This is a genomic window from Ensifer sp. Root558 (assembly GCF_001427045.1).
GTDB classification, from domain to species: Bacteria; Pseudomonadota; Alphaproteobacteria; order Rhizobiales; family Rhizobiaceae; genus Ensifer; species Ensifer adhaerens.
In genome coordinates, this window is the sequence record NZ_LMGC01000010.1 from 1 (window position 1) to 57,671 (window position 57,671).

Sequence of the window (57,671 nt, forward strand, 5' to 3'; positions counted from 1 at the left end):
TGAGCCGATCGGCAAAAAAGGCCGGTCAGAACAAAACCGAACCCAAGGAAAGCCGCCAACTCAAGGCGTTCTGCCCCTTGCGTTCTTTCATTGGAGAAACGTCATGGGATTCCAACCCCGTTCTTCGGTTCGGTCTGCGGGGCAACTCGCTGCCGCGCCGTGCAGCAAGGACCGGCTGCCGAGACACCTGAGTGAATGAAGCTCTTTGAATTGCCTCTACCGCTCGACACCAGGACCCCGATTGACCGCCTGTCGTTGGCGCTCGGAAACGATCTTCTGGCCGCTATCTGCCCGCACGATCTGCTGAAGAAGCTTCAACTTCTCCTGCATTGCCTCGAATGCATTCCGTTGCGCTGTCGACACAAAGTTGAAAACGTCCCTGTTCCCACGCAGGAACGCGTTGCGGCCGAAGCGCTCGTCGAGCGCCCGGCTGACGGCGACGAATTCTTGGGCGACGGTCGGATCGGTCAAACCCGCAGCAACGTCGAGCCCGCCACTCTTCTTCTTCATTCTTGCCGTCAACTGCCGCAGCGTATCCTCAGCCTTCCGCGATAGGCCGGGAATGGCGACCCCCATACGCCGGCGCTCTGCGGCGATAGCCTTGGTCTCGGCCTCAAACGCCGCGGCATAAGACGCTCCGAGAGAACGGACACAGCTTGCTGCTTCCGACACGCCCTGAAGCGCAGCCTTCCGCTCCCGGCCGGGAGCAAGCAACTTGTCCATTAGGCGACCGGAGCCGCGCAGCCCCCCATAGGCGGCCGGATCGTTGGTGACCGCTGCGGCAATCCGCTCGCCGGCAAAACCCTTTGCGACAAGCTCCTCGATCTTGGCGACCGCGCCGGCCGGATCGCGCCAAATGCGTGTCGCTGCATCCATGAGCGCGGCGCGATGATGATTGTAATAGGGAGCGGCAAGCGCCCTTTCCCGTGATTCATCGGCGACGGATGTCTTGAACTCCGTGACGGCGGCAAGCATGGGCAACACGTGCACTGCTTCCTTTCCGAACTCGATACTTGCGCCGGCAACGATTTTCGAGCGATCCTGCTTTTCTACGCGATGCTGCTCGTCGCTAAAACGCCTGATCACCTCGAACAGGCGCACCAGTTTTTCACGGTGCTCAGTGGCGAGATTTTCCGGCATCCGCTCTTCAACATTTCGCTCGGCGATCGGATCGGCCCTGGCGGTGAATGCAGACCAGCCAAAGCGTGAGGTCAACGCCTCGTTGACCGCCTTGACCTCCTGCACCAGCAAACGGTCCTCAGCGGCGTAGGCGAAGGCCGTCTTGTAGGCACCGACCCCGCCGCGCTCCCGGACCGCCTCGACTTCGACGAGACGCGCCATCGCCATTTTCGAAAGCGCGGGAATGGACAATGCCATAAGAGCGCGCCGCTGCTGCTCGCGGCTGGCGAAGCGCTCCGCCTGCCTGCGGAACTCGGTTGCATGCGCGCGCGCCAAAGTCAGCAGCTCCGATAAGGTGGCCATGGCTGCGTTGCGCTCGTTTCGAGCGGCGCGGCCATCGGCCATGCGGTCAGAGCCGCGTAATCGGCCAAGGCGTTCGGGTGCAAGGCCAAGATCTTCGGCAATCTTGCGCGGCTCGACGTCTCCGCCCGATACCAGAGCGTTGAGCGCCGACAGCGCGCCACCCGGGTCGCGATAGATTTTCTGCAGCACCGGCCGGAGTATTTCCTCCCGCTCCTTCCACTGTTGCGAGGCGAGCTGCGCGAGACGCGCATCCTCTTCAACGCTGCGGGGGAACTCGGTGGCGGGTGGAAGCAAATAGTTTCCGGCTAACGGGATGCCGGCAACCAAGGATACTCTGCGCTCCTCGTTGTACGAGACGCTCCGTTCCCGGTCGATTGCAAAATCGAGCGCTATGCTCGCTCGCTCCCAGAGCTTCGCCAACCGCGACCGCTTCTCCGTAAGCCATGCCAGCCGCCGCGCCGCACCCTCCTCCAGTTCCGCAGCGGCCCGGGCGAGCGTATCGATGCCACGCCGCTGGGCAAAATCAAGGACATGCTCCCGATAGCCTTCCTTACTTTCGAAATCGAGCGTCGTCGTCTTGGCGCCGGATCGTCCGAGGCGCTCAGCAAGCTTTCTGAACACAAGCGGCCGACGGCTTTCCCGCTCGATCCTCGCCTTGCGCGCATCGACAGTTTCGATTTGGGTTGCAGTCCAGACGTTGCGCTCGACCTGACGTTCCTCGAGACGCTTCTTGCCGGTCTTCTCATCAGTGACGGGCACCCTTACCGTGACCGTTTCGACGCCATCCTTGCGGAGCATCACAGTATCACCGGTCCTGATTCCGCCCTCCTCGAGTGCCTTCGGCAGGCTCACGCCCCAAAGTCGATGAACGGTTCCGTCGTCCGTCCTCACATCGGCGTAGGGGCTTTCCTTGGCATCTTCATCTTGCGGCCGGAACTTGGCCAACCCGGTATCCATCATTTCACCGGTGACGCCGGCTGCATGGTCGACACGTGCGCTACGCGCCCACTGCGGCTTCGGTTCGAAGTTCTCGCGCGCCACGTAGAGATCGGCGCGGTTACGATGCCTGGTCATCGCCACATAGGTCAGATGCTGGTCCATCATTCCGGTGGCGAGCACGAAGGTCCGGTCGATGGTCGAGCCTTGAGATTTGTGGATGGTCGCGGCGTAGCCGTGATCGACATTGCTGTAGCTATCCTCGCTGATCACGACATCCCGGCCATTGTCGAGATGTACAGTCAACAGTGCGTCAGCGCGTTCGTCGCCGGATGAAACGACCGTGCCAAGCATGCCGTTCTTGACATATTGGGGACCAAGCCGCTTTGCCCGTGGTTCAAGGAAGCGGGCGTTTTCGAGGAAGATCACCCGGTCGCCCGCGGCAAACTCACGAAGCCCACGTGCCGTCCGGAATTGGCGCGCACCTGTCAGCGCGCCCTCGTCGATCATGACCTTGCGCAAGGCCTCATTCAGCTTTCTGACGTCATCGTTGGTGTGAGCAAGCACAAGCAGTTCGTCGCCGCGAAGACGTCCCGGATGCTCGCCCACTGCAGATTTCTGAAGCAGGTCCCGGCGGGCGTCGGCCCAATCGGCAACGAGGCGGTCTATGATCTCGGCCCTGGTTTCGGTCTCGACAATGCAGCCCCTCTGCGCGTAGGCATCAAGGCCCTCTTCGACCTTGCCGCGCGCAAGGAGACGGGAAGCATCGCGCGCCCAGACATCACGCTGCCGCCGCACGCCGGCAAGTTCCGCGAAGCCGATCCGTTCGGTGATTGCCCGGAACGCCGCACCCGCCTGGATCGGCTGCAGTTGCATCGCGTCGCCGACCAGCACGGCTTTTGCGCCTGCGTCCTCCACAGCCCTGAGGATACGCGCCATCTGCTGCGATGACACCATGCCGGCCTCATCGATGACGAGCACATCGCCGCGCTCCATTGTTTCGCGCCCCCCGGCCCAGGCAAGCTCCCAGGACGCCAGCGTGCGCGACCGGATCCCGGAACTGTCCTCCAGCCCTTCCGCAGCCTTGCCGGCTAGGGCCGCGCCGATCACCCGTCGGCCGTCGCTTTCCCATGCGACGCGGGCCGCCGAAAGCAGTGTCGACTTACCGGCGCCGGCAAGCCCCACGACCGCCGCAATGGCATTATCGCGCGTGACATGACGTACCGCATCGACCTGTTCCGCATCGAGCCTGAAGGATTTTTTCGGATCGGCCGTTTCGACGCTTCGGACGGCGGCGGCGGCCTTGGCACCGGAGACGCCGAAGCCCTTTCGCATCGACAGAACCTCGGCTGACTGCGCCATGTCATATTCGATGCGCAGGATCCCCCGCGTTGTGAACACCGCCGGCTCTGTCACCTTGCCCGTTTGGGTGTCGATCTGCTGCGCCTTCAGCAGCACGAGGTCGTCCGAAGCCATGAGCCGCGCGCGGATATTGGCGAAGTCCACTGGATCATCGACATAGCGGTGCAGCGTCTTGGCGATTTCGCGCTCGTCAAAGGTGGAACGTTCGTTGCCGAGCTGCTTGAGGAGAAGCGCAGGATCCGCGAGTAGCCGGTCGGCCATCGCCTGCCGCCGCGCTAGATCGGCGGGCGCGAAATACATCTCGACACCCTTGCGCGCGAGCGCCGCCTTCTCCGGGCCGAGGTGTTTCTGCGCGATCCCATTGAGGCCTTGCTCAGCATAGGAGCGGCCGTCGAGACGGAGCTCATGGCCGGCCAGCGCCAGGTGGCGGTTGACCGTTTCCGCCCACGCGACCTTCCATGCCTTCATGGTTTCTTTGTCGCCGGCCCAGAGCTTGTAAACGATTTTGCCGTTCGGCCTGTTCGGCGTAACGACACGCAACGGCTCTCCGTCATCGCCCAGGACTGGGACCTTCTTCGGCCCAAACCCCTCCTCCGTAATAGGCCTGAGCGTCGTCATCAGGTGGATATGCGGATTGCCGTCCTTGTCGTGATAGACCCAGTCAGCGACCATGTCCTTCGACGTCAAATTGTCTCGGACGAACTCGCGCACCAGCGCGATATTCTCCGCCCGCGTCAGCTCCTCGGGCAGCGCGATGATCAACTCCCGCGCAAGCTGCGCGTCCAACCGCGTCTCGAACGCATCTACCGCATTCCAGAACACCTCGCTGGCCTCCGCGACGGTCTTGTCGTCGACTGTTCTCTTCAGCCAGAGAGGTATCTGGTCCGGCAGCGCCAGCTCCTCATGCACCAGCTCCGACGCGCCGCCACGGTAGCTGAAGGACGTCCCGGCCTGCTCGTCCGTCATCCGGGCGCGGTGGCGGTAGGCGGCGGCCGAGACGATGCTGCGCCCCCCTCCCCTGCTGATCACCTGCGCTCTAACGAACATGATCGCCACGAGTGTCTCCGAAGCTTTCAAGCACGTCGCGCCAGCGACGTATATTGCGCCCTCAAACCGATCGGACCGGAGGGCCGATGCCGCTCTTCCGTAAAGACGGCCGATGCCGAAATTCCGGCTGCGGCTTTTTTGGGGTGATGCAACCTATCCTATTTTACTATCACTAAATAGATAGTATAACTATCGCCGTGAGATTGCTCCGACACGAGGGACGCTGGAATGGCCGTAAAATCATCGCTCTCTGATATCGATGCCCAGATCGAGAAGCTGCGCGAGCGCAGACGAACGCTAATCGTAAAATCCGCCGAGCGGTTTGCGCGCGCCGCGACAAAAACGGGATTGGCGGAAATGGAGATCACGGAGGAAGAACTCGACGCGATCTTCGAACAGATTGCCGCGCGATTTCGCAAAGAGGAGAAGAAGGGGACTGCTGGCGCAACAGCTTCGTCGCGTCGACAGCCAGGTGGCGGGTCTGGAACGACGGCGGAGGTTTCTCATGACGAATGATCGCAAACGAGAGGCCCGCGAGAAATTCCTGCTCGGTGGCATCGTCGTCAGAGCGGGTCTCGCGGGGGCCGACCGAGCGTTTCTGCTAGGTGGCCTAACGGAACTGGCAAGCGTCGTGCCCGGCACCGACGAGCATCGGCGGCTGCGCGATATCGGTGAGCAAGCCTTCAAGGCGACTTCGCATGATAGAGGATCATCTCACCTCGAGGAGGCGGCGAAGTGGCACTAAAGGAAAGACTGCATCCCAGCCTGCTGCTCGTTCTGGTGCCAATTGCTGTCACCGCCTTTGCCGTCTACATCGTCGGCTGGCACTGGCCGAAGCTTGCCGGCGAGCTATCTGGAAAAACATCATACTGGTTCCTACGAGCCTCGCCCCTGCCCGCGTTGTTCCTTGGGCCGGTCGTCGGATTATTGACCGTTTGTGCGTTGCCGCTGCACCGGCGAAGGTCGATCTCGATAGTGAACCTTGTCTGCTTTCTGTTCGTGGCCGGCTTCTATGTCCTGCGCGAGTTCGATCGGCTCGCGCCGTACGTGGCGAGCGGTGCGGTCTCGTGGGACCGGGCACTCTCCTATCTCGACATCGTCGCCGTCATTGGCTTGGTGGCCGGATTCCTGGCGGTGGCGGTGGGCGCGCGCATCTCCACGGTTGTTCCAGAACCGGTGAAGCGAGCCAAGCGCGGGATCTTCGGGGACGCGAACTGGCTGTCGATGGCCGCGGCGGGAAAGCTGTTTCCGCCAGATGGCGAGATCGTCGTTGGCGAGCGTTACCGGGTCGACAAGGAAGTCGTTCATCAATTACCTTTCGATCCGAACGATCCAGCAACATGGGGCCAGGGCGGCAAGGCATCATTGCTGACCTACAAACAGGATTTCGATTCAACGCACGTGCTATTCTTTGCCGGGTCAGGTGGATACAAGACCACCAGCAACGTCGTGCCCACGGCGCTGCGTTACACCGGGCCGCTGATTTGCCTCGATCCATCGACCGAGGTCGCGCCAATGGTGGTCGAGCATAGAACCCGCGCGCTCGGCCGCGAGGTGATGGTGCTCGATCCGACAAGCCCGATCATGGGCTTCAACGTACTCGACGGCATCGAGAAATCGAAGCACAAGGAAGAGGACATCGTCGGCATTGCTCACATGCTTTTGTCGGAGAGCGTGCGCTTTGAAAGTTCGACTGGCTCCTACTTTCAGAACCAGGCACACAATCTGCTGACCGGTCTGCTCGCCCATGTCATGCTGTCGCCCGAATATGATGGGCGACGGAACTTACGCAGTCTCCGGCAGATCTTATCCGAGCCAGAACCCTCTGCGCTCGCCATGCTGCGCGACATCCAGGACCATTCGGGATCGGCCTTCATCCGCGAAACGCTGGGCGTCTTTACCAACATGACTGAGCAGACCTTCAGCGGCGTCTATTCCACGGCCTCTAAGGACACGCAATGGCTGTCGCTCGACAGCTACGCGGCGCTTGTCTGCGGGAACGCGTTCAGGTCGAGCGACATCGTAGCGGGCAAGAATGACGTGTTCATCAATATTCCGGCATCGATCCTGCGCTCCTATCCGGGTATCGCCCGCGTGATCATCGGCTCGCTGATCAACGCAATGGTGCAGGCCGATGGCACCTTCAAGCGCCGTGCGCTGTTCATGCTCGATGAGGTCGATCTGCTCGGCTACATGCGGGTGCTGGAAGAGGCGCGTGATCGCGGCCGAAAGTACGGAATCTCCATGATGCTTATGTACCAGTCGGTCGGACAACTGGAGCGGCATTTCGGGAGGGATGGCGCGACGTCGTGGATCGACGGCTGCGCCTTTGCCAGCTATGCCGCGATTAAAGCGCTCGACACGGCCCGCAGCGTCTCGGCCCAATGCGGCGAGATGACGGTCGAGGTGAAGAGAGGCTCACGCGTCATTGGCTGGGGCCCAAAAAACGCAGGATCGCGCCTATCCGAAAGCGTCAATCTCCAGCGCCGACCGCTGATCATGCCGCACGAGATCACGCAGTCGATGCGCAAAGACGAGCAGATCATTATCGTGCAAGGTCATAGCCCAATCCGCTGCGGGCGCGCGATATATTTTCGGCGGAAGGACATGGATCAGGCAGCCAAGGCAAACCGCTTTGTCCGGATTTAACCTTCCCCGCCAAGGCAACCATTACCCGTGCTTATTGCCCCGTCCGACATCCGGCTTGAGTGACGTCAGCGCCGCCGATACGAGCCCAAGTTGTCTTCGTGACGCGAGCGGTAATGTCCTTGCCGACCCCGCGCCCTTGGCAAGGATCTTAAGGTCGACCCACAAGTTCCTCATCTGGCAATGGTCCAAATCGGGTTCGAGCGCGGTGGAAAAATCGATCGGGATCTAGCTTAAAGCAATCGCAGTGAGGTGTGTGCTGCGCTTGAACGCGCTTGCTCTACCCGATGCTCTCGAAGCCGTTCACCAACCCGGAACGTCCGATCTTTCGGCAACTGGTGTGCGGACCTGTTTGGTCTGAAGAGCGAACCATCGGCAAGGTTTGCCTGCGTCGAATTATTCAGGCAAGCGCTCGTCCTCGACCAAAAGACGTCGACGGCACTTACGAAGTCCGCAAAGAGGCTGTTGGAAATGGTTTCGATGGTTCCGACCGAGCGCGCTTCGGACGCGCATCAGGGCTCATAGTCGTTAATGTTGAGGAGGACCAAGCGCGGCTTGTCGCCCTGGGTGATCGTTACTGACCAAGACAGGGGGCGATGATGTCCCCGGATTTCCGGGAAAAATCGCTCGTCGCATAGGAACCCGAGCGCGGGTTGGCGATCTGCTATATTCTTGGATTTGCCGTAAATGCGAGCCTGGCGAAAGCCTCCCTAGAAGGGAGGCTCGCTGCTGACGCGGCCCTCGAGCTCGGCTACGATGACCTCAAGCTCCGCATAGGCCTGTTCCAGTTCGGCCTGGATCTGGGCGCGTTCAGCCGGGTCGCAGCAGTTCAGCTCGCGGCGCAATTCCTCGATGTGGGCTTCCAGTGCAACCGTCATTTTCGTCATCTCCTTGGCTGTTGGGAAAGATGACGCCGCCGGCCGCGAGAATTGGGCCGGGTCAAGGATCGCGAATGCGACCGGCGGAGCCGGCGAGTGGGGGAGCCGGAATGCGGAGCATTTCGGGGGGACCGCTCGTCCTTTAGGCGGCACGATTCCTCGCGGCAGACTTGGCGATCTGAGCAGATAGTTTTTCATCTCGTGTGGCAGGGTAAAAGAACAGGTGCGGGCTCGATGCCCGTCCTGTTTCTGGGTACAAACGTGGGCATCCCGCTCGGGATCGGTCGCATTCAGAACGAGCGGGTGCCGGTCCCGATTGATCGGGACCGGCGCTGGTGGCTCAGTTTGGGTTATTCCAGATGATCACCTTGCGGTTCGGATCGCCGCCGGGAGCCTGTGCGAGGTTGCCGAAGATCACGCCGATCTCTGGAGCCTCCAGTTTCACGGAGAGGTACTCTTCTCCGGTCTGGCGGGCGATACGGTTCCACGCCGCGCCGATTTCGAACCCGGTCTTTCGGTGGATGACGCGATAGTCAGGGGCCTCTTCGCTCGTTTTGTTGGCGTTGGGGACGATAGCGATCGGCGCGTTCACTCGGATGGTGGCGAAAACGCCTTCGAGAGTGCCATCGGTCTTCTGCGTGAGAGCTGCGATCGTGGTGGCCATGGTATTGTCTCCTTCGGTTGCTCGGGACCATTCCCGATAGCGCGCGAGGAGACGGCCGATCTGCTGCGGTCATCTCGCACAATTTCTGCTAAATTCCATGTTCTGCTCAAAAAAACGCGTGCGCGTTTGTTATGCTTGCTGGAGGAAAGCATCCGGTGCCCAGCAGTGATCCAAAAATGGAATTTAGCAGAATATTTGGGTGAGACGTACCCCTTCAGGGGTTGACCGGAAAGGCAGGCGGTCGGCTAAAGGGCGATGTAGAAGAGGGAATGATCTAGTGCAACCGACGCCGGCGACAGACCGTTCCGGCCACCCGCCGGCACCTCATAAGACCGCGGCACATTTCAACTGGGCACGCCGCCCTACGATACGCCCGTCCCGGTCTCTGCCATTGCAAGCAGCGAGCAGCATGGACTGCCGCCAGATCTCTCGGATGCACATTGCGCGGTCGCGGTGACCACAACGCCCGCAAACTGGATTGCAAGTCCCCGCCCCGGCCATCGCCGAGATCGACAAACGAACTTCAACGATGCTGCCCCTAGCTGCGTTGCCGCGTCAGACGCGCGCCAATTGCCATCCATCGTCCTGAGCGACCGACGTCGTACCGCGCGGCCAGGAGTTACGGCTCGAGGTCACGCCCCTCGCGTTCGCCAGGCAGCCGATCGCTCCGGCGAAAAATTTCTCCTTGTTCTTTTGACACGTGAGGAAACCATCTTTGCGTCGAGGTTGCTCATCGACCCATGTTCGCTCGCAACCTCGAACTCAGCACGAAGCGGGATAGCCCACATCGACTGAGCCAGATGGATTCGCTGCCGGCCGCGGTGACATCGCCGATTGCCCATTTCTGTGGTTGCTTCCCCGATTATGTCCCGGAGCTGGAGCGACTTCGGCCCCGCCCAATCTCATCGATTCGCAAAGGTCGCTATGGCGCTCCGATTGCAGCGCGTTTGAAAGCCTTCCTGCGATCCAGCAGCACGGGCCCTCGGCGACCCGGCAAGTCGCCGAACCTCCGATAGCGCTAGAAACCGTTGTGTTTTCAGTAGCGACGAAAGCTTTCCTTACAATTATCATGCTCCAGGGAATGGGATGAAAGCCAACGCCACGTGAAGGTGGATCGACGTCGCATCCATGAAGACGCTTGGCAATGCTGCGGCGAGAAATTTACTTTTGGCACCGCCTTCATCTCCGTGGCGACAGCATGTGGCGCTATCCCATCCACTTTATACTATCGTTTTTGTGATCGTATAACCGAAAAATCCATGCTACATCGTCATTGACCCTTAGGGCCCATTGAATGGGAAGCGGAGGCTCAATGTGCGGCGGTTTCTGATCGGCGACAGGCTATTCGAGGAGGAATCGAGCGAATTCCGGGCAATTCTTGCACCTGCTTATGAACAGGGGCTTCGGCCATATTGCCAGTGCAACGAACCGCCGGTTGCGATGTACATCGCGCGGCTCGATGAGCAACACCTCGTCAAACGCATGCCGCTTACCGGGCGCAATCATGACCCGGCTTGCCCATCCTTTGAACCTCCCTATGATTTATCCGGCCTCGGGCCTTTGATCGGCAATGCAATCCAGGTCGATGCGAACGGGCGAGCAAGCTTGAAGATCGATTTTTCGCTGACGAAGAAAGGTCCACGAGCAGCCGCATCTCGATCGGCGGGTCCGCAAGAGTCCGCCATTCGCAATGAGCCACAGAAGCTCTCGTTGCGCGCAACGCTGCACTATCTGTGGGAAGTGGGAGAATTGACCGAATGGCATACCTCCTGGGCTGGAAAGCGCGGCTGGGGTCGGGTTCGCACGAGCCTCATGAATGCCGCGTCCCAGATGACGACCCGCGGCGGACAGCTCAGCGATGTGCTGTTTGTGCCGGAGACGTTCCATCAGGAGGACAAGGAAGCAATTGCCGCGCGCCGAGCAACCGCGCTTCGCGGTGCGCAAGCGTCCGGGACAGGACCGCGCAAACTGATGATCGCTGTTGCGGAAGTAAAGGAGTTCATCCCCGCACGCGTCGGACACCGGATCGCGGTTCGGCATCTGCCCTTTCCCTTCATGCTTGAAGACCAAGCATGGAAGCGGTTGAACGCCAGATACGACACGGAACTTGAATTGTGGCGTTCGAACGATGAACTGCACCTCGTCATGATCGCGACGTTTGGGATTTCGGCATCCGGGGTTGCAGCCGTCGAAGAAGTCGCGATGATGGTGGTGAACGAGAACTGGATCCCACTCGAAAACGTCCATGAGCGCCATCTTCTGAACAGACTGGCAGGGCTGCGACGCAAGTTCGTCAAAGGCTTACGCTTCAACCTCTCACACGAGCAACCAATCGTGTCGGTCACCTTGCCGGAACAGCGACCCTGCCCGGTTGCGATGTTTATCGTGTCGGCCGGTGCAGGTGGGAACTACCAGCGGGCATTGACGGAAATGATCGAGGCACGACCGGAGATGACGCCTTGGATTTGGTACATTGCCGAGGGAGACATGCCGCAGTTGCCGTGATCGTCAGAATGCCGGCTGCGTTGCCTTTGCTCGGACAAAGGTGGCAAGCTTTTAGATGATGAAGGAAGGCGCAAAGGGAAACGGACGGTTCGCAGAGTTCACGAACAAATCCAGATTCTGCGGACAGCGTAAGCGCACTTCGCAATGGGCTACAGCTCCCTTTCTTGTCGGCAACTTTTTATCGGTAGAGGGTGCTAAGCAACAGAGATGCCGTCATGCGGCGAGCCGGCATAACTTGCTTTGCCGACTGCCTTTCTTCAGAAAACTCAAATGTCCGATTGCCGCGACGACGGCAACCGGCAATTTCAAACACCGCGCCCCTGCCGCCGCCGTCGGCGCACCCATCACCTCGCATTTTCGCTCGCGAGGTGATGATCCATGGCATTTTCTCTTGAAAGGGACGCCTAGCCGGCGCCCCTTGCCTCATTTTGCGTGTCTTGTTGTGCATGCATCCAGTCGGCAATCTCCTGCGCTTTGCTGGCAGCCGTGAAGATGGCGCGCTTGTCGGAATGCATCACGTCGATCCACGATGCAATATAGCGGGCATGGTCCGGACGCGGCTCGACACTGAGGCCCAGATCGGCGCAAATCATTGCACTCAGGAGCTCGACCGTGCATTCCTCCATTGCATAGGCGGCCGAGCCGAAACGTCCAGAGAGATCGCGGTTGAGACGGTGGCTGGCGCCAGATGCATGGCCACATTCGTGAAGCAGCACCGCGTAGTAGGCGACCGCATCGCGGAAGCACGCGAACCTTGGGATCTGTACCTGATCCGTAGCCGGGCGATAGTAAGCTTGCGAGCCGCCGTGGCAGATATCAATGCCGAGGGCCGCGCAGAACCGTTCGGCCCGGTTGATCCGCTTCGCTTCCGGCAAGACCGGGCTCTCGGGCGGTGTGTAGCCGTCAACCTGGGCGCAATTAAAAACCGAGTAGCCGCGAGCAAACATGGACCGGGCGGGTTCGTCACGATTTGCATCGTCGGCTTGGTCATCCGTTTTGTCGCGATCGTGGGTCTTCCAGAACACGACAAGGTGGCCGTGCTCGCCCTTACGAACCTGAGCGCCGAGCGCTTGCCATTGGTGGTAAGTGCCCCAGATCCCGGTGGGATAGCCGGCCGCGTGCGCCGCAGCCCAGAGTGAGAGGATGTTGACGCCGCGATAAGTCCTGCTTGAGGCGATATTGACGGGCGTGGTGATGGCCGATCCGTCGTGATGCCAGGGCATTCTGTAGTCACCGGCGCCGGCCTCGATGGCGGCGATAATCTGGTTAGTGACGCGCTCGTAGATATCGACTTGTGTTTGGCGTCTGCGATCTGTGGTCATTGGTGCCTCCTTCAGCTCGCCCCCTCCGTCGAGGGCGAGGCGGCAGGGGCAGACGCGGGAGGCCGGCCCGTCACACCCTGTTCTCGGTGCTGGTGCGGAACAGGGTTGATGGGCTGGCAGCGTCTGCCACAACCGAGCCATGTCTCGACGGGCGTGCTGAAGGAGACACTGACCATGATCGGAACGCGGAGAGTCCGGGATCTTGCGCCACATCAACTGGCCTCGTCTGGCGGAGAGCGCTTGAAGAGACGTCCCTGGCGACGAGATCGGGCCGGGCCTGTCGGAAGTCCTCGATGTCGATAGCGCCCTACGGCGACCTCCAATGTCAGGACATGGATGTGCTTACACGCATGCGGTGAGGCCACATTTTCGATCGCCTTGGCCCGTGCAGGGGCGGCCGTGGTTCGGCTTCGAGAGCACGGACGCACTCTTTAGGGGCTCTCCGAAAAGACCGTCGCTAACGCGCTAAGGGAGCGTGGAGATCGTGGCATTCCCCTTCACCGCACCGTTTGCCGTCACCTGGTTAACACCGCCTCGTCTGCATGACTGCGGCCAGCGCGCGCTTCGTTTTGAGGGAACTCGGGGGCGATGGCCACCCGCGACGCCGTGTCGCTCGCCGGCTTGAGCGCGCTTATCGCGGCCCATCAGCGTTCCTGAAGAACCGGTGTTTGCGGCTTGTCGCGCAATGGCTTCGCGCATTCCTTGGCGTCGGTCGATCGAACACGGGCCTTCATCCTCGGCGACTGAGGACACACCTCAGTTCGCAGGGCGGTTTTTCTGGCTATCGGTGGGCGGTTAGGACTTGTGATCTCGGAAGCGGGAATGAGCACACTTGATGATCCCGCCTCTGGGTTTTAGACGGAGCTTACCGTTGCCGGCGCCCTCGCCAACGGAAGAGACATCGGCGGCAGCCAAAGGTAGCCGGCGTGGGAAATAAGCCGCCGCAAGGCTGACCTTGGAAGGACACAGCACGCTTTGTACGGGCTCGATCCGGCAGATTGATCTACGGTGCTTTTATTTAACCTTGGGCCGGCCAGGCGTAGAACCCGCGCACCGCTTCAGATGGCCTTCGTGGGGAGACGGCAGGATTAGGCGGCATCACTGGGACGGCGATCAGGATTTCCGATTTGCTTAAATTGCGATCGACGGCTGAATTGAGAGCACAGGTACCCTTTGCCGTTGACCACGGATGTACTGGCATCGGCATGGTGCGATCACGAAAGGTCGGGTTTAACCCGGCCTTTTTGTTGGATGACGCTTTTCTTGGTCCTGTGCCCGCCGTCATTTTGCCATTTCAAAGCAAAACCACCGATCCCCCTCGAGAAGTTGCTCTCGATAAAGAATAGGCCCGGCGGACATGCCCGCCGGGCTCATTATCAAGTCAAGAGATCCGATCAGGCTCGCAGTTGCTCCTGCGAATCCCGCGTTTGCACCTCTTCCATTTCGCGTTCGCGCCTATTGTGGCGAATGGACGACCAGAGCGAGATACCGATGAGCGCAGCACCTCCAAGGCCGGTGATGACTTCCGGAATGTGGACCAGCGTCTGAAAGTACATGACCACCGAGAGGACCAGGATCGCGTAGAACGCGCCGTGCTCCAGGTAGCGATACTCGTTGAGCGTTCCCTTCTCAACCAGCATGATCGTCATCGAGCGCACATACATGGCGCCGATGCCGAGGCCAATCGCAATGACGAAGAGGTTCTGCGTCAACGCAAAGGCGCCGATGACGCCGTCAAACGAGAAGCTGGCATCGAGAACTTCGAGGTAGAGGAAGGCGCCGAAACCGCCCTTTGCCGCCGCATTCATGGTCTGCTGCGAGGCATCAAGCAGACCGCCGACCACCTCAACCACGAGGAACGTCAAGAGGCCGTAGATCGCCGAATACACGAATGTGTGGACCTCTGCCGGTTCGAGCAGCGTCGAAAAGCTGAGAATGAGGGCGAGAACGAACGCAATCTCGATACCCTTGATGGTCGCAAAGCGCGCCATCTTGGTTTCGATCCACTTGATCCAGTGCACGTCCTTTTCATGGTCGAAGAAGTAGGTCAGGCCCACCATCATCAGGAAGGTGCCGCCGAAGGCCGCTATCGGCAGATGCGCGTCGTTCATGATGCGCGCATATTCCTCAGGCTTGCTTGCCGCCAGAACGATCGCTTCGATCGGGCCGATCTTCGCCGCGATGACGACGATCAGGAGCGGAAAGACAATACGCATGCCGAAGACGGCGATGATGATGCCCCAGGTCAAAAAGCGATGCTGCCACTCGGGCGTCATGTCCTTGAGCTTGTTGGCATTGACGATGGCGTTATCGAACGACAGCGAGATTTCAAGCACCGCAAGCACGGTGCAGATGAAGAAGACGGAGGCCATGCCACCGATGGTGCCGGTCGACTGCCAGCCGAGCCAGGCGCCGAGCACAAGGCCGACCACCGTGACGATGAAGGCCCAGGTGAAATAGCCGAGCGCGCTCGAATGCGATTGAGGCTGGTTCATCGACGTGCCTCCTTCGCGCGGACGACGCCGGATTCGGTGAAAAGATGAGGTTTCAAAACAGAAATGCGCACGGCCGAAGGGGCACATGCGTGAGGCATGAGATCAGTTTTCATGAGAGCTAATCCGCCGGCTAATTTGCTGGCGGTACCGACATCACGAGAGCGCCGTAAAAACTCTCGCCAGAGGGGCCCGGCACCAGTGTTCGACCCGCGATCCGATGTCTGGACGGCGGGCACGCTTGACTAATTAGCAGTGTCGGGCGGAACGTCAAGGGGGCGGCCACTCGCTTTGATGGTGGATCGCCAAACGGTTGTTGCCAAGCCCTGTCTTGGTTCGGCCGCCGCACCAAGCGTCGTCACCGATTCATTCGCAAAACTTATGGTTCCATACACAGACGGCAATGGACCGGCCGCGCTGAATGTGGCATGGCGTGCGCAACTTATTGAAGGCCCTGACATGACCGTGATCTCCGCCCCCATAACCGCCCCGAACGCCGCCCGGACCGGGGTTCTCATCATGCTGCTCGGCATGCTGATGTTTTCGCTGAACGACGTCATGGGCAAGTGGCTGGTCGCGACCTACTCGGTCAGCCAGTTGATGGTGATCCGAAGCGTTGCGGCACTTCTGTTCCTGTCGCCCTTCATTTTCAGGCGCGGCCTGCGCTCAATGTTCCAGGTCGAGCGCCCTGGCCTCCAGGCCCTTCGCTCGCTGCTCTTTGCCATCGACGCTTCCGCCTTTTATTTCGCGGTCGCCTACATGCCGCTCGCCGATACCATGACCTACTGGCTGGCGGCGCCGATCTATGTGGCGGCGGCCTCGCCGTTCCTGCTTGGCGAAAAGGTTGGCTGGCGGCGCTGGACGGCGATCCTCATCGGCTTTGCCGGCGTCTTGATCGCGCTCGAGCCCTCCAAGGAAAGCCTCGGCCTTCCGGCCTTGATTGCGCTTGCCGGCAGCACCGCCTTCGCATTTGCCCTCATGCTCGGTCGCACGCTCCGCTCCACACCTGACACGACGCTGGTCTTCTGGCAGATCGTTGGCGCGCTCATCTTCTCGCTCGTCGGCGTTGCCGCCAATCCCTCCGGCTGGGCGCCGGTCGATGGCGAAGCGCTATTGCAGCTCGGCGCGCTCGGCATCGTCGCGATGCTTGCGCATATCCTCGTCAATCGGTCGCTGAAGCTCGCCGATGCCGCCACCGTCGTCCCGCTGCAATACACGCTGCTCTTCTGGGCCGTCGTCTTCGGCTGGTTCTTCTTCGGCGACACACCGCGCCCGACCGTGCTCGTCGGCGCGGCATTGATCGTCGCCTCGGGCCTCTTCATCTTCTTCCGCGAACAGCAGCTGAAGAAGCGGAGCGCAAAAGCCTAATCTCCACCAACTCGGCGGGGTTCCATCATCGGCGACACTCTGCTACGCCGCCGAGGTCCAAGCTTGAAGGAGATGCCCATGGCCAAAGCGATCCATTCGATGATCCGTGTTCTCGACGAGAAGCGATCGATCGATTTCTATCGTGTGGCCTTTGGGCTAGAAATCGCCGAACGGTTGGAGTTCGAAACCTTCAGTCTGGTCTATCTCAGCAACGAGGAAAGCGAATTCGAGCTTGAGCTGACGGTCAACAAAGATCGGACCGAGCCCTATGCGCTCGGTGACGGCTATGGTCATCTGGCGGTGTCGGTCGACGACCTCAGCGCCGAGCACCAGCGGCTGACGGACGCTGGTCTCAATCCGGGCAAGATCGTCGACTTCAACCGCGATGGCGCGCTGCTTGCCCGGTTTTTCTTCGTGGTTGATCCCGACGGTTACAAGGTCGAAGTGCTGCAGCGCCACGGTCGCTACAAGTAGGACCTGGCTGCCAGGCAGATCAACCAAAACAATACCGATTATCGCGCCTATCTATTTCGCTTATAGACGAGCGCGACTTAGTCTTCCCCGGAAGCATCAAGAATGGTGCACAACAAGGGGAACGCGAATGAAGAAGCGGATTGCAGCAGCAGTGCTCGCCATCATGGCGGCAACGGCCGTTTCGGCCCAGGCCGCCGAAAAGATCAAGATCGGCACGGAGGGCGCCTATCCGCCCTTCAACTTCATCGATCCGGCCGGCAAGATCGGCGGCTTCGACGTCGACATCGGATTAGCACTTTGCGAGCGCATGAAGGTCGAATGCGAAGTCGTCGCCCAGGACTGGGACGGCATCATTCCGGGTCTGATTGCCAAGAAATACGACCTGATCATCGCCTCGATGTTCATCACCGAGGAACGCAAGAAGCAGGTCGCCTTCACCAATCCCTACTACCTCGCAGCCATGACGCATGCGGCCCCGAAGGGTGCAGGCTTTACCGAGTTCACCAATGAGGCGCTCAAGGGCAAGGTGATCGGCGCACAGTCAGGCACCACCCAGGCCGAATACATCACCGCCACATACCCCGACGCGGAGATCAAGCTCTATCCGACGCAGGATGAGGCGAACCTCGACATGGTCAACGGTCGCCTCGACCTTCAGGTGGGCGACATGCTGCCGCTGCTCGACTGGGTGACGAAAAACGCCGATGGAAAGGCGTGTTGCGAACTGATCGGCGAGCCGATCACCGACAAGAAATTCGTCGGCGAAGGTGTCGGCATTGCCGTGCGCCAGGAGGACAACGACCTGCGCGAACGGCTGAACAAGGCGCTGGACGAAATCCGCGCCGACGGCACTTACAAGAAGATTAACGACAAGTACTTCACCATCGACGTCTATACGATGAAGTGACGCGTGAAGACGGGCGGAACAACCCAATTTAAGATCCGGCCGCGTCCTACGGGCACGGCAGGATCTTATTTTTATTCCTCTTCTCTTATCGCGCGCTGCCTTGCCACGATCGCCTTGAATTCGGGATCGTCGACGAGCGATTGCACGGCCCAGTAGCCTTCGAGCCACTCGGCCTCGCCATCCCAACCGCCATCGACAAGCTGGCCGAGAGTGGCAAGCGCCCGGGTGCGGTCGCCGGCAAGCGTCCAGGCTCCGGTTGCGTGAAAGCGATACCAGTTGATGTGATCGCTTGCCCGCTCCAAGTGCAGCGCCATTCCCGCCAAGTGTCGAGATCGAGATCGCCGACGTTCTCTGCCGGTAGGTTACCGCTATAGGCAAGGTGCCGGTCGCTTTCGATGAGGCCAATGCTCCTGGCAATCGCGATCGATCCCTTGTTCGAGGCGTGCGTATGCCACTCGATATCGGGACGTCCGCGCTTGATGCACTCGGTAATCGTCGCAGCCGCTGCCGCTTTGCCAAGCCCAAGGCGCCGATAGGCAGGTTCGGTCCCGACGCAACGGGCACCGCTTACGCTGTCGGTTGCGCAATGGCTGACGACGGATCCGTCGTGAAGCACACAGAAGCCGATGGCGTTTTCCACGAAGAGTTCGGGAGAAGCTCAGCCTTCCATGAGATCGGTTACCGTCTCGATATTGCCGGATTCCAGATCCAGCAGGCGCTGGTCGATCGGCACGAGACGGAAGCCGTCAGGCAACATCGTCGCAGCAAGACCATGACTTGCTCCCGGCAAACCCATTCTGACGAGCGGATGCGGCCGGGCGAAGCCATTGGACCAGATATCGCCGAGACGATCGGACCAGCGGCCTTCGACGAAGAAATAGGCCCAGTCGGGGATCAGTTCCTTCAGGTCGGCAAAGCTATCGCCCGCCTCGTCGGGCAGGCCCGCGAGATAATAGGCATCGCCATTGGCGAGCAGCGCGACGCGCGGTTCGACGGGACGATCGACCCAGACTTCACCTTTTATGATGCCGTCGAGTACGGCAGCGATGGCTACGTGCGTGGAGGAAAAGTCCTTCAGAAGGAACTGAGCAGCCGGATAGGCCGCTTGTTCGAGTAGAAGCATGGAAATGCAATCCTGTTGCGGCGGGATATCCCATCCCTGCCGCCAGAAGAAAGAGTTGAGACGAGAGGGTCGTCCCGTTTCAGACCGGCTTCTGCCGAGCGGCGCACGGCGTTGGAGACTGTCATCTTGCACCCTCTCTCTTCCTGTGCGCCCGGATCGGGCGCCATTGCATTCGACGAACTAGACAGCCGGGCCGGGCGGAACAAGCGCTTTACGGTAACCGCTTCAGGACGGCCCTGCGGTCCGTGCCCTTGCGCCATTGGCGGCTGCAATGACAGGCGCTAAAGCTCTCCTGCCGGGATTTGGTGTAGCGTCAGCCCGGAATCGGCGGAATGCATCGGAGACCGACATGTTCGACCTCAGCGGAATGACGGCATTGGTAACGGGTGGCAGCCGTGGTCTCGGCTTTGAAATGGCAAAGGCGCTCGCACGGGCAGGAGCAGCCGTCGCGATCAACGGCCGCAGTTCCGCCGCACTCGAGACGGCCCGTACCCAGGCTGCCTCGGAAGGCACCGCACTCGACATCGTTCCCGGCGACGTTTCGACGAATGCGGAAAAGATCGTCGCTGACGCCGCCGGCAGGACCGGCCAACTCGACATCCTCATTCACGCCGTCGGCGAGCGCGACCGGCGCGGCACCGACGTCATGGATCCTGCCGCCTTTGCCACCCTCGTCAACACGGACCTGACGTCAGCCTATGCGATGGCGCGGGCAGCACTTCTCTATTTCCGGCGATCCTCGTGCGCCCGGCTGATCTTCGTCACCTCGATCGCCGCCTCCGTCGCGCGGCCCGGCGACCCCGCCTATACCGCGGCAAAGGGCGGCCTCGATGCCCTCACCCGTTCATTGGCGGTGGAACTTGGATCGGCGACGCTGACGGTCAACGCGATTGCGCCCGGCTGGTTTGCAACCGAGACCAATGCCGCACTCGCCTCCGATCCCGCACTGCAGGCCTTCGTCGACATCCGAATTCCCTTGAAACGCTGGGGCCGACCGGAGGAGATCGCACCGGCCGCCGTGTTCCTGGCCTCGCCTGCCGCCAGCTTCGTCAATGGCATAACCTTGACGGTGGACGGTGGCATGACCGCGCAGATGTGAGCGTCATCGTAGACCTTTTCCCGTGCAGCGGCTGCTTTCGGAATTCGCCTTGGCGCTGTTGGGAATGCCTGTAGATCGACGCGGCAGCGCCGCAGTCTTTCCGGTTGATCGTCTTCACCACCGCTCGGAACCGGCCGCCAAGCCTTCGGCAAGCAGTGTAGCGAGGCTCGACGCCGGCTTGTCGGCTTTGGCCTTCAATCGCAAACTGAATTCCGCATTCGGCAATGCCGGGAGCGAAAGTGCCTGGGGTGCGACCGCGATCCCCTCTCCGAGAAACCGCGCCGTGCGCGCGGTAACGGCAATCCCGCTTCGCACGGCTGCGCGCAGACCCGAAAGGCTGGGGCTTGTCGCCGCGATGCGGTAGCGACGACCCGTCTCATCGAGGGCTGCCGTCGCGGCCGCGCGAAAACCGCAGGGCGGATCCAGCACCGCGATCGGCAACTCGCTGTCAGCCGTGGGCGGAGCATCCGATGACGATAGCCACAGCATCGGTTCGCGCAGAATGGCAAGTTCGTCGGGCGTCGGCCCCTCCCGCATGACGATCAGTACTTCGATCAGCCCCTGATCGTAGGCCGAAGTCAGTTCGCGGGATCGGCCGACCCTCAAGTCCAACCGCACACGCGGGTGGGTGCGCCCGAAGCGGCGCAAGAGATCCGGCAGATTGCTGTCGGCAAAATCCTGGGTGCAGCCGAGCGCCAGACGGCCGTCGGTGCTGGCACCCTTGAGGCTCAGCCATGCATCCCGGTGAACTTCGAGAATCCGGCGTGCATGAACGACCAATTCCTCCCCGGCCGGCGTGAGAATTCGCCCCCGGCCTGAGGGCGCGAGAAGTGGCTCGCCGATCATCGTTTCCAGGCGCTGCATCTGGGCGGTAACAGCCGAAGGCGTCCGCCCAACGGCCGCAGCCGCATTCGTAAGAGAGCCACTCTCGGCGAAAGCAAGAAAGGTACGAAGCAGATCGGGATCGAAGGCTTGCATTACTTCAATTTAGTCGAAGTTATGATATTAAACAATTCGATTTTTCCGAAGATAGGGACGTGGCAGATTGGGCTCACACACGAAACAGGAAGCCGAAAGGAACCACCCAATGCCCATCATCAACGTCACCGTCAGCGGCAAGCCGGACACCGCACTCTCGTCACGGATCGCCGCTTCGGTCAGCGAATTGACGGCAGCGCACCTGCGCAAGGATCCGACGATCACGGCAATCGTCGTCACCTATGCGGATCCGGAACACTGGTTCGCTGGCGGAAAGTCGCTTGCCGAACAGGATGCAAACAGCTTCTGGCTCGACATCAAGGTCGTCGACGGCACCAACACCAAGCAGGAAATGGCTGCTTATCTCGAAGCCATCTTCGGGCGCTTTGAACAATTGCTCGGACGGGTACACCACGAGAGCTACGTTCTCGTCCACGAAGTTGCGGCTGCCGCCTATGGTTATGGCGGCAAGACGCAGGAATTCCGCTACATCAGCGGTAGGCTGAAATCCGGCGATTGAAACTCTTTGTCACCACAAGGACAAAGCTCATGATAGCAAGCGCATCTCCCACGCAGTAATCGAAGAAACGGGCAGCGCGTGTGGCAAGTATCCCTGTCGATTGCCAAGTGAAAACGACGCAGCTCACCTCCGATGCATCTTATAGTTGCAAAAGCCGTGGCCAGGCAGCCAAACGCCCGAGGGCTCGCCCTCGACCGCTGGCGGCACCTTGACTTCAGGCCTTGCCGCCTCGCCGGGAGATGAGCGCGACGAGCGCCTCACGCATATCCGGTCAAGTCTTCGGAACCACGTCACATCGAGCTCGATCCACTTGGAACTGCAGGACGTTATCGGCGCGCTTGCCTAGAAGGACGAGCGAGATCCGAGCCAACTGATCGAAGCGATCGGCAGGCGGTTCCTTCCGCCGTTGATCGTGAAGGTCTCTGCATCGCCCTCGGCGGCCCACCGGTTGAAACCCGAGCGGTCCGACAGAAAGACTCGTCGGCGCCGATGCCAACGCGAAGCACCAGCCAGACGGCATTGATCGCCTATATGGCGGAGACGACAGGGCCACCGGCCGCAGCGCCAGCGGCCAAAGAAACACGGCTGGATATCAAGCTATCCCCTCGACCTGCTTCGCCAAAAACTTCAGGTCGGCGTTCTTCCGGCAGAAGAGGAAGCCTTGCGAGGCCCACGGGTCCGATGATGATGATGATCAGCAGGTTCTGCCAAGGGATGCCTCCGATCGCCGTCAGGATCAAAGCGCCGCCGCCGCTGATGACCGGGACGCTAACCTCTTTCGACTTCCACCACGGTGCATCGAGACTGAGAGGCATCACAAAAACGGGAATCTCCTCGGCAACCGGTACCACCTTGACCTCTGGCCCTGCAGCCACGCAGGCGTGAGCGCGACGAGAGCTTTGTGAATGTTGGATCGCGTCTTCGGGCCGACGTCACCGTCGACGTCGGGTCGTTGGTCAGCCTGGCACTGTCGGATGCTGTCGGCGCGATAGCCGCGAGAACGAGCGAGATCCGCGCCCGGCGGTCGCAGCGGTCAGCCGGGCCGTTTTAGCCGCCATTGATCTCCTTCGTGATGGTCTCGCCGTCGCCCTCATCGGCCCACCGGTTCAGCCCGCGGGTGTCCCAATAGAACAAGGGACAAGGCCTTCCCAAAGGTCAGCGTTGACCGCATCCAAATCTGTGACGAAGGCGGCGCGACACCAAACCGCGGAACTGGCGATCGTTGTCCTTGCCCGTCAACTGCGTGCCGGTTCGTCCACGGTAGAGGTAGTCGTCGCCGTCCTTCTCCTCGTGTTGCCAAATTCGGTTCGCGTATCGTAGCACTGCTGCGCCGGGGCCCGGCCCCAGATCTCGCAATCGTACCTGAAGTCGCCGCTTTCGTGCATCAACCTGCGCACAGGCGGTGCCCGAGTTGGCCTGTTCATCTCCGGTTTTGGTTGTCGTGATACAATCCACGAGTCAGATGCATCCAAGAGGAGTGAATCATGAGCCGAAATACCGTCCTCGGAATTATTCTCGCCGTGGTGGTGATCACCCTGGTCGTTGTTCTAATGCCAAAGAAGGAAGCGCCTACGGAAACTGCAACGCCGCCAGCAACGACGACTGAGCCGACGACATCTCAACCGTCGACGGCCACGCCATCGACAACTGAGCCGGCGACTACCCAGCCTTCAACAACGACCCCGTCGACGACAGCACCGGCAACCGCTGAGCCGTCAACGACCCAACCTTCGACGACCACTCCGTCCACTACGGAGCCGTCGACAACGGCACCGTCAACTACTCAGCCGTCCACGACGCAACCTTCAACTACGACGCCTGCTCAATAAGGCCTGGTGGCGACCACCCTACGCCTAGACAGCGGTCATTGGGTGGTCGCGCTTGCCCAGCCGGCCTCCATCTGTGGTCGAGTAATCATTCTAACCGCAACCAACAAACCTGTCGGAGAGGACGAAAAACTCCGAACGTCGCAATGACGAACCGCTGGAACGCCGAGAAGGCCCATCGTTGCTGCGGCACGATCCCCGTCGACAATGTGGCAAGCACAAAAATGTTCGCCTTGAAGAATAAGGCGCGTCGCAGTTCGGGATACGGTACATCCGTCAGCCGAGGCACGCAGTCGGGTTCAAGCCACAGATAAGCATGGAGGCTGTTCGGCCTGACACCACGCCTTTGTTTTTCAGAATGCCGGCCAAGACCGATATGGCTGCCAAGATGCCTAAAAGCATCCAGACAATGCTCTCAATCGTGGCTTTCGCGCTGTTGCGTTCCCTTATCTCGGCTCGGCTTGTCGCCGCCATCGCCGTTTCGCGGTCCTGGGTCACGGGGGGTTTCAGGCCGAGGTCCGGGATCGCTGGGCTTCTCTGGCCGTGGGCCCGGATCGCCAGGCTTTTCTTCCCTTGGTGGCTTTTCCTCACGCGGTTTTTCCTCGCGAGGCTTTTCCTGGACGGCGGGGGCCGATCGCACAGGGTTGGAGCGGTCGGTGTCATCGAACTTGGCCGCCCTTAATCCGCAGCCGCCCCCGGCCCAACCCAGCGCACCAGATAATCTCTGACCTCCGGAGAGGAACGGCAGCGCCTGGGCATTGCCCAGGGATTTCAACGTCGTGCGGCTGACCCGTTTCGGTTCGGTGGCTCGGCGGCCGGGCTTGGCGACGACGCAATCGCAGCGCTGCGTCAGCTGCCGGCAGCCGCCTGGACCGCAGAAATCCGCCGCGCCGCTGAGCAGCACCACCGCGGTGGTGCCATCCGGGCCGACAAAGAAGTCGAAGGCGGTGCCCCGCACCCCGATGGTGCCGGCCGGCGTGACGATTTCATAGGCGGAATTGCCGGATTTGCCGCTGATCCAGCGGAACGTGCCCTTGGCGGCCATGATGGTCAGCTTCTTCACTGACTTCTTGTCGTCATAGACGAACTTGTCGATGACGACGGAAGACCCCCAGCCGACGGCAAGCTTGGTGCCATCCTCGAAGACAAACTGCCCGAGCCCGGACTTCGATGTCGATATCCGTTCGTTCTTGTAGACAGGGTCTCTGACCGCAATCGCACCCCGCGCACCGTTGACCGCTGTCCGGATCTCCACTATCATCGGAAACATCATCATGGTGCGCAGCAGGCGCTGGCCGTGGGTCGCCTTGTTGACAAGCAAAGCCAGAGTGCAGCCGTGCGCAACGCCGTTTGGGGGGCGACGGTTTTTGACGGAAAACATCGGNGATGTCGATATCCGTTCGTTCTTGTAGACAGGGTCTCTGACCGCAATCGCACCCCGCGCACCGTTGACCGCTGTCCGGATCTCCACTGCCTTGCCGACTGGTTCGGCGGCAAAAAGGGACATCGGACCAAGGACCACGGCACAAAGCCCAAGCGCGGCACCACGCAAGCAGAACATGGTACGCCTCCAACGCGTTATTGTTATCATATTTCAAAGATTTACGTCTTCTAGCGAAATTGAGGTAAGAGACACCATCGCGTAACCCTATGGGGTGTAGCCGACGATCACTCGCAGCAGACGTAACCAACGCCGACAGCGAATTCGGTGCGTCCTTTTCTGACTTTCTAGGTGCTGTAACAGCAGGCACCAGCTTGGAAAATGCGCGCGCCATGGCTGAGGAAGCCTTGGCGCTGCATATCAACGGCCTAGTCGCTGATGAGGAGGCTACTCCCGAACCTTCATCTTTAGATGCCGTGATGGCCGATCCCGGAAATATAGAGGGAGTTGCGATACTAGTTGTGCATAAGGCTGAGGCGAAAAAAATTGGTCCGCGTAAAGGGCATATCGACCCCTTCGCTGAGGCTCACGGACTGACCCGATCTTGGTTCCCGGCAAAAGCCGCCAAACGAGAAATGGAACTGGCGGCGGCGTGAGGTCATAAAACTCGAGGCGCCCCTCGCGTTCTTCTTTGCCAACCTCAAGCCATATCGACCCAATTCGGGTAGAGCCATATCTGCCAAGCGGCTTTGAGGCCACGCGAAAGAATTCCCAAACCATGTGATGATCCTTTTTGTTTAGAATAGAAGACCCCGCTCAATTGCGGGCCAAGATCAATGCAGCGTGAGGCGAGAGGCATCGCTCTGCGACGAGCGGCAGGGCCGTGGCATTTGGCCACAGCCTCTCGAAACCCCCGATGTGATCGCGTATCTCAAACGCCCTGGCCACAACCGCCAGCGAGCGTGAGATTTTTCATGAAGCAGCGCGATACACGGAAATACGACCAGCAACTTGGATTGATCGTTTTGGCAGCCTTCCTGGCCGTCCTCCTCATTCAGGGCGCCATGCTGTTCCTATCGATTTGGCTTGGTGCGTAGCAGCAGCGCGTGCATCCCGCTCAAATTTACCTCTTCGCTAGGAAAAACGAGCCACTACCCCGGCATGGCATGATGCCGGCTAGGGGAACGTGATGGGCTACGTCTGGAGTGGCGGGCGCGGGCGCCGCATGGAGATTGCGCGATATGGAACGCCCCTCGTGCTGGTGATCAATCGAGGTGAATCACGGGTCCCCACGAAATAGCAAGAGAGGCATGGAGCCTTGCAACTCGTCACCTCGCGCGGGGGGAACGCCATCCGACCATGATGATTGGCCAGGCTATTTCCCTGGACCGCCAACGCTGTTCGAAAGTCGAATTTTGTTGCGAAAGCAGCGAAGTAGTTAGTGCGATCCGGGCGCGTAAGAGGAGAAAAGGCCCCGGATTCCCACAAGGTAATCCGCGGCCTTCTGCCCGAGCATTCAATTTCTGCAGACGTCTAAAATCAGCGCCATTCCCTCGCAGAACGCAACCAAATCGATTGCAATTGCGCGCCAGACGAGGGCCGCTTGGACTGTTAGTTGCCGAGATCCGCGGCACGGTGCATGGCGATTGCGCCGGTATTCGCCACTCGCAGCGGCTGACCGACGATACCAAAGAACTTTGAGATGTCCGTCGTCAAGTGGCGCGACACATAGATGATGTCGCGGTTGTTGACCGGGAACGTTTGTCCGACCAACAGGCTGTCTGGACGGCTCATGTCTAAGCGGTAGACAAGCGGCACTCTCCCATGGCTGTCGGGCCGCATTCCCTTCTTAAGCATCGCTTCATATCGAGATCTACCGAGCAAGGATGCTGCTATCTCTGCTTCTTCATATCTGAATACGAAGACCCCTTCGGCGTCTGTCGCGAGATCGTTACCGCCCCTGCTCATGCCGAGCGCCTCAATGAGACTGAGATCTCGAGAGCCAAAGGCCTGCCGCTTGTTGGATTTAACAGCGCCCAGAACCGTAAACTGCCGAGGGTCGCGAACCAGGGTTATCTCGTCACCGGATTGAACCCAGATGTTTTCTGTAGGATTGTCGATGAGCGCGCTCATCAAGACGGTGCCAGATTTGTTCCCTCGGGTTACAGTGACAAATGTGTCATAGGTCTCACCGCGTACACCTCCCGCTTTCGTGATTACGTCAGTGAGCTTCTCGCCTGCCAGGCTGAGCGGAACGACAGAAGCAGCGTTGACCGCGCCGGTGACCGTGACGTTGCGCGATGCGGTGTCCAGCGAAGTGACAATGACGTCAGGCTCGACGGCCTTGCCTTTGAGCGCCTCAACGATCGCTCGTCTCGCTTGTTCAAGGGTCAGTCCCGCAAACCTGACCTCGCCGACGTAGGGGATTGCGGCTTTCCCATCCGGTTGAACGACCACAGATATCTTAGCGGCTTTCGACTTAGAGGTTGAGAACAGGCCATCGGCCCCAGCTTCAAATATCGAGACCACGAGGCGGTCGCCTATCCCGACAGTCGCGCTTTCCGGCCTTCCACCCATACCTAGGCGCTTTGAGAGCGTCGTCTTTGAATAGGCTGAAATTAGGCTGGCCGATCGATTATCGACGTCAACGACCTCATAGACCGTCGCGTCATTGCGGTGGAGCTCTTCAGGTGACTTGCCGGCGTCTGAAAGGATAGCATCAGTTAGCGGCCCCGCTCCAGGAACCACGTCCTGACAGGATGTAAGTGCTGAAACGAGAAACAGGGCAACAAGAATGCACTTCAAGCTAACTTTCCCTTTAGAAGGCGGGGCTTCCCGGTTGAGCGTTCGACTTCGCAGACGCGGCATTGATGCGCCAAAGACCGACGCGGTTTCAAGCATTTTCATTACTGATCTGGCAAATTGAGTGCACGCGGGCGCCGCATGATGACCGCGCGATATGGAACGGCCGTCGCGCTGGCGCCGTTCAGTGCTCGGTTGTTCTAGCTTCCAAGCGATCGAGGCGGCGGCGAACGCACGCCACCTGACGACGCTTCGGTAACGACCTACCGCCGGAACCCTCTGCTCTCCGCCGATCATCGCCTGCAAAGGCCGGGCGCTGAGAAGTGTCTCCCGGTCCATGCCGACTTTGCTGCCATACTTGTCCAGCTGTCGCCAACCTCCTGAGCGGTGACGACGCATCGGGTCTTCCTGGTTCATCCAGTGTTGAAGAAAAATTGAAGTGCAAGGGCCCTTTCGCCGTGCTCTAACCATTGCGATCGCCAATCGCCCGGAAAAACTGAGGACCTGCCGGTGGATTTCGAACGGATCGGACGCGCCCGCCTGATGATGCGGCTCCCTCATCATCGAAAGAAGCTCGCGGAGAGTGAATTCCTCGCCCTTACCAGCCTGATCGAAAACTACGGCGCGGCAGTGATTGAAAATAAAGAACACGATTGCCAGGCAATTGAAGAAAAAGTCGATCGACTTCTCTCGTCGCTTTTCTCCTGACTTTGGTTTGGGTATGCCGCTTTCCCGGTCAGGCAAAATAACTTATTTTAGCTTTATCTTATACTTTGATAAATAGCCGGCAGGAGGGCATCCATGGGGCTTGGCGGGACAACGATCAGAGCCGAATTTCTGGGCAACTATTCTGTCGCGTCCCTCGATCCCCTTCTGGGGGTCTTCGAGCTATCAACTTCGACGGATACGACGATCGAGGTGCTGCTGGACCGGTACAGCGCGGAGGCATTGCTGTCGGCCCTCGCGCAGCTCCTGGCGCAGGGAGAGGTATCGGAGTTTGATGATGGGATGTGAAGGGTTTGTTCGACGATGTGCGCTACCATCCAGACGAGGCGTGACGCCGGCTGGAGGATGGTGATGGGCTATGATTGGAATGGCGCTCGCGGGCGCCGAATGAAGATCGCGCGGTTTGGAACGGCCGTCGCGCTCGCGGCCCTACTGTTTTCGGTCGTGGCCCAAGTGGTGGGGCGAACGATATAGGGAAAGTAGATGGATGCTCTGGGCGGTTGGGATGATCGCAGGGCGCGATTGCGGAGTTGCTACCGCGAAGACCGAGTCCTAAAGACAACGCAAGATGGCTGCCCGCGACGGAAAACGGCAAACCGGTGTCGCAGAGCCAATGGTCGCCGGTGAGCCGCCGCTCAATCGAAGCCCCGTCAACGGAACGGAAGTATCGGTCCAGCGCCGTCTCATCTATCGGTATCGCGTCAATCGCAACGCGATACCTCCGTATAGACCTCGCGGGCGTCAGAACCGGACGCGCGCACCGACTTTCGCACCAGCCGCCTGCGAACCGTCGCCCTCGATGTTGAAGAGCAGCGAGAAGTCGAGGTCCCAGTTGTCGTTGTTGCTGAGCGCGAGCCCGGCCGAGACCCGGCCAAACAGGCCTTCGCCATCGAGCGACGCAAAGCCGACATCCGCGCCGACCGTCGGCGACAGGATCAGGCCGTTTTCCAGTTCCAGCGTCCGCTCGACATCAAGACCGATGCTGAAGCGGGCTTGCTCCTCGATGAACCCCTTGAGGTCGATCGTCTCTCCGAGCGCGTTCCTGGCGGTGTAATCGTCGACCTCTTCGTTAAAGTAGACGGCCCTGAGCTTCGGGGTGAGCACCGTGATCTCGTCGAGCTGCCACTCGCCGGTCAGCTTGACGTCCGCCATCCAGCGGGTCGTGTCGAAGGTGCCGGTGAAGATACCGGTATCGATGTCGTTCGAGGAGCCGCCATAGAGCAGGTTGGCATCGAGGAACACACCTTGTCCGATTTCGAACGACGCATAGGGACCGGCAAGCCAGCCATTGCCGGTCAGTTCGGCGTCCTCGTCGGTCGGGTCGCTCGTGTAGTCGTAGTGGAACGACAGGCCGACCAGCGCCCGCTCGCTGATCAGGTAATCGGCGCCGATCGAAAACAGGGCGAAGTTGCCCCACTTGTCACTATCGTCGTCCTTGTCCTTGTGGAACAGAAAGCTGCCATCCATCCAGACGTCGAAGGGCTGGTCGGTCTTCACGAAGGTTTGGCCGGCAGCCGCCGCGTCGGCTGCGTCGCGCGCCGCCTGGATCTGCGTGAGGCTGGTGGAAAACCCAAGGCGCGCGCCATTCTCCGATGGTGTGACCGCCGTCGTCACCGGATCGGTGCTCATCGCCGCCCGTCGCCGCTCGATCAGCCCCGGAACCTTGACCGTCGACGACAGCAGGCTCTGCCGGTTGCGCACGAAATCGCGTACCAGGCCGTCGATCTCTTCCCCGGCTGCGACACGGTCCAGTGCGATCTTGTAGGTGACAGTTCCAGCACCCGACGTACCGAGTGCGCTTCTCAAGGTGTAGCTAACCACCGCCGAACCGGAATAGGAAGGATTGGGCGTGAACTTCAGATAATAGCCGACCGGCGTAAAGCTGCCGGCGGCTGCAAGCTCGCCTTCGATGATCTCGGCTGTGCCAGCGATCGGCGGCGAGACCGAGGCGACGGCGGCACTGGTGAACGGACCGCCGGTGGCACCGGCGTTGAGATAGACGTTGTTCGGTGTCGTGCCGGCGGGCACGTCGACGACGATGCTGGGCGCCGTCACCGCACGCGGGTTGAGTTTGAGCGTATAGACCGCCGAACCGCTGGCGCCACGGCTGTCGACGACGCCAATGGTGAAGCGATAGGTGTCGGGCACCGCATCCGCGGCCAACGGCCCGGTCAGTTCGCCGGTCGAGACATTGAGCACCATGCCCTTTGGCAAAGTGCCGCTCTTGACGCTGTAAACCAGGGCGCCGGTGCCGCCGCTTGCGGAAATCGGCGCAGAATAGGCCTCACCGACCATGGCATCCGGAAGGCGGCCGGCCGCCGGGCTGAAGACGATGTTGGCCGAGACGACGGCAATGCGATAGCTCGCCTGCCCCGTCGCCCCGTTGGCGTCCGTCGCCGTCACCGTGAAGGCGAAGTCGCCGTCGGCGCCCGGTCGCCCGGAGATCGCGCCGCTGACTGGATCGAGCGTCAGCCCGCCCGGCAATGCCCCGGATGTAACCTGATACAGATAGGGTGCCGTGCCGGCGCTGGCCGTCAGGCTCTGGCTATAGGAAACCCCGGCGACGGCGGCCGCAAGCGTGCCACCGGTCGGAGAAAGGACGAGCACCGGCGGCGAGACCGTCACCGTGACGGTTGCCGGCGTGGATGTGCCAGTCGCATTCGTCGCCGTGTAGGTGAAGCTGTCGGTGCCGGAATAGCCGGGTTGGGGTGTATAGAGGATCTGCAAGCCGGACACCGACGCATTGCCGCGCGGCGGCGGGCTTGCGATCGCGAGCGATGCGGCTGCACCGCCCGAAATGCTGGGCGAGATGACGTTTGCCGTCGAGTTTGCGGCAACCGTAAGCGCAACCGCACCGGCCGACGGCGCCTCAACCGCCACTGCCAAGCTATAGGTGACAGAGCCGGTCGCGCCGTTCGCGTCGGTCGCCTCGATCGTGAAGTTGAAGTTGCCGTCCACCGTCGGTGTGCCCGACAGGCGGCCGTTGGCCGCGAGCGTCAGGCCAGGCGGCTGCGAACCGGTGATCGCGTAGCTGTAAGGCCCGGTTCCACTGGTCGCCGAAATCGTCTGATCGTAGGGCTGGGCAACTGTCGCCCCGGGAAGCGGTCCCGGAAGGGGCGAAAAGGCGAAGATCGGTGGAGACACCGTCACCGTGACTGTCGCCGGCGCCGATGTCCCGGTCGCGTTCGTTGCGGTGTAGCTGAAGGTGTCAGTACCGGAGAAACCCGCGGCGGGCGTATAGTTGAACGACGTTCCAGCCACCGTGGCAGTGCCGTGTGATGGCGCGGTAGTGACGGTTACGGAAGCCGCAGCGCCACCGGAAAGATTGGGCGCAATGACATTCGCCGTCGAGTTGGCGGCAACCGTCTTCGTCGTTGCTCCGGCAATCGGCGCTTGCACCCGAATAATCAGGCTGTAGCTGCCGCTGGTCCCGGTCGCACCATAGGCATCGGTGGCCGCGATCGTGAAGGTGAAGGTACCGTCCTCGTTCGGCGTGCCCGAAAGAACGCCCGACGACGCCAGCGAAAGCCCGCCCGGCAAGGCGCCACTCGCGATCGCGAAGCTATAGGGCGATGTGCCATCCGTGGCCGTGAAGCTCACGCTATAGGCGGTCGCCACGGTTGCAACCGGCAGTGAGCCCGCAGCCGGTGAAAAGGCAAAGATCGGCGCCGAGACCGCGAACGACTGGCTGACACTGGGTGCCGCCAGATAGGCGCCGTCGCCGGCCTGTGAGACCTCGATGGTGCAGGTGCCGCCGTTGCGGAAGGTTGCCGCACCGCTTGAAGTGACGACGCAGACGCTGGGCGTCATGGATTGCCAGGCCACAGGGAGCCCGGAACTGGCGCTCGCAATCAGGTTCACCGGCGTCGTATAGTTCTGAGGTCCGGGATTGGAAAAGATGATCGTTTGCGGCCCCTTCGGGGTGACAGAATTGGAGGCGCCGGACGCGAGCCCCGTACCAGTGCTGTTGGCAGCCGTCACCGTGAACGTGTAGCCGGTGCCATTCGTCAGGCCGGCCACCGTGAGCGGGCTCGCGGGGCCTGTCTCGGTCAGGCCGCCGGGGCTGGCTGTGACGGTGTAGCCGGTGATCGGCGCACCACCAGTATTGACCGGCGCGGCAAAGGAGACCTCGGCCGAGGCGTTGCCGGCCGTGGCTACAACGCCGGTCGGCGCGCCCGGCGCAATCGCGTTGACCACGAACGATCGGCTAACCTGCGTTGCCGGCAGATAGGTACTGTCGCCGGGCTGGTCGGCGTTGATGGTACAGGTGCCGATCGATACGAAGGTCAGAAGTCCAGCGGGACTGATCGTGCAGACCGCCGTCGTCGACGAGGTGAAGTTCACTGTCAGGCTTGAGTCCGAACTCGCCGTCAGGGTCGGCGTCGTGCCGAAGTTCTGGGCACCCGGATTGGCAAAGGTGATCGTCTGGATCGTGCGCGGCGTCACCGCGTTGGAGGCGGCCGACGCAGGGCCAGGACCGGCGTTGTTTTCAGCGACGACCGTGAACGTATAGCTCGTGCCGTTCGTCAGCCCGGTGATGACCACCGGACTGGAGGTGCCGTCTCCCGTCAAACCGTCCGGGCTCGATGTGACAACGTAGCGCGAGATCAGCGCCCCGCCGTTGCTCGAGGGCGCAACAAAGGCAACCATAGCCTGGCTGTCGCCAGCCGTCGCAACAACTCCCGTCGGTGCCGCCGGAGCAACCGCATTCACTATGAAGCTCTGGCTTACCCGTGGCGCAGCCTCAGTGGCCGCGTCACCGGTTTGATCTGCGTGAATTGTGCAAGTACCCATGGATTGGAAGGCCAATTTACCGCCAGGATCGATTGTGCACACACCTGCTGTCGCGGAGGTGAAGCTGACGGGCAAGCTGGAACTCGCAGTTGCCGTCAAGGTGGGCGTCGTACCAAAAGTTTGGGAACCGGGGTTGGCAAACGTTATCGTCTGCGGCGCTTTCGGCGTCACGGCGTTGGAAGCACCGGAAGCGACACCCGTCCCGGCAAGGTTGGTTGCTGCGACCGTAAACGTGTAACTCAGGCCGTTGGTCAAGCCAGTGACGTCGATCGGGCTTGACGGTCCCGTCGCGGTTACGCCGCCTGGGCTCGCTGTAACTGTGTAGCCTGTAATCGAGCTGCCACCGTTAAAGGCAGGCGCAGAGAAACTCACACGTGCGCTAGCATCATTCGCCATCGCCGCGGGCCCAGTCGGAGCATCAGGAGCGATGGCAACGACATTGATGCTGTAACTTTCGCTGGCCGTCCGGCTATGCATGTCGGTGGCCGTGATGGTGAAGCTGAAGGCTCCCGCAACCGTTGGCGTCCCGGTGATTGCGCCGCTTGCAGACGCAAGGCCGAGACCGGGCGGCAGTGTGCCCGATGCTAAGGAGTAGGTTACCGTCCCGAGCCCGTTTACGGCGGCAATCGACGTGTCGGAGTAAGCCGTCCCCGCCGTCGCTGCCGTCAACGCGCCGCCCGCGGGCGTGAGCGTCATCGGTGGCGCGGAAATCGCGATGCTGTAGGCGGCCGACGCCGAACCGGCGGTCGAGCCTGTCGCTGTGATCGTGAAATTTTTGGTACCGTATCCGGCCGCCGTCGGCGTACCGGCAATCGCCCCAGCCGAACTCAGACTGAGGCCGTCTGGAAGCGAGCCCGCCGTCACCGTATAGGTGAACGTCCCCAATCCGCCGCTAGCAGAGATCGACGCACCCGGGTAGACGACGTTCACGTCGCCACCGACAAGGGCCCCACCCGCCGGCGTCAGCACCACCGGTGGGGCCGCGATGGTGATCGAATAGGCCTTGGAATCGGTGCCGACGTTCGCAGCCGTGGCCGTCACCGTGAAAGGCGCGGAACCATAGGCGTCAGGAAGCGGCGTTCCGGTGATCGCGCCCGTCGAGGGATTGATGGTGAGCCCTGCCGGTAAGGCACCTGCCGACACCGAATAGGTGATCGCACCGACACCCCCGGTCGCCGAAATCGAGCTGTTTGAGTAGGCAACGCCCACCGTTCCCCCTGACAAGGCGGTGTTGTTTGCCGGCGTCAGCACTACGGGGGGCGCACTGACGGCAATGGAGTAGTTCGCGGTGGCCGAGCCAGAGGTCGCCGCCGTCGCCGTGACGGTAAAGTTTGCAGTCCCGATCGCGGCAGCGGTGGGCGTCCCGCTGATTGCGCCCGTCGTCGTGTTTAAGGCGAGACCTGCGGGAAGCGAACCCGCGGTCACCGCGTAACTGATTGCCCCGGCCCCCCCGCTCGCCGAGATCCCTTGCGAATAGGCGCTGCCAACCGTTGCGGCAGGAAGCGCGCCGCTCGCCGGGCTGAGCGCCACTGGCGGGAAGGAATTGATGGTGGTGGTAAAATTCTGCGCCACGAAATGGACGCCACCGGTCGAGATCGTCGTGCTATCCTGGATTTTTATCTTGAAGTTGAAGCTTCCTGCCGTCGTTGGTGCGCCAGACAGTTGCCCGCTCGTTGAAAGGCTTAATCCGGTCGGCAAGGTGCCTACGTCCAGAGTATATGTATACGGCGGCGTACCGCCGGACGCAGAAAAATGGACGCTGTAGGCGGCCCCTACTCCGCCGTCCGGTAGACTATCCGGGGTAACGTCAATCACGGGTGCCGCGATCGTCGGATTGTAGCTTTTGTCGTAGGTATGCGCCGTCGGCGTGGTGGAATCGGTCACTCGTACTATGAAGTTATAGGGGCCCGAGCCGGTCGGCGTTCCGGATATGACCCCGGCAGCCGAAAGCGTCAGGCCAGGTGGCAGCGTCGTCCCACCGCTGAGCGCATAAGTATAGGGACCAGTGCCGCCGGTGGTGTTGAGTGTCTGAATGTAAGCCGCACCAATGACAGGTGTCGGCATATTTGCCGGCGTCACGGTCAACGGTGAGCTCGATGGCGCAACCGTCACGTTAAATGTGACTGGCGATGAGGGGCTTTCATCATAGACGACGAAGCTGTCAGAGGTCGCCCCGTCTCCGTTGTTGGTGTAAATAAGGGCGTTCGTATTGGTGGGCATACCGAAGGTTAGACTGCCGTGGGACGGGTTGGTCACAGCCGGCTGGATAAAGCCCCACTCCGAGCAGGTGATGACACTTGTCCCGCCGGACTGCACTGTCACGTTCTGGGTTGTTCCGCAAAGACCAGCCTGCGCCGAAGACACAGGCACCATCGCCACCACGAAAAGGAACGTGAGGAAAAAAAAGAACAGCGCAATGTAACCGCGCCTGGCGCCTGCCCGACCAAAGATCTCTTGAAACATGTCCTGCCCCTGTACGCACTGCGCGCTTCATGGACGCGGGTCCATCGCCACGATCAGTCCTTCCCAACCCCAGCCACTGCTTGACACGAAAATTCGAGTCACACAACCAGGACTAGTGCGACTTATGCGGGAATTCAAACAATAAAGAGTCCGCACACCCCCCTTCCCAAGATACGCGTTATGAGGGAGAGTGCGAAGAAGGCGCAAACTAGAGTCGTTGAGATTTATCGGAAGGGGCAGCGATGACCGAGGTCTATGTCGGGCAGATCATGATGACCGGATTTGGTTTTGCGCCGAAGGGCTTTGCTCTCTGCAACGGTCAGGTGATGGCAATCGCCCAGAATCAGGCCCTGTTTTCCCTGCTGGGCACATTCTACGGTGGCAACGGCACGACAAACTTCATGCTACCAAATTTGCAAGGCCGCGCGCCTGTGTCCTACGGCAATTCTGTCGATCCAAGCTGGCAACCTACCACCGCGATGGCGGAGATTGGAGGCGTGGAGACCGTGACATTAAATACGCAGCAGATCCCCTCTCATCTCCATCAGGGTAATGGAACGACGACCGTTGGAGATCAACGTGCGCCGTCGCTCTTCGGTACGACAACTCTGCCGATTTACGCGCAACCCGGTGGGTCTGAGGTCCCTCTATCGTCCCAGAGCATCGCGCCTGCGGGCGGTGGGCAGCCGCACGCGAATATGCAACCCTTCAACGTCATCAACTTCTGCATCGCGCTGTCGGGCGTCTACCCGTCGCGCAACTGAACTCAGCCACCGGAGGTAAGCATGAGCACTCCCTATGTCGGGGAAATACGGATATTCGGGTTCCCCCGGGTTCCCACCGGTTGGCAGACCTGCGACGGTTCGCTGCTTTCGATCGCGGAATATGAGATGCTTTACACGCTGCTCGGGACCACCTACGGCGGAGACGGCCAGTCAACATTTCGTGTGCCTGACCTACGCGGCCGCGTGCCGATGCACTGGGGCACGGGTCAGGGCCTGACGACGCGGGTGCTCGGTCAGATTGCTGGCACCGAAAACGTGACACTGGTCAGCACCCAACTCCCACCGCATGGCCACCCGATAGTCGCAACGACGGCCACAGCGGACGCGACGGCGGTCGGGCCGACTGTCATGTTAGGAGCGGTTGCCAGCGACACACTCTACGCAACGGACGTGAGCGGCCTGACCGGGCGCGGGACGTCGCCGAATTCGACCAGCCCCACAGGCGGCAGTCAGCCTCATGACAACACGATGCCGACGCTGACGACGCACTTTTGCATTGCATTATACGGAATCTTTCCGCAGCAAAGTTGATTCGGGCCTGTATTTCACAGTAAGGGGATAAGAATGACAGAGCCTTTCATTGGTGAGATCCAGCTCTTCAGTTTCAATTACGCACCCTATGGCTGGGCACTCTGCAACGGACCGTTGATGCCCATCCAGCAAAATACCGCGTTGTTCTCGCTCATCGGCACGTCGTATGGCGGCAACGGTCACAGCAATTTCCAGTTGCCAAACTTTGCAGGACGCGCACCCTGCAATCAGGGCACGGGTCCAGGTCTTACGCCCCGGACGATCGGAGAGGTCTTCGGGACGCAGAATGTTACACTGCTTTCAACCGAAATGCCGGCACATACGCATTCACTGACGGTCTACAATCAGACTGACGGGACGAAAAGAGCAAGTACGCCTTCAGCCGGAAACTCACTCAGCCTGCCAACGCAGCATACGGTCATGGCGGTGAATACTGCCCAGCCGGATGCCCAGTTTGCTCCCCCCATGATCGGTCTGTCGGGTGGAAACCTCCCGCATGAAAACCGCCAGCCCTACCTGGGTGTAAATTTCTGCATCGCGCTTAACGGCGCCTTCCCCTCGTTCGGGTGAAACCCTACGCTGACATTTTCGCGGTCGATTTTCAGATCCGGTCTGATCCACCTCGTTTGGGGGTGCAGGGCATGTCCCTGCGTCATGCCGCGTCAGTGGATGCGCCATTCTTGCTCGAGCTCTACTCGTCGTTTCGCGCGGACGAACTGGCGGCCGTTCCATGGTCGCCTGAGCAGAAGCAGGTCTTTCTCGAACAACAATTTATCGCCCAGCATCGCCACTACCGGTCGGTCTATCCGGACGCGGACTATCTCGTTGTCGAAATCGGAGACAAGCCGGTCGGCCGGCTCTATCTGGACGCCGAAAAGGAGCGCTGGCTCATCGTCGATATCGGATTTTTGCCTGAGTGGCGCCGCCAGGGCAAAGGCACAGCCTTACTGACGGCTATTCAGCGTGAGGCCGCAACCTCAGAGGCGTGCGTTCTCACCTTGCATGTCGAGCAACGAAACTTTCGAGCCCAAGCGCTTTATCAGCGCCTTGGATTTCGGGGCATCAACGATGTCGGCTCGCATATCAAGATGGAGTGGTCGCCCGGCGATTTCGACGAAGCGGAGCCCCGCTGACCGCCCACTTCAGCGTCAATTGAAAACGGCCTGGTAGACAATACCCTGCTTGTCGCGGGCAACCGGCACGAGAAAAATGTCCAGTGCGCCGAGCGACGCATTTTTAAGCCGGTAGATCTGTTGCGGCAGCACGATCGCTGAACCGCTGCGGAAGATCAGCGAAAAGGGCGCGCGAAGCATGCCCGGCAAGATCGGCGTCGTACCGGGTGTGGCTTCCGCAAGTGTCAAAGGCACCGTGCTCTCACCAAGGGACAGATCGAACGCCTGACCGACGCAACCCGCGAAATGTTGAAGCGTCAGCAGTTCCATGCGCAGATCCCCTCGATGATTCCCGTTTGGGTCGTTTCCGGCGTTTCTACACCATGGAAGTTGAACAAAAAAGTCTCAAGGGCGAGGAATGGCACGCACCATGCTTGCAGCAAGAGGACGCCAATAGCGCGATCGCCCCCACTCCGCAGCAGGCGAGCATCGCGCCCGCTCTGCCATCGAGATCACTGCAGCAGTCGCGCGAGTCCGGCTCGAAGGTCGGTCACGCAGCGATAGGCCAGTTTTGCGTGGAGCGCTTCGACGCACCCCCGCGAGCGCCTGACTTCACCCGAAAGGCCGTCGATATAGGTGATATCCGAGCGGCTGCCGGTTTCCTCGATCATGATCCGCGCAAGGTCGCTGATCGATGTCTCGACGCCGCTGCAAACATTGACGATGCGCGCGCCCGTGTCCCAGCGGCCAAGCGCGTGCAGCACAGCCTCCACAACGTCGTCCACATGGACGAAATCACGGGTCTGACGGCCATCCCCATGGATGGTGATGTTTTCACCGCGCTCCAGCCGTTCGGCGAACTTGGCGATCACGCCGGAATAGGGAGACGATGGATCCTGCCCCGGCCCGTACACGTTGAAGAAACGCAGACCCAGGCTCGATATGCCGTAGACCTCATAGGCAGACCGCGCGTGAAGTTCGCAGGAAAGCTTGTCCGCACCATAAGGCGACAACGGAATGCAACGTCCGGCTTCCGAAAGTGGCAATTCCTGGCTTGCCCCGTAAACCGCAGCCGATGAGGCATAGACAAGCGGAAAATGAGCCCCGGAGTGGGCAAGTTCCTCGATGATCGTGAGGAACCCCGTTATGTTGATTGCGTGCGATGACGTCAGTTGCCGCTTGCAACGCTCGACCGAGGAGATCGCCGCCAAATGGATACAGGCATCCACATTGGCGAGCGCGCGGCGCACGGCGTCGCGGTCGAGCACCGACCCCTCAATGAAGATCGCAGCCTGCGGGATGTTTTCTCGCTTTCCCGAACTCAGATCATCAAGGACGGTCACGTCATAGCCAGCCTTAATGAGCCGACGGACCAGGTGCGCGCCAATGAAGCCGGCTCCACCGGTAACCAGTATCCTTTTCAAGTCGTTTTCCCTCGCGACACCTCATCGCGATCGGAGGCGCCTGGATCTTAAGTGTAGGTGGATTCCTGAGCCGCCCAGCCGACCGTGGAGCGCGACCGGCACTCGGCCAGTGAGTCCGCGACCGGACCTTCCGTCTGTGTTGCAATCTTCCTTGTCGCCCAGACGCCGTCAAGGCTCCTGCCTCCAGGTTTACCGTTTCGCAGAGACTTGAGAAGGAACAAGGCTAAGGCTTGCGCTCGATAACCTATCGCGAGAGCATCAGGGCGACGGACAGCCCAGGATCAGTCTTCAACCTCCGATCCGGAACCGACGCGCATCAGCAGCGTGAACGTGCCGCCGGCACCCACTTGGAAAAGCGTGCCCCCGTTTTTGCGCTTCTCGTTCGTGCGGTCATGATCAGCAGGCTTCCGGCGCCGCACAGATTGGATCGAATGTTCGACCGGCCGATCGGATCTGCGCGGCAGAGAAGTAACTCCTGTTGAGAATGGTCGCGGGTCTGTCGAAACCGTCGACGGTCGTTTCAAACAGTTTCTTCCTGGCGACCTCAAGGCCAGAAGCTTCAGGCACGGCTTCCGCCCAGTGGGGGTGAGGCGCGCCAGCGGTTCTTCACTCGGGCACCGTTATTTCGCGACACAATATGAGACGGCTCTGCAACATGAGCAGAGCGCCCGACCCAAACGGCATCGCCCGGCTACTGCGGGAGGCTCAAATGTGCGCCCCACTGCTAGCTACTGGTCCAACGATCCATCCAAGAATTGAACATCAGGATCGTCCAGAGGTGAGGTCCCCAATCACGCTTGCCCGTTAGATGCTCTTTCCAACGCGCCTCGATCAGTTCCGAGCGAAATACACCGTCGCGACGCAGCCGAGATGGAGATAGGGTTTCGCTCGCCCAGGCACGCAGCGGACCGCGCAGCCAAGCATTAAGCGGGATGCCGAACCCGCGTTTCGGTTGATTCATGAGTTTTTCTGGCAACCGCCGCGCCAGCAGTTTGCGTAGCGCGAGCTTGCCTTGCCCCTGCGAAAAGCAGAGGGCCCGCGGCGCACGCCAAGCCAGTTCGACAAAACGGTAGTCGAGAAGAGGTGCGCGCATTTCAAGGCCGACAGCCATCGAAGCGCGGTCCAACTTAACCAGGATATCGTCCGGGAGATATGACACCATATCCCGATACATCATCCTGTCCACGGGATTGAGGGCAGCCGGAATTCGCTTGGACGACATTGCGGTGGGTGGTTCATGTCCGCCGATGACGACATCGGTCGCATCCGGCCACTGAGAGACGAAATTCAAGTATCGGTCGTCAGTATCATGGATCTGAAGCAGCTCGGCCAGCCGCTTCATGCGACTGCCGGTGGCCTCGTCCCGCAAGGCTGCGGGAAGAGCGCGGCTGCCAAGTGGCGCTGCGACATCAAGCAACCACCCCGGAGTGAATTTCACGGCTCGAAGGGCAATCGGGGGCGCCATTTTCGCCAGACGATCAAACGTCAACATTCGTTGATATCGCTTGTAACCGCCGAAAAATTCATCGCCACCGTCCCCCGAAAGTGCAACCGTTACGGTCTGTCGCGCCAGTTTCGAAACCAACAGAGTCGGGATCTGCGATGGATCGGCGAAAGGCTCGTCATAAACATCAGGCAGGTCGGATATCAGCTTGAACGCAATCTCCGGTTCGGCGGTAATTTCCGTGTGATCCGTCTTCAGGTGGCGAGCAACAGCCGACGCAGCATCCGCCTCGTTATACTGTTCTTCCATGAAACGAACCGTATAGGTCTTAACGGGAGAGGTAGAGACTTCCTGCATCACAGCCGACACCAGCGAGGAATCAACGCCACTGGAAAGCAGCGCACCTACCGGCACATCCGACACCATGCGCTCGCTAACGGCTGTCTTCAGACAGTTGTCGAGTAGTTCCAAGGCTTCCTCTTCGGATTCGATCGGACGCGCATATCCACGTTCGGCCACATCAAACGCGTCCCAGTAGAGCTTCGTCGAGGCGAGCACCGCGGCAATTGAGGACGGAGGTTCGTCAACAGAGATGCTGACCGTCGATCCATGCGGCAATTTGAATATGTTACGAAAGATCGAGTAGGGAGTGGGAACGTAGTTGTACCGCAGGTACAATGCGACTGAGCCGCGATCAATTTCCGGCGAGCGGAACGACGGATGTCGCCTGATACTCTTCAGCTCGGATCCGAAGACGACTGCCTCACCGGACAATCCGATGTAAAGGGGCTTCTTGCCAATCCTATCGCGGGCAAAGATGACTTTGCGCTCGACGCTGTCATAGAGAGCGAAGGCGAACATCCCATTACAGCGCTTGAGCGTGTTTTCCAGACCATATAGCTCGACCGCTTCGATAAGAACCTCCGTATCGGAGTGGCCGCGAAATCGAACTCCCCGCGTCTCCAGTTCGGCCCGAAGCCCAAGAAAGCCATAAATCTCGCCATTGTAGACAATCGAATAACGCCCGCTGGCGGAGTGCATTGGCTGCGCTCCTCCGGGCGAGAGATCAATAATCGACAGCCGACGATGGCAAAGGCCGACATGCCCGTCTTCAGCCAGCCAGATCCCGCCGGCGTCGGGACCGCGATGGGCAAGTGCCTCCGCCATTGATCGCAGCGTGGCGTTCGATCTTTCCTGCTGGCGTCCCGCGTAGTTTATGAGGCCTGCAATTCCGCACATCACTGGTCCCTCACCGAATGGTCATTCTTCTGATAGCGTCATGGATGCGATTTGCATTCGTGCGCGCTACGAGCGTTCGCCCCGTTCGCCGATTAGACTCAAGAGACACCCGATGCGTCAGGCGCAGGATCGTTTGGGCGCCGGTAGAGGCTTGCCGACACCGGGCACCTCGCCACTCGATCCGTAACATGTGCGGGCTAAGTCCTTGAACTTTCTTCAAACGAAGCGAAAAACACGACACGTCGCCGATATCCGCAGCCGCTCGACAAGTCGAGTGCTCGTCACCATGTACCGCGCACATCCTGCATCCGTCCTTGACTTCCGCGGGGACGTTCCAAACCCGTAAGAACTATTCATGAAACAAACCATGCCGCCGCCGGCCATGAGAGCTTTAAACATAAAAACCTTAGTTAAGTATCCGACCGACAATAATGAAAAATGATAACACTTCCGTCAAAGGAAATCCAACTTCGATCCAATTCTTGTTTTGAGTTCTCAGCATCCGGCGCGCGACTTCTTCCATCGACGGTGGTGGTTCCTGAGCATGAAGCATATGGGGCGAAAGACCAGGCCGTTTCTAAGCGAGCTTTCATTCCAGTTGCCGTCGAATCCTGATCGCAGATGACGTGATAGGCGACATGGTTCGATCGATAGGCACCCCGCGCCGCAGCGCACGCGGGCCATGCGACCAATGCTGATGGTTGTTCGAAAACCTTGATCCCTCAGATAAGCGCCATGCGCTCGAGAAGAATCTTGTTCACGGCATGCACATCAAACTTGGATTGGGCAAGTTCCCGAGACCTGAGACCCATGTCTGTGATCAGCGAAGGCGCCCTGAGGAAGCGGCACATGGCTTCGGCCAGTTGCTTGGCGTTGCGCGGCTCCACAAGGTAACCGTTGAGCCCGTCGACCACTGTCTCGTCGCAGCCCGGCAGATCGGTTGTGACGATCGCGCGCCCCGTCGACATCGCCTCGAGAATGCTGCGCGGTATGCCCTCGCGATAGTAGGACGGAAGGACGAAGACGCTGCAATCGCTGAGATGCGGGCGCACATCCGTGGTTTCGCCGAGATAGTTCAGGCTGCCGTCCTTGACCCATCCATCGATGGTTTCAGCGGAGATCGCGGCCGGACTCGGATCGAACTGCCCCAGAAGACGAAATTCGGCCTCCGGGAATTGCTGGCGGACGAGGCGTGCGGCCTCGACATACTCGCTGATCCCTTTGTCCTTCAGCAGGCGGGCGACGAGCAGAAAGACCGGGCGCCCGCTGGGCGGGCTCGAAAAGGCATAGTGGTCGAGGTCGACGCCAGAGCCCGGCACGAGCGTCAAGTCGCGCTGATCGGAAATCAGCCTGCAGCTCTCGATATCAGCCGAATCCGCGCGATTATAGGCAAAGACCCCGCCTGCCCCCTTTAGCGCCAGTCGGTAGAGCAACACGCTCAGTTGCTTGATGCGGCGCCCGACCCACCGCTTTCCTGCGGCTTCCGAATAGACGTGGCCAAGGCCGGTCACGAGAAAATACCGTCGCTTGACGCCAGCCAGACGAGCGGCAATGCCGCCGTAGACGATCGGCTTCATCGTATAGGGGATCACGACATCGATCTGCCGCGAGCGTAGCAGCCGCGTGTAGGACCAGAGCGTCGCGAGATCCGTCAGTGGGTTGAGCCCGGTGCGGCTCATGGGCGAGCGGACGAACTCTACACCGATCGCGGCAAGCTGCCGGACGACGTCCTCGTCCTGCTCCGGCCCGACGGCCAGGACCGAATGGCCGGCCTCCACCAAGCGTCGCAGCAACTCCAGGCGAAAATTGGTGAGAGAGCGACTGTAGCTCGAAAGTACCGCGATACGCTGTTTCGGAACTACGCTGGCAACCGCCGATCCCGCGGCGGCAGCCGCCCGCTGTGGCGGCAGCCTGACCGCAGAATAGTCGCTCGCGTCAATCAACATGCGGGAAGCTCCATACGAGCGTTAGAAAGATCGCACTGGTCACATCGGCATCGGCGTCGAAGGCGGCCCCCGCCTAAGGTTCGACAGCGCTGCTTGCAGGACATCGTCGGTGGGATGCGCGGCATCGGCGTCAGCGGCCCCATCCTCCCCGTCGTCCGACGAGGCAGCAGCCGCGCCTTCAGCCGGGTGTTTGTCGAAGCCCGGAATGAGGCTGTTCATGATCGCAAAGACCATCGCCTGATCACCGAGTTCGGCAAATAGCTTCAAGCGCGCGAACATCTCCTTGAGCGTCGCCAGGGGCACGGCATTCGGGATCGCGCCGAGCACACCTGGAATAGGTGAACTTATGCGTTGCTCGCCACTGTCGAACAACTCCTCATAGAGCTTTTCGCCGGGCCTGAGACCGATGATATCGATATCGATGTCCTTGCCCGGCGTCAGGCCGGCAAGCCGGATCATCCGCTTGGCGATGTCGATGATCTTGATCGGCTCATTCATGTCCAGAACGAAAATCTCGCCCTTGCCGATTTCGCCTTCCAGACCATAGGCCGAAGCCTGCAGTGTCAGTTCGACGGCTTCGCGAATGGTCATGAAGAAGCGCGTCATGCGCGGATCGGTAACAGTGAGCGGGCCACCCTTGGCGATCTGCCGCTTAAACAACGGGATCAGCGAGCCGCTCGATCCGAGCACGTTGCCGAAGCGAACAGTCATGAAGCGCGGGCCGGAACCCTTCTTCAGGCAATGAAGGTCGAGCGCCTGGCAATAGAGTTCGGCCAGCCGTTTGGTCCCGCCCATCACGCTGGTCGGATTGACGACCTTGTCGGTCGACACCTGCACCATCGCCTGCACCTTGAAGCGGCGGGCGGCGTTCGCGACGTTCATCGTGCCGATCACATTGGTCAGTACACCCTCGCAAGGGTTAAGCTCCACCATCGGCACATGCTTGAGCGCGGCGGCATGGAAGACCAACTCCGGCCGGTACTTGGCAAAGACGTCGTTGACGCGATTGGCCCGGCGTACGTTGCAAAGGTTTGCGGTCCGCTTGACGGCCGGATAGCGCTCGCCGAGTTCCATGTCGATCGCATAGAGATTGTATTCGCAGTTCTCGACCAGGATGAGTTCGGCCGGTTCACGCGCCGCCACCTGCAAGGTGAGTTCGCTGCCGATCGAACCACCGGCGCCGGTGATCAGGACGCGCCGACCGCGGACGAGGCGAAGAATTGCCTCGTTGTCGAGGGCTGCCTGCGGGCGCTCCAGAAGATCCGTCAGCTCGATCGAGCGTAGTTCGAAACGGCTTTCCTGCTTGGCGCTCTTGAGTTCCGTGATCTGCGTCAGGCGCGATACGGTCATGCCACGCGCTTCGGCGCGCCGCATCACATCCTCAGCGGCTTCGCCGAACGCCGAAAGCGATTCGGTAAAGACGACATGGCGCGGCAGCTGTCCATTTTCTGCGAGCGCGCAGACCACAGTTTCGAAATCGCTGAGCGCGCCAAGGATCGGAATGCCGCGCAAGGTCATGTCCGTATGCTCCGGCGTCACTTCCAAGCAGCCGACCGGCTTATGGCTGCAATGTGGATCGCGGCGGAGCGCTCTCAGATAGAGATCTGCCGCATGGCCGCTGCCGACGAGCAAGGTCGGGATGCGGTCGGCATTGTCCTCGGCGATCGGCTGCCGCCGCGTTGGGCGCAGCGCCAGTTCGTCGAGCCGGAAGCTCAGTCGCGAAGCCGAAAGGAATGCGGTCAAGAGCAGCGCCTCGAGCGGCACAACGCTTCGCGGCATATCCTGGAGCCGGTTCGCAAAGAACGACATCAACACCAGCGCCGCCGAACTGATCAAGACGGCCTGAAGGATTGAGCGCAGGTCCGAGACGGAGCAGTAGCGCCAGTCGCGAGCGTACAATCCCGCAATCGGAAAAGCGAGCGCACAGGCCAGAAGATATTGCGGTCCGGTCGTTAGCAGCGCCCAGATAAGCTCCGGTCGCGTCGACATGGCGTCGAAGCCATAGCGCAGAAAAAAGGCGGCCACGAGCGCCAGGGCTGCAGACGCGATGTCCATCGCATAGAGCACGCGCGATCGACGAACCTGCTTGACCGACGATACGGCGGTTCTTGCCGCCAAGCGCAGAAGCGCACGTCCGACGGCGGCAAACCAGGCGAGTATGGTGAGGAACCTTGCCCAGTATCTCGCCACAGACGGCGGAGACGGAGCGACGGCTTGCGTTGGCTGGGCAGCGGCCTCGTTGCGATGCATGCGACACCCTTCGATCGATAGAACGCCATTCAATCGCCGCGCCGATAACGGACGGACGAGTGATGCGCCTTGAGACGTCATGTCTCGTTGAATGTGTTTGGAATAAACTTCTGATACCGATCAGATCATACAAATTTACCTGAAATCTATTTTATCTATGCACTGATACAAGTTTTGGTCTTCGCAATAAAATACGCCAACTTCGCCGAAACTCTCGCACACCAAGAACCGCGTGTAAATTATCTTTTCGTTTTATTGGAAGAAATTTACCTAATTATATTAGAACTCAATAGTATCACTGCAAACTAATCCGTAATACTTTAGGATTAACTAGCGACCATTCCACCACACGGATGACAGAACGCGCCGTTCAAAACAAAGAACTAAAACATAAAAACTGAACGCAAATCCGATATTTTTACATTAAACGGTCGTTATTTTTCGCATGTAAAATAACCGATAGAACAACCGAAAGAATAACCGAAGATATACATCAGATAAATCTTAGCGCGGCTGGAAACGGCGCTTCAATACCCTCCCGCGCGCTGGAACGCTCTCGGTTAAGGATCGAGGGACGCCGACAAGTGCTCCTTAACCACCGGAAACGGACCCGCCAACCAGGCCCCGGAGCGCGTCCCTGGAACATCGGAGTATACCTCGGCCAGTGCAATCCTGCGCTGGAAGGGCCTTGTGGGATCATTCCCCCGCAAAGGCGCGTCGATAGGAGTCAGAAATCGGCCGGATCAGATACTCAAGGAAGGTGCGGTCGCCGAGTTCGATAAAGGCGTCTATCGGCATCCCCGGATGCAGCTGCTCCATGCGCACGCCGGGCGGCAGCGGCGTATCCAGGCGCAACACGGCCCTGTAATAGGGCTCGCGCGTCGCCGGATCGGTCAGGCGGTCGGCCGAGACATGGGCAACCGTCGCAGAGACCTCCGGCGCCAAGCTGGTGTTGAGCGCCGAGAGGCGGACCCTCGCCGGCTGACCGATATGGACGACGTCGATGTCCTGCGGATGAATACGCGCGTCGACGACCAGGTCCCCTGTCGGCAGGATCTCCATGATCTTCTCGCCGGGACCGACGACACTGCCGACGGCATTGTAGACCGAGGCGACGACAACGCCGTCCACCGGCGCTTTGACGACGGTGCGCTCGAGCACACGGCGCGCGGCCTCGACTTGTTCTTCGATGTCGGCAAGCCCGGCCTTCACCTCGTTCATCGCGGTCACCGCCTGCTCGACGCGCTGGGTCTTCAGCCGTTCGATCTGCTCACGCGCTTCTGCGACCTGCGTGCGGCTCGACGAGGCTTCCGCCTGCAGCATGCCGACCTGGCCGAGCAGGTCCGCTTCGACGCGAAGAAGCTGCGTGTACTCCGTGCGGTTCGTCAGCCCCTTTTCCAGGAGATTGAACTTTCGCTCGGCTTCACCGCGCACGATCTGCGTCTGCTTCTCGACCGCCGCCTTCTGCGCGCCCAAGCCATCGAGCGCATCGTTGAGGCTTTCGACCCGTTGCTGCAGAATAACGGTCTCGGAGGTGAAGCGGGCAAGCCGGGTCTGGAACTCCTTTACCTGCTCTTCCGTAAGGTCACGGCTTGCGGAGGACATCGTGGCCGGCGCGTTGCCGATCGCGATCGTCAGGTCCCGCCGGCCGTCCCGTTCGGCGGCAAGGCGCGCCTCCCGCGCTTTTAGCGCCACCCATTGCTTGGCAAGGCGGTTGAGCTGCGTGCGGGCGACGGTGTCGTCGAGGACCACGAGCGTCTGCCCCCTTGCGACCGCATCGCCCTCGCGAACCGCGATTTCGCTGACGATCCCGCCTTCCAGATGCTGCACGAGAACATTACGGCCCGTGGCCGTGATCGTGCCGGAAGCGACCGCAGCACCGGAGAGCGGCGCCGTTGCCGACCAATAGCCGAAACCGGCAAGGATGAGAACAAGCGTCCCATAGCCGAGCCGGGCGACCAGCCCGGTATCGGTCACGATTGTCTCCCGCCAGGAGCGCGGAGTACCCGCCGCCGTCATGGCCGATCCCCGGTTCTGCCAGGTAGGAAGGTGGAAATGTTTGTCGGCGGCGGGTTCGCCTGTCGCTTGACAGCCGCGGCCTTCGCGGCCCGGTCAGCCCTTTCGGACGGCGCCCGTCGCGCCACCTCGTCTGTCGGGCCGAAGTCGTCGATCCGCCCATTCTTCATCACCAGGATGCGGTCGCAGGTGGTTGCGATCGAAATGCGGTGCGTGACGATCACGACGGTGACGCCGCGCGCTTTCGCGTCTCGCAGCGCCCGTCCCAGTGCCGCTTCCCCTTCGCTGTCGAGGTTGGCGTTCGGCTCGTCGAGAACAAGGAGCCGCGGGGAGCCGTAGAAGGCGCGCGCAAGCCCGATGCGCTGCCGCTCGCCGCCGGAGAGATTGTTGGAACCCGGCCCAATCGGGGTCTGATAGCCCTTCGTCTGCGACAGGATGAGATCATTGGCATGAGCCGCACGCGCGGCCGCAACCACCGCCTCGTCGGCTGCATCCGGCTCGAAGCGGGAGATGTTGGCAGCGATCGTGCCCGGCAGCAGCTGCACGTCCTGTGCGAGATAGCCGATCAGACTGCCGAGCTGCGTCGCGTCCCAGGTTCTCAGATCCGCACCGTCGATGGTGATCGAGCCCGCCGTCGGGATAACGGCGCCGGTCAGAAGCCGCGCGAGCGTCGATTTGCCCGCCCGGCTCGGTCCGACCACAGCAACGCTCTCACCAGCAGCGATCGTGAAATTCAGCCGTTTCAGGATCGGCTCAGGGTCGGCTCCGGCGTCGGGCGAAACATAGAGCAAATCACGCACGGCGATATCGCCGGCGGGGTTCGGCAGCAGAAGCTTGCGGCTATCGACACTGCCGGCCTCGATCACCTTTTCGAACCGCGACCAGGCGCTGCGCGCATCCATTGCCTGCTTCCAGATCCCGACCAGCTGATCGAGCGGCTGCAGCGCGCGGCCCGATAGGATCGACGACGCGAAAATCATGCCGGCAGTCATCTGCCCCTTTAAGACAAGGGTCGCGCCAACAGCGAGGATCGCCATCTGCAGGATCATTCTGATCGATCGCGATATGCCGCCGAAGATGGCGTTGACGACGAGGCTTCCGTCCGCTGCCGCGGTCGCGGCAGCAAACTGTCGGCCCCAAACCTCGCTGACATTGTTCGTCATGCCCATCGCACGCACGGTCTCGGCATTGCGGCTGAACATCTGCGCCGTCAGATTGGCGCTGGTTAGACGCTCCTGTGCGAACTGCGACGCCTTCTTGTTCATGTACTGATTGAGGAAAACCAAGAGCAAGATCACGATCCCGCCGATCGTCGTCATCAAGAAGAGCAGCGGATGAAGGAGATAAAGGAGTGCGGCGAACACCGGCGAGAACGGCAGATCAAAGAGGACCGGCGTGCCGCGTGAAGCGACAAAGCCTCTGATGGTCGCAAGATCGCGCAAGGGCTGGATGTCACCTGGCTCCCGCCCCGTTGCCGTGACCACGTTCGCAAAGGCGGTCGCCCCGAGCTCGCTGTCGAGTTTGGCCGCCATGCGCACCGCATAGATCGTCCGAATCACATCGAGCAGGCCGAGGAATGCGAAGGCAAGGAACGCGATAATCGTGAGATAGACGAGCGTTTCGATGCTCGAAGAGGGCAAAACCCGATCATAAACCTGGATCAGGAACAGCGGCGAGGTCAGGGCCAACACGTTGACGACCGTCGAGAACAAGCCGAGATCAATGACGCTGCGCAGGAACGCAGAGCGTAAACTGCCGCTTGTGATTCTTTTGTCTACCATGCTGCAACGACGCCGTTTCTAGGAATTTAAGTGGGGCCGTATCGATGGAAATGTTCCGCGATGTCAACATGCCGGGGGTTGAGTAGGTACTATACATCTGTTGTAGGGGTTGCTTATAGATGCTATTTTAAGCCCCCACCATTTAACGCGACAGATCACAGTTTTCACACGCTGAGGTCGCTTGCTGTCTTTGCGCAGCGGTCGGTAAAAGCAACGGCGCGTATTCTGCCCCACTAATAAAGGATGGAAACATGATCGTTAAGGGAAGACCCGTAGCTGACACGCTTTATGGCACGAACGTAGCTGACACAATTTATGGATATGGCGGCGACGATAGCCTTTGGGGCTATGCCGGAGACGACTATCTCGACGGTGGCGACGGCAACGACCGGATGTATGGAGGCGACGGCAACGACTTCTTCAAGGCCGGTCCAGGCGACGATTATGCTGAAGGCGGCGTCGGCAACGACTCCTTCGATGGCGGCCTTGGCAACGACCACTTCGTCGGTGGCCTGGGCAACGACATCTTCGACGGTGAAGATGGCGACGACATCCTCGACGGCGGAGATGGCCATGATCACATGCTCGGCGGTGGCGGAAATGACACATTCTATGGCGGCGCCGGCGAGGAATACATCGACGGCGGGTACGGGAACGATATCATTCATGCCGGTGACGGCAACGATGGCTTCGTCAATCGCGTCGATCCCGCAACCGGCAAGGTGACCACACAGGCCGTCAGCGGTGGCGCCGGCAACGACTACATCTATGGCGAAGGCGGCAACGATGCGCTGAAGGGCCAGTCGGGGAACGACCACGTCTATGGCGGCATCGGCGATGACCGGGTCGACGGCGGCGACGGCGACAACTATCTCGACGGCGGCGACGGCAACGACATTCTCGATTCCGAGAACGGCCGGGACGAGGCGCATGGCGGGAGCGGTGCCGACAAGATCGCTGTCGGCGCGGGTGACGACCTCGTCTACGGCGACGGCGGAAACGACAGCATCAGCGGCGAAGACGGCTCCGATGTTCTCAACGGCGGCGACGGCGACGATTTCTTCTATGCCGGCCTCGGCAACGATACCGTCCGCGGTGACGCAGGCAAGGACACGCTCATCGGCGAGTCCGGCTCTGACACGCTTTGGGGCGGTGCTGATGCCGACCGCTTCGTCTTCAAAGGCGCCGGCGCGATCGATGGTGGTCGTGACGCCATCATGGACTATCAGGATGGCCTCGATCGGATCGTGCTCGAGAAGCTCGGCATCACCCGCTACGCCAACACCGGTGGCCCCGGCACGGTCTATGCGTATGACGACCCGAGCGGCGACGTGATCCTGAAGGCGCACGATTCGGCCGGCCACGCCTTCCAAATCGTCGTCGACGATCCGTACGGGACTCTGTCTGCGGCCAACTTCAGCGCGGCGGACTTCACCTTCGCGTAAAATACCGGCGGCCGCGAGTTTGAATACGCGCTCCGCGGCCGCCACTCCCACCCGTTCCCGCCCATGTTGGCAGTCCTTCTCGCGACAAGCTCACCGAGAGACCGCTTCACCAGCGGCGAGTGATCGCAATGCGTCGTCCAGTTCGTCGAGATCGCTGATCCGCCTGTCGGCTTGGTGCGCCTCGTGCGGCGCCGCTATGCGGTGAACCCGCTCTTCGCGCGCCACCATCACAGTTTTCCACCCGCGCCGGCGCGGCGTGACGAAATCTTTCACCGGATTGTCGGCGACGTAGACGAGATTGTCGGGTGTGAGCTCCGCCCAGGCCTCGATCGCCTCATAGGCGCGTGCATGCGGCTTCCAGAATTCTCTCCCCCAAAGATCAGTGAAGATTACCCGGTCCACCAGGGCTTCGAGCCCCAGCGCTTTGACCTTAGCCTGTTGCGTGGCCGCTGGCCCGTCTGTGATGATCGCCCTTCGGCCGGCGCGCGCACGCTCCAGATAGCGGCGAGCATCGTCGGCGAGGGCTATTTCCGGCCGGTGTCCGCGATAGACGCCGACCAACTGGGTTACCAACACCTCGTTAACGGCAATGCCCATCGCTGCCAGAGCTGTATCGAAAACGCGTCCACTTTGCCCGCTCGCAGCAGCTGCCTCGCAAAACCCGGCAAAGCCTTCCGCGCCGATATGGTTCGCCAGCCAAGCATCGGCGGCCTTGAAGCCGCTCAAGGCAAAATCCCGCTCCAGATAAAGCGTGTCGTCGAGATCGAAGACAAGCACCTGCTCGCCCATCCGCCTATCCCCTGAAGACCGCCGCGTCGTATCGCAGCATCAGCACACCTTCTCGCCAATCGTCGTGCGCCGTTCTCGGTAGGCCCGCCACTTCCTCCAGCAGCCATTGGGCAAAGGTCGCGCCGGCATGATCCACAAGCGGATAGCCTCCGCCGAAGCGGGCGTTGATTTCGATCACCCGCGGGCCGCTGAGCCGATCGTCGATGACCTGGAAACAGAACGCGCCGCGCAAGTCCGGCAACGCTCGTAAAATACCCTCAGCCATAGCCCGATGCGGCGAATGGCGCTCGGTGACGCCCTTTTCAACCTCGCCCGCCCTTACGCGCAAGCGCCGATGCGAAATGACCGACTGCAATGTGCCGCCGTCATCGACGAACGCATTGACCGTATGCTCCGGACCGTCGAGATATTGCTGCAGGATCATCGGCTCTGCGGTCGTTTCAGGCAGGTCAGCCATTGAGCGCACCATGCTGATCGAGCGGCTTGCACTCCCGGCATTGGGCTTGAGGAACAGCGGCCAGTCCCAGCTGGAAAGCTCGCCGCGAACCTCCTCCAGCATGCCGGTTCGCGGGACGGGCAAACCAACCGCGTCGAGCACACGCATGGTTTCGAGCTTGTCGCGCACAACGTCGATGACAGGCGGAGTGCTCACATGCACGCGGCAATCGAAGCGCGCGAAATCCCCCGCCGCTGCCGCAAGCGGCACCAGTTCGGGATCGATCGTTGGTACGAGCAGGCGCACATCATGTGCCCGCGCAATCTCCGCCAGGCGGCCCGTGAACTCCGGGTGATTATAGGCGGGTACCGCGAAAGCTCGGTCTGCAACGGCACAGGCCGCGCTCAGGTCAGGATCAAGGTCGCACGCCAGAATCTGGATATCGATATCAAGCGCGCGCGCTGCCCGGCGAAAACACTCGATCAGGCCAACACGTCTTCCTGCGGAAGAAAAGAGGATCTTGAACGATCGGTACGCCATACACGCCTTCTCCTTGACTGTTAGGCCGACGGGCAAAAGCAATCGCCGTGGCCCCGCCTGACTGAACCCTTTGCCAATGCCCGCGCGGCTACGCGCCCAACTTGCTGTGCACCGGGGGGCGCCGGCCGTCGGCCGTGCGCCACGCGGTTACCTCGATGCACTCAAGGTCTCCACACATCACGGTAAAACCATTCGCCGTATGGGTCTGAACTTGCGCGGCAAGGCCGATGTAGCGGAAGGACTCCGCGAAGACCCGCGCCGCATCGATATGGATGACCTTTCCGTCCTGGCGCGAAAAAGCGCCGGGATAGGGCTCGCCGACCGCCCTGATCAGTCGCAGCACCTCCACCGCTGGGCGCTGCCAATTGATCAGGCCGTCCTCCGCGACACGCTTTGCACAATAGTTCGCCAGGCTGTGGTCCTGCTCCATCCGCGGCGCCTTGCCGGCTGCGGCCAATTCAACGGCCTCCGGCACCATCTCCGCCAGATTGCACACATGCTTGCCGTAGAGACTACGCGCGGTCTCATCCGGCGCGACGGAAAACAGACGCTGCAGAATGATGGGGCCGGAATCCGTGCCCTCGTCGATCCAGAAGAGCGACGAACCCGTCGTCTTTTCATCAAGCAGGATGGTCCAGGGGATAACACCCCTGCCTCTCAGACGTGGCAGCGCCGACGGGTGAAAACCGATCACGCCCAGGCGCGGGATGGCACGAAAGGCCTGACGGCAGATCTGCGACCAGCCGAGGACCAGGATGAGGTCCGGGGCGCTCGCGCGGATGGCTGCAAGCGTCTCTTCGGCGTTCACGTTTGTCGTATGGCAGACCGCGCTGGCTGCCGCGCGCGCCGGCGTCGTCAAGTCCGCGAAATCGGAATGGCGATCCGCAGCCTCCGGCGGCAACGTAACCACCAGGGACGGCAGCATCCCCTTCGCCAGCAGGGCATTGAGCGCGATCAGGGATCCTTCGACGGCACCAACCAGAGCAAAACGCATTTTGGTTCTCAAATGCACAATGTGTCAGAGCGTAATATACAACTCGGATCACAACCAAGGGAAGAAATAACCCATCCGGGCGATATTAATGTATTTCAAGTATGATATGACGGGATGCTATTTCAGAGCCGGGCTATACTGCAAGAGAATAATTGCATGACAGTGTCTGCCGTTGTATCTTGAAACCACTGCTTTTCTGGGGTGCGCCCTGGAAGGCCAATTTAGAGTACGAACCTATTTCAGAATAATCGCGTCCGACGTGTCTAATCGAGGCAATAGGAAGTTGATTTCTTGGCGTGCACTGCGACGCCCAGGAATTTAATGCTTGTGACCAGCGCCGGGACGCACACCAGTGTGCCCTGTCGTCAGGCTCAGGGAATGCGGAGGAAGGCCCAAGCGGCGGCGCAACTTCGGATCCACGGTATGATATTGCATTTGATCACCAATTTCAGCGCAAGCGCCGGAGCTGAGACGATGCTCGCGCGCCTGCTCAAGGCGTCATCTGACGAACGCGTCATGGTCGTATCGCTGCTCGATGTCTCGGCGCGAAACCGTGACCTTGCGGACAATCCGCGCGTCGAGTATGTGGCGCTCGGCGCGCACTCGCTCCCGGCCATTTTGCAGGGCACGATGCGGCTTGCCAGCATCATCCGCCAGGAAAAGCCGAGTGTCATGCTCTGCTGGATGTACCACGCCATGGTGGTCGGCACGGTGGCTGCTAAACTTGCGCGTCGCGCAACGCCGGTCATCTGGAATGTGCGCCAGTCGCTGGATGATGTCGCCTCGCTGTCGCGAAGCTCGTATATGGCGATCGCCGCTGCCCGGGCGCTCTCCGGCTCGGCCTCCGGCATTATCTACAATTCGTCGCGCGCCTGCGAAATGCACCGCGCCTATGGCTACCGCAACCTGAATTCGGTCGTCATCCCGAATGGCTTTGAAATTCCGGCGGTTTCGGCAGGCCATGAAGCATCGCCCCGACGGATCGGAATCGTCGCGCGTTTCCACCCGCAGAAGGACCACGCCACGTTCTTTCGCGCCGCCGCTTCGGTGTTGCGCACCCATCCCGACACGCGCTTTCTTGCCGCCGGACGGGGGTTGGCCTGGGACAATCCCGAAGTCGTGCGGCTGATTGCCGACGCCGGATTGCCAAGCGAGGCCATCGACCTTAGGGGCGAAGTCGCGGACATGGAGGATTTCTACCGAAGTATCGACATCCTCGCTCTGTCCTCCAGAACCGAAGGCTTTCCAAACGTCGTTGCCGAGGCGATGAGCTACGCAAAAATGGTGGTGGCAACGGACGTCGGAGACGCAGCGGAGGTTGCCGGCAATGCCGGGATCGTCGTGCCCGCCCGTAATCCCGAGGCCTTTGCCGACGCCATGCGCAAGGTGCTCGACCTATCGCCGGAGGAATATGCCCGCTACGCGCATCTTGCCCGAGATCGTATCGAAAGCGAATACACGCTGCACCACATCGAACGGCGCTACTCCAACTACCTGAGGAACTTCTAGCAGCCACCGCACGGCTAAAGCTGCGGAACGAGAATCCGGAGAAGGGGGACCGACACGTGAACCAGAACAAAAAGAGGACTCGACCTACGCGAATGCCGGCGGACTTGGCGCCGACAGTCAGGCGGGCATCATGACGACGCCAATACGCGCAGTCATCATCGACGACCATCCGCTCGTCATCGTCGGCGCCCGCACGACGATTGAGACGACCAACGATATTGTCTGCGTCGGCTCGGCCGGAACGGGTGCGGATGCTCTGGCACTGATCAAGGAGACCGGGCCGGAGGTTTCGGTCATCGATATTGCCCTTCCCGACATGAGCGGCCTTACGCTCGCGGAGCAAATCCTCCAGCAGCAGCTTTCGGCCTATGTGGTGGTGATGACGATTTACCCGGAGCGCTCCTACGCGCAGCAGGCGCTTCAGATCGGCGTGAAGGGCTTCATCCAGAAGTGCTCTGGGCCCGAGCACCTGCTGCTTGCAGTTCGCTCCGTGACGCATGGTGGGCTCTATCTCGATCCGCCAACTGCCCAGGAACTGACCCGCTTGGCACCAAATCCAGGGTCGCGCGCGATGAAGACAGCCGGTGTGCCGGGGCTGACCCGTCGCGAGCAGGACGTTCTACGCCTCGTCGCCCTTGGGTACTCCAACAAGGAAATCGGCGCGCGCGCCAATGTCAGCGTCAAATCGATCGAAACATACAAGGCCCGCGCGACGGAGAAGCTGCAACTCCACACGCGGGCGCAGATTGTCCATTTCGCCTTGACCCACGGCTGGATGAGCGCCGTCTAGGCCGTGGGCGGGTCGGGCGCAGGCGGGACGTCCGCCTGCCTCAATCGAGACAGGAGCCGCCATTGCGAATTGTGTTTGTGCTTTCGGGGCTTGGTGCGGGCGGCGCTGAAAAGGTCGTCAACATTCTTGCGCGCCATCGCTCTGCCCGCGGTGACGACGTGCACGTGCTCGCGCTCAACGCTGAAACCCCGGAGACCTACTTTGCCTATGACAGGTCCGTCCGTGTGGAAGCGCTCGGCGGCGGCTCGTCGGTGCCTGTCTTCAGGACGGCCGAGCGTGTCGCCCGATTGCGCGCGCGCCTGCGCGCCCTGTCACCCGACCTCGTCATTTCTTTTCTTACGAAGGTCAACATCATGGTCGTACTTGCCAGCCGCGGCCTCCGCCTGCGGCTCGTCCTTTCTGAGCGAAACAACTTTAAAACGCAGGACATGAACAAGCTGTGGCGATTGGCGCGGCCGCTGGCGGCTCGCCTGGCGGAGCGGCTGGTGATGCAGACGACGGAAGCGGTCAATTCGCTGCCGCCGGCCCTCAAATCCAAGGCGGTGATCATCCCCAACCCGATCACGCTTCAGCATGTGCGTGACAAACAGTCAGGTACCAACACCCGGGTGCTAGCCGTCGGCCGCCTTGACAGGCAGAAGGGCTTCGATCTGCTGATAGACGCCTTTGCCGATATCGCGGGGCGCACGCCGAACGTGACGTTGACCATCTACGGCGAAGGCCCGGAACGGCCCGTGCTCGAGGAACAGGTCCGACGCCTCGGCCTTTCGAACCGCGTTCGTATGCCGGGCACGACCAAATCACCGGTCGAATGGATCAACGCCGGCGATATCTTCGTCCTCAGT

The 57,671-nt window shown here is 60.7% G+C and carries 44 protein-coding genes and 2 pseudogenes (1 of these 46 running past the window's edge); 22 read left to right on the forward strand and 24 right to left on the reverse strand.

Annotation, left to right across the window (positions count from 1 at the left end):
• A partial coding sequence (locus ASD63_RS35870; RefSeq protein ID WP_210174249.1) for a hypothetical protein occupies positions 1-191 on the forward strand: 191 nt, incomplete at its 5' end.
• Between the two features lie 25 nt (positions 192-216).
• Here the strand turns inward: ASD63_RS35870 and traA are convergent.
• Complete coding sequence (gene traA, locus ASD63_RS12415) at positions 217-4,836, reverse strand: Ti-type conjugative transfer relaxase TraA (protein WP_060529388.1); 4,620 nt, start codon at positions 4,834-4,836, stop codon at positions 217-219.
• Between the two features lie 219 nt (positions 4,837-5,055).
• Between traA and ASD63_RS12420 the strand changes: the two genes are divergently transcribed.
• Genes ASD63_RS12420 through traG form a run of 3 tightly spaced genes read left to right on the forward strand, consistent with a single transcriptional unit; the run spans position 5,056 to position 7,476 of the window.
• Positions 5,056-5,343, forward strand: a complete 288-nt coding sequence (locus ASD63_RS12420) for a TraC family protein (RefSeq protein WP_060529389.1) — start codon at positions 5,056-5,058, stop codon at positions 5,341-5,343.
• Positions 5,333-5,572, forward strand: coding sequence for a conjugal transfer protein TraD (locus ASD63_RS12425; protein WP_060529390.1), 240 nt, complete (start codon positions 5,333-5,335; stop codon positions 5,570-5,572). Before ASD63_RS12420 ends, ASD63_RS12425 begins: the two co-directional genes overlap by 11 nt.
• A complete protein-coding gene (traG, locus tag ASD63_RS12430) occupies positions 5,563-7,476 on the forward strand; it encodes a Ti-type conjugative transfer system protein TraG (protein WP_060529391.1) in 1,914 nt (637 codons plus the stop codon). Before ASD63_RS12425 ends, traG begins: the two co-directional genes overlap by 10 nt.
• Positions 7,477-7,898: 422 nt before the next feature.
• Here traG and ASD63_RS36105 read toward each other — a convergent pair.
• From ASD63_RS36105 to ASD63_RS12435, 3 genes and pseudogenes are all read right to left on the reverse strand, one after another.
• Positions 7,899-8,134, reverse strand: a pseudogene (locus ASD63_RS36105) (prevent-host-death family protein); the annotation flags it as partial.
• Between the two features lie 49 nt (positions 8,135-8,183).
• On the reverse strand, positions 8,184-8,351 hold the full coding sequence (locus ASD63_RS35670) for a hypothetical protein (protein WP_167550717.1): 168 nt from the start codon (positions 8,349-8,351) through the stop codon (positions 8,184-8,186).
• Positions 8,352-8,691: 340 nt separating this feature from the next.
• A complete protein-coding gene (locus tag ASD63_RS12435; protein WP_034800240.1) occupies positions 8,692-9,015 on the reverse strand; it encodes a DUF736 family protein in 324 nt (107 codons plus the stop codon).
• 1,314 nt (positions 9,016-10,329) lie between these two features.
• Between ASD63_RS12435 and ASD63_RS12440 the strand changes: the two genes are divergently transcribed.
• A complete protein-coding gene (locus tag ASD63_RS12440; protein WP_060529392.1) occupies positions 10,330-11,520 on the forward strand; it encodes a DUF1173 domain-containing protein in 1,191 nt (396 codons plus the stop codon).
• A 404-nt stretch (positions 11,521-11,924) separates the two neighbouring features.
• On the opposite strand, the gene ASD63_RS12445 is transcribed toward ASD63_RS12440, so the two are convergent.
• The gene (locus tag ASD63_RS12445) at positions 11,925-12,842 is read right to left on the reverse strand and encodes a zincin-like metallopeptidase domain-containing protein (RefSeq protein WP_060529393.1); all 918 of its coding nucleotides are present in this window, start codon (positions 12,840-12,842) and stop codon (positions 11,925-11,927) included.
• Positions 12,843-14,236: 1,394 nt separating this feature from the next.
• Positions 14,237-15,337, reverse strand: a complete 1,101-nt coding sequence (locus tag ASD63_RS12450) for a DUF475 domain-containing protein (protein WP_034800249.1) — start codon at positions 15,335-15,337, stop codon at positions 14,237-14,239.
• A gap of 456 nt (positions 15,338-15,793) precedes the next feature.
• On the opposite strand from ASD63_RS12450, the gene ASD63_RS12455 reads away from it, so the two are divergent.
• The 3 genes from ASD63_RS12455 to ASD63_RS12465 all read left to right on the forward strand — a co-directional run bounded on the left by ASD63_RS12455 (position 15,794) and on the right by ASD63_RS12465 (position 18,083).
• The gene (locus ASD63_RS12455) at positions 15,794-16,702 is read left to right on the forward strand and encodes a DMT family transporter (RefSeq protein ID WP_060529440.1); all 909 of its coding nucleotides are present in this window, start codon (positions 15,794-15,796) and stop codon (positions 16,700-16,702) included.
• A 78-nt stretch (positions 16,703-16,780) separates the two neighbouring features.
• Positions 16,781-17,176 (forward strand): VOC family protein, encoded by a 396-nt coding sequence (locus ASD63_RS12460; protein WP_034800251.1) that lies wholly within the window; start codon positions 16,781-16,783, stop codon positions 17,174-17,176.
• 127 nt (positions 17,177-17,303) lie between these two features.
• Positions 17,304-18,083 carry an ABC transporter substrate-binding protein gene (locus tag ASD63_RS12465; protein ID WP_034800254.1) on the forward strand — a complete coding sequence of 260 codons (780 nt, stop codon included), beginning with the start codon at positions 17,304-17,306 and terminating at the stop codon, positions 18,081-18,083.
• A gap of 71 nt (positions 18,084-18,154) precedes the next feature.
• On the opposite strand, the gene ASD63_RS36110 is transcribed toward ASD63_RS12465, so the two are convergent.
• Both ASD63_RS36110 and ASD63_RS12475 read right to left on the reverse strand, forming a co-directional pair.
• The gene (locus tag ASD63_RS36110) at positions 18,155-18,397 is read right to left on the reverse strand and encodes a hypothetical protein (RefSeq protein ID WP_034800256.1); all 243 of its coding nucleotides are present in this window, start codon (positions 18,395-18,397) and stop codon (positions 18,155-18,157) included.
• 344 nt (positions 18,398-18,741) lie between these two features.
• The gene (locus tag ASD63_RS12475; protein ID WP_034800258.1) at positions 18,742-19,206 is read right to left on the reverse strand and encodes a hypothetical protein; all 465 of its coding nucleotides are present in this window, start codon (positions 19,204-19,206) and stop codon (positions 18,742-18,744) included.
• A 349-nt stretch (positions 19,207-19,555) separates the two neighbouring features.
• Here ASD63_RS12475 and ASD63_RS12480 point away from each other — a divergent pair, with 349 nt between their 5' ends.
• Positions 19,556-20,305 carry an SDR family oxidoreductase gene (locus tag ASD63_RS12480; protein WP_034800261.1) on the forward strand — a complete coding sequence of 250 codons (750 nt, stop codon included), beginning with the start codon at positions 19,556-19,558 and terminating at the stop codon, positions 20,303-20,305.
• Between the two features lie 114 nt (positions 20,306-20,419).
• On the opposite strand, the gene ASD63_RS12485 is transcribed toward ASD63_RS12480, so the two are convergent.
• Positions 20,420-21,283 (reverse strand): LysR substrate-binding domain-containing protein, encoded by an 864-nt coding sequence (locus ASD63_RS12485; RefSeq protein ID WP_034800263.1) that lies wholly within the window; start codon positions 21,281-21,283, stop codon positions 20,420-20,422.
• Positions 21,284-21,392: 109 nt separating this feature from the next.
• On the opposite strand from ASD63_RS12485, the gene ASD63_RS12490 reads away from it, so the two are divergent.
• Positions 21,393-21,803: a 4-oxalocrotonate tautomerase family protein gene (locus ASD63_RS12490; protein WP_034800266.1), complete on the forward strand. Its 411-nt coding sequence runs from the start codon at positions 21,393-21,395 to the stop codon at positions 21,801-21,803.
• 123 nt (positions 21,804-21,926) lie between these two features.
• Here ASD63_RS12490 and ASD63_RS36760 read toward each other — a convergent pair.
• From ASD63_RS36760 to ASD63_RS12505, 3 genes and pseudogenes are all read right to left on the reverse strand, one after another.
• Positions 21,927-22,253, reverse strand: a pseudogene (locus tag ASD63_RS36760) (glycoside hydrolase family 19 protein); the annotation flags it as partial.
• 77 nt (positions 22,254-22,330) lie between these two features.
• Entirely contained in the window at positions 22,331-22,654 is a 324-nt protein-coding gene (locus tag ASD63_RS36115) for a hypothetical protein (protein ID WP_244497237.1), read from the reverse strand.
• A 1,390-nt stretch (positions 22,655-24,044) separates the two neighbouring features.
• On the reverse strand, positions 24,045-24,905 hold the full coding sequence (locus ASD63_RS12505) for a FecR domain-containing protein (RefSeq protein ID WP_082572874.1): 861 nt from the start codon (positions 24,903-24,905) through the stop codon (positions 24,045-24,047).
• A gap of 374 nt (positions 24,906-25,279) precedes the next feature.
• Here ASD63_RS12505 and ASD63_RS12510 point away from each other — a divergent pair, with 374 nt between their 5' ends.
• A complete protein-coding gene (locus ASD63_RS12510; RefSeq protein WP_060529395.1) occupies positions 25,280-25,666 on the forward strand; it encodes a type II toxin-antitoxin system HicB family antitoxin in 387 nt (128 codons plus the stop codon).
• Between the two features lie 318 nt (positions 25,667-25,984).
• On the forward strand, positions 25,985-26,107 hold the full coding sequence (locus tag ASD63_RS36615; protein ID WP_255381107.1) for a hypothetical protein: 123 nt from the start codon (positions 25,985-25,987) through the stop codon (positions 26,105-26,107).
• Positions 26,108-26,621: 514 nt separating this feature from the next.
• Here ASD63_RS36615 and ASD63_RS12515 read toward each other — a convergent pair.
• On the reverse strand, positions 26,622-27,815 hold the full coding sequence (locus tag ASD63_RS12515; RefSeq protein ID WP_051659411.1) for a polysaccharide biosynthesis/export family protein: 1,194 nt from the start codon (positions 27,813-27,815) through the stop codon (positions 26,622-26,624).
• Between the two features lie 507 nt (positions 27,816-28,322).
• Between ASD63_RS12515 and ASD63_RS12520 the strand changes: the two genes are divergently transcribed.
• Together ASD63_RS12520 and ASD63_RS12525 are read left to right on the forward strand one after the other, a co-directional pair.
• Positions 28,323-28,520 carry a hypothetical protein gene (locus tag ASD63_RS12520; RefSeq protein WP_060529396.1) on the forward strand — a complete coding sequence of 66 codons (198 nt, stop codon included), beginning with the start codon at positions 28,323-28,325 and terminating at the stop codon, positions 28,518-28,520.
• A 93-nt stretch (positions 28,521-28,613) separates the two neighbouring features.
• Positions 28,614-28,826, forward strand: a complete 213-nt coding sequence (locus ASD63_RS12525) for a hypothetical protein (RefSeq protein ID WP_060529397.1) — start codon at positions 28,614-28,616, stop codon at positions 28,824-28,826.
• 453 nt (positions 28,827-29,279) lie between these two features.
• On the opposite strand, the gene ASD63_RS12530 is transcribed toward ASD63_RS12525, so the two are convergent.
• Positions 29,280-35,795 (reverse strand): putative Ig domain-containing protein, encoded by a 6,516-nt coding sequence (locus tag ASD63_RS12530; protein ID WP_082572861.1) that lies wholly within the window; start codon positions 35,793-35,795, stop codon positions 29,280-29,282.
• Between the two features lie 242 nt (positions 35,796-36,037).
• Between ASD63_RS12530 and ASD63_RS12535 the strand changes: the two genes are divergently transcribed.
• The 4 genes from ASD63_RS12535 to ASD63_RS12550 all read left to right on the forward strand — a co-directional run bounded on the left by ASD63_RS12535 (position 36,038) and on the right by ASD63_RS12550 (position 38,244).
• Complete coding sequence (locus ASD63_RS12535; RefSeq protein ID WP_060529399.1) at positions 36,038-36,559, forward strand: tail fiber protein; 522 nt, start codon at positions 36,038-36,040, stop codon at positions 36,557-36,559.
• Between the two features lie 21 nt (positions 36,560-36,580).
• Positions 36,581-37,111, forward strand: a complete 531-nt coding sequence (locus ASD63_RS12540) for a tail fiber protein (RefSeq protein WP_060529400.1) — start codon at positions 36,581-36,583, stop codon at positions 37,109-37,111.
• Between the two features lie 33 nt (positions 37,112-37,144).
• The gene (locus tag ASD63_RS12545) at positions 37,145-37,681 is read left to right on the forward strand and encodes a tail fiber protein (protein WP_060529401.1); all 537 of its coding nucleotides are present in this window, start codon (positions 37,145-37,147) and stop codon (positions 37,679-37,681) included.
• A gap of 71 nt (positions 37,682-37,752) precedes the next feature.
• Positions 37,753-38,244: a GNAT family N-acetyltransferase gene (locus tag ASD63_RS12550; RefSeq protein ID WP_082572862.1), complete on the forward strand. Its 492-nt coding sequence runs from the start codon at positions 37,753-37,755 to the stop codon at positions 38,242-38,244.
• 15 nt (positions 38,245-38,259) lie between these two features.
• On the opposite strand, the gene ASD63_RS12555 is transcribed toward ASD63_RS12550, so the two are convergent.
• The 7 genes from ASD63_RS12555 to ASD63_RS12585 all read right to left on the reverse strand — a co-directional run bounded on the left by ASD63_RS12555 (position 38,260) and on the right by ASD63_RS12585 (position 50,323).
• Positions 38,260-38,553 carry a hypothetical protein gene (locus ASD63_RS12555; protein WP_060529403.1) on the reverse strand — a complete coding sequence of 98 codons (294 nt, stop codon included), beginning with the start codon at positions 38,551-38,553 and terminating at the stop codon, positions 38,260-38,262.
• Positions 38,554-38,735: 182 nt separating this feature from the next.
• Complete coding sequence (locus ASD63_RS12560; protein ID WP_060529404.1) at positions 38,736-39,647, reverse strand: NAD-dependent epimerase/dehydratase family protein; 912 nt, start codon at positions 39,645-39,647, stop codon at positions 38,736-38,738.
• A gap of 724 nt (positions 39,648-40,371) precedes the next feature.
• On the reverse strand, positions 40,372-42,330 hold the full coding sequence (gene asnB / locus ASD63_RS12565; RefSeq protein ID WP_060529405.1) for an asparagine synthase (glutamine-hydrolyzing): 1,959 nt from the start codon (positions 42,328-42,330) through the stop codon (positions 40,372-40,374).
• A gap of 722 nt (positions 42,331-43,052) precedes the next feature.
• Entirely contained in the window at positions 43,053-44,276 is a 1,224-nt protein-coding gene (locus ASD63_RS12570) for a glycosyltransferase family 4 protein (protein WP_060529406.1), read from the reverse strand.
• A 39-nt stretch (positions 44,277-44,315) separates the two neighbouring features.
• On the reverse strand, positions 44,316-46,331 hold the full coding sequence (locus tag ASD63_RS12575; RefSeq protein WP_244495210.1) for a nucleoside-diphosphate sugar epimerase/dehydratase: 2,016 nt from the start codon (positions 46,329-46,331) through the stop codon (positions 44,316-44,318).
• Positions 46,332-47,222: 891 nt separating this feature from the next.
• Positions 47,223-48,503 carry an HlyD family type I secretion periplasmic adaptor subunit gene (locus tag ASD63_RS12580; RefSeq protein WP_244495206.1) on the reverse strand — a complete coding sequence of 427 codons (1,281 nt, stop codon included), beginning with the start codon at positions 48,501-48,503 and terminating at the stop codon, positions 47,223-47,225.
• 38 nt (positions 48,504-48,541) lie between these two features.
• Positions 48,542-50,323: a type I secretion system permease/ATPase gene (locus ASD63_RS12585; RefSeq protein WP_156624139.1), complete on the reverse strand. Its 1,782-nt coding sequence runs from the start codon at positions 50,321-50,323 to the stop codon at positions 48,542-48,544.
• A 251-nt stretch (positions 50,324-50,574) separates the two neighbouring features.
• On the opposite strand from ASD63_RS12585, the gene ASD63_RS12590 reads away from it, so the two are divergent.
• Entirely contained in the window at positions 50,575-51,768 is a 1,194-nt protein-coding gene (locus ASD63_RS12590) for a calcium-binding protein (protein ID WP_060529409.1), read from the forward strand.
• Positions 51,769-51,858: 90 nt separating this feature from the next.
• Here ASD63_RS12590 and ASD63_RS12595 read toward each other — a convergent pair whose 3' ends face one another.
• From ASD63_RS12595 to ASD63_RS12605, 3 genes are read right to left on the reverse strand one after another with little or no spacing between them, the layout of a single operon-like run.
• Positions 51,859-52,557 carry an HAD family hydrolase gene (locus ASD63_RS12595; RefSeq protein ID WP_060529410.1) on the reverse strand — a complete coding sequence of 233 codons (699 nt, stop codon included), beginning with the start codon at positions 52,555-52,557 and terminating at the stop codon, positions 51,859-51,861.
• A 4-nt stretch (positions 52,558-52,561) separates the two neighbouring features.
• Positions 52,562-53,575: an ATP-grasp domain-containing protein gene (locus ASD63_RS12600; RefSeq protein ID WP_244497238.1), complete on the reverse strand. Its 1,014-nt coding sequence runs from the start codon at positions 53,573-53,575 to the stop codon at positions 52,562-52,564.
• A gap of 46 nt (positions 53,576-53,621) precedes the next feature.
• On the reverse strand, positions 53,622-54,527 hold the full coding sequence (locus tag ASD63_RS12605) for a formyltransferase family protein (protein WP_060529412.1): 906 nt from the start codon (positions 54,525-54,527) through the stop codon (positions 53,622-53,624).
• Between the two features lie 423 nt (positions 54,528-54,950).
• Between ASD63_RS12605 and ASD63_RS12610 the strand changes: the two genes are divergently transcribed.
• From ASD63_RS12610 to ASD63_RS12620, 3 genes are all read left to right on the forward strand, one after another.
• Positions 54,951-56,036 (forward strand): glycosyltransferase, encoded by a 1,086-nt coding sequence (locus ASD63_RS12610; RefSeq protein WP_060529413.1) that lies wholly within the window; start codon positions 54,951-54,953, stop codon positions 56,034-56,036.
• Between the two features lie 130 nt (positions 56,037-56,166).
• A complete protein-coding gene (locus tag ASD63_RS12615) occupies positions 56,167-56,826 on the forward strand; it encodes a response regulator transcription factor (protein ID WP_060529414.1) in 660 nt (219 codons plus the stop codon).
• A 71-nt stretch (positions 56,827-56,897) separates the two neighbouring features.
• Positions 56,898-57,671 carry the 5' portion of a glycosyltransferase family 4 protein gene (locus ASD63_RS12620; RefSeq protein WP_060643782.1) on the forward strand. 330 nt of this gene lie beyond the right edge of the window, so only the first 774 of its 1,104 coding nucleotides appear in the window; it begins with the start codon at positions 56,898-56,900; the stop codon falls past the right edge of the window.

Coding starts and splice junctions, on each gene's coding strand:
- ASD63_RS12420 (WP_060529389.1), top strand. CDS start 5,056: ATGGCCGTAAAATCATCGCTCTCTGATATCGATGCCCAGATCGAGAAG.
- ASD63_RS12425 (WP_060529390.1), top strand. CDS start 5,333: ATGACGAATGATCGCAAACGAGAGGCCCGCGAGAAATTCCTGCTCGGT.
- ASD63_RS35670 (WP_167550717.1), bottom strand. CDS start 8,351: ATGACGGTTGCACTGGAAGCCCACATCGAGGAATTGCGCCGCGAGCTG.
- ASD63_RS12435 (WP_034800240.1), bottom strand. CDS start 9,015: ATGGCCACCACGATCGCAGCTCTCACGCAGAAGACCGATGGCACTCTC.
- ASD63_RS12445 (WP_060529393.1), bottom strand. CDS start 12,842: ATGACCACAGATCGCAGACGCCAAACACAAGTCGATATCTACGAGCGC.
- ASD63_RS12450 (WP_034800249.1), bottom strand. CDS start 15,337: ATGAACCAGCCTCAATCGCATTCGAGCGCGCTCGGCTATTTCACCTGG.
- ASD63_RS12455 (WP_060529440.1), top strand. CDS start 15,794: ATGACCGTGATCTCCGCCCCCATAACCGCCCCGAACGCCGCCCGGACC.
- ASD63_RS12460 (WP_034800251.1), top strand. CDS start 16,781: ATGGCCAAAGCGATCCATTCGATGATCCGTGTTCTCGACGAGAAGCGA.
- ASD63_RS12465 (WP_034800254.1), top strand. CDS start 17,304: ATGAAGAAGCGGATTGCAGCAGCAGTGCTCGCCATCATGGCGGCAACG.
- ASD63_RS36110 (WP_034800256.1), bottom strand. CDS start 18,397: ATGGCGCTGCACTTGGAGCGGGCAAGCGATCACATCAACTGGTATCGC.
- ASD63_RS12475 (WP_034800258.1), bottom strand. CDS start 19,206: ATGCTTCTACTCGAACAAGCGGCCTATCCGGCTGCTCAGTTCCTTCTG.
- ASD63_RS12480 (WP_034800261.1), top strand. CDS start 19,556: ATGTTCGACCTCAGCGGAATGACGGCATTGGTAACGGGTGGCAGCCGT.
- ASD63_RS12485 (WP_034800263.1), bottom strand. CDS start 21,283: ATGCAAGCCTTCGATCCCGATCTGCTTCGTACCTTTCTTGCTTTCGCC.
- ASD63_RS12490 (WP_034800266.1), top strand. CDS start 21,393: ATGCCCATCATCAACGTCACCGTCAGCGGCAAGCCGGACACCGCACTC.
- ASD63_RS12505 (WP_082572874.1), bottom strand. CDS start 24,905: ATGATGATGTTTCCGATGATAGTGGAGATCCGGACAGCGGTCAACGGT.
- ASD63_RS12510 (WP_060529395.1), top strand. CDS start 25,280: ATGGGGTGTAGCCGACGATCACTCGCAGCAGACGTAACCAACGCCGAC.
- ASD63_RS36615 (WP_255381107.1), top strand. CDS start 25,985: ATGAAGCAGCGCGATACACGGAAATACGACCAGCAACTTGGATTGATC.
- ASD63_RS12525 (WP_060529397.1), top strand. CDS start 28,614: ATGGGGCTTGGCGGGACAACGATCAGAGCCGAATTTCTGGGCAACTAT.
- ASD63_RS12530 (WP_082572861.1), bottom strand. CDS start 35,795: ATGTTTCAAGAGATCTTTGGTCGGGCAGGCGCCAGGCGCGGTTACATT.
- ASD63_RS12535 (WP_060529399.1), top strand. CDS start 36,038: ATGACCGAGGTCTATGTCGGGCAGATCATGATGACCGGATTTGGTTTT.
- ASD63_RS12540 (WP_060529400.1), top strand. CDS start 36,581: ATGAGCACTCCCTATGTCGGGGAAATACGGATATTCGGGTTCCCCCGG.
- ASD63_RS12545 (WP_060529401.1), top strand. CDS start 37,145: ATGACAGAGCCTTTCATTGGTGAGATCCAGCTCTTCAGTTTCAATTAC.
- ASD63_RS12550 (WP_082572862.1), top strand. CDS start 37,753: ATGTCCCTGCGTCATGCCGCGTCAGTGGATGCGCCATTCTTGCTCGAG.
- ASD63_RS12555 (WP_060529403.1), bottom strand. CDS start 38,553: ATGGAACTGCTGACGCTTCAACATTTCGCGGGTTGCGTCGGTCAGGCG.
- asnB (WP_060529405.1), bottom strand. CDS start 42,330: ATGTGCGGAATTGCAGGCCTCATAAACTACGCGGGACGCCAGCAGGAA.
- ASD63_RS12570 (WP_060529406.1), bottom strand. CDS start 44,276: ATGTTGATTGACGCGAGCGACTATTCTGCGGTCAGGCTGCCGCCACAG.
- ASD63_RS12575 (WP_244495210.1), bottom strand. CDS start 46,331: ATGGACATCGCGTCTGCAGCCCTGGCGCTCGTGGCCGCCTTTTTTCTG.
- ASD63_RS12585 (WP_156624139.1), bottom strand. CDS start 50,323: ATGGTAGACAAAAGAATCACAAGCGGCAGTTTACGCTCTGCGTTCCTG.
- ASD63_RS12590 (WP_060529409.1), top strand. CDS start 50,575: ATGATCGTTAAGGGAAGACCCGTAGCTGACACGCTTTATGGCACGAAC.
- ASD63_RS12595 (WP_060529410.1), bottom strand. CDS start 52,557: ATGGGCGAGCAGGTGCTTGTCTTCGATCTCGACGACACGCTTTATCTG.
- ASD63_RS12605 (WP_060529412.1), bottom strand. CDS start 54,527: ATGCGTTTTGCTCTGGTTGGTGCCGTCGAAGGATCCCTGATCGCGCTC.
- ASD63_RS12610 (WP_060529413.1), top strand. CDS start 54,951: ATGATATTGCATTTGATCACCAATTTCAGCGCAAGCGCCGGAGCTGAG.
- ASD63_RS12615 (WP_060529414.1), top strand. CDS start 56,167: ATGACGACGCCAATACGCGCAGTCATCATCGACGACCATCCGCTCGTC.